The 43,926-nt window shown below is 47.4% G+C and carries 37 protein-coding genes, 1 tRNA gene and 1 other RNA gene; 25 read left to right on the plus strand and 14 right to left on the minus strand.

The window, feature by feature from the left end:
• Positions 1-72: 72 nt before the first annotated feature.
• The 3 genes from Q0Z62_RS04275 to Q0Z62_RS04285 form a co-directional block, all read right to left on the minus strand.
• Positions 73-480 carry a heme-binding protein gene (locus Q0Z62_RS04275; protein ID WP_298051259.1) on the minus strand — a complete coding sequence of 136 codons (408 nt, stop codon included), beginning with the start codon at positions 478-480 and terminating at the stop codon, positions 73-75.
• A gap of 72 nt (positions 481-552) precedes the next feature.
• Complete coding sequence (gene ybaK / locus Q0Z62_RS04280) at positions 553-1,035, minus strand: Cys-tRNA(Pro) deacylase (RefSeq protein WP_298051261.1); 483 nt, start codon at positions 1,033-1,035, stop codon at positions 553-555.
• Positions 1,036-1,070: 35 nt separating this feature from the next.
• Entirely contained in the window at positions 1,071-1,967 is an 897-nt protein-coding gene (locus Q0Z62_RS04285) for a site-specific tyrosine recombinase XerD (RefSeq protein ID WP_298051263.1), read from the minus strand.
• Positions 1,968-2,103: 136 nt separating this feature from the next.
• Here Q0Z62_RS04285 and modA point away from each other — a divergent pair, with 136 nt between their 5' ends.
• The 3 genes from modA (at position 2,104) to Q0Z62_RS04300 (ending at position 4,342) form a co-directional block, all read left to right on the plus strand.
• Positions 2,104-2,835 carry a molybdate ABC transporter substrate-binding protein gene (gene modA, locus Q0Z62_RS04290; RefSeq protein ID WP_269902195.1) on the plus strand — a complete coding sequence of 244 codons (732 nt, stop codon included), beginning with the start codon at positions 2,104-2,106 and terminating at the stop codon, positions 2,833-2,835.
• A 77-nt stretch (positions 2,836-2,912) separates the two neighbouring features.
• Entirely contained in the window at positions 2,913-3,590 is a 678-nt protein-coding gene (gene modB / locus Q0Z62_RS04295; protein ID WP_269900352.1) for a molybdate ABC transporter permease subunit, read from the plus strand.
• Entirely contained in the window at positions 3,590-4,342 is a 753-nt protein-coding gene (locus tag Q0Z62_RS04300) for an ATP-binding cassette domain-containing protein (RefSeq protein ID WP_298051267.1), read from the plus strand. Before modB ends, Q0Z62_RS04300 begins: the two co-directional genes overlap by 1 nt.
• A gap of 21 nt (positions 4,343-4,363) precedes the next feature.
• Here Q0Z62_RS04300 and Q0Z62_RS04305 read toward each other — a convergent pair whose 3' ends face one another.
• On the minus strand, positions 4,364-5,176 hold the full coding sequence (locus Q0Z62_RS04305; protein WP_269900350.1) for a TOBE domain-containing protein: 813 nt from the start codon (positions 5,174-5,176) through the stop codon (positions 4,364-4,366).
• 96 nt (positions 5,177-5,272) lie between these two features.
• On the opposite strand from Q0Z62_RS04305, the gene Q0Z62_RS04310 reads away from it, so the two are divergent.
• The 6 genes from Q0Z62_RS04310 (at position 5,273) to recR (ending at position 14,507) form a co-directional block, all read left to right on the plus strand.
• Positions 5,273-7,921: a PD-(D/E)XK nuclease family protein gene (locus Q0Z62_RS04310; protein WP_298051272.1), complete on the plus strand. Its 2,649-nt coding sequence runs from the start codon at positions 5,273-5,275 to the stop codon at positions 7,919-7,921.
• Positions 7,908-11,225: an exodeoxyribonuclease V subunit beta gene (locus Q0Z62_RS04315; protein WP_298051273.1), complete on the plus strand. Its 3,318-nt coding sequence runs from the start codon at positions 7,908-7,910 to the stop codon at positions 11,223-11,225. Before Q0Z62_RS04310 ends, Q0Z62_RS04315 begins: the two co-directional genes overlap by 14 nt.
• Before the next feature lie 16 nt (positions 11,226-11,241).
• Positions 11,242-11,339, plus strand: an RNA gene (gene ffs / locus Q0Z62_RS04320) — signal recognition particle sRNA small type.
• A gap of 97 nt (positions 11,340-11,436) precedes the next feature.
• A complete protein-coding gene (dnaX, locus tag Q0Z62_RS04325; RefSeq protein WP_298051276.1) occupies positions 11,437-13,545 on the plus strand; it encodes a DNA polymerase III subunit gamma/tau in 2,109 nt (702 codons plus the stop codon).
• 23 nt (positions 13,546-13,568) lie between these two features.
• Positions 13,569-13,895: a YbaB/EbfC family nucleoid-associated protein gene (locus tag Q0Z62_RS04330; protein ID WP_298051278.1), complete on the plus strand. Its 327-nt coding sequence runs from the start codon at positions 13,569-13,571 to the stop codon at positions 13,893-13,895.
• Positions 13,896-14,507 carry a recombination mediator RecR gene (gene recR, locus Q0Z62_RS04335; RefSeq protein ID WP_269900345.1) on the plus strand — a complete coding sequence of 204 codons (612 nt, stop codon included), beginning with the start codon at positions 13,896-13,898 and terminating at the stop codon, positions 14,505-14,507.
• A 4-nt stretch (positions 14,508-14,511) separates the two neighbouring features.
• On the opposite strand, the gene tal is transcribed toward recR, so the two are convergent.
• Positions 14,512-15,474, minus strand: a complete 963-nt coding sequence (gene tal, locus Q0Z62_RS04340; RefSeq protein WP_269900344.1) for a transaldolase — start codon at positions 15,472-15,474, stop codon at positions 14,512-14,514.
• 166 nt (positions 15,475-15,640) lie between these two features.
• Here tal and carA point away from each other — a divergent pair, with 166 nt between their 5' ends.
• From carA to Q0Z62_RS04355, 3 genes are all read left to right on the plus strand, one after another.
• Positions 15,641-16,804 carry a glutamine-hydrolyzing carbamoyl-phosphate synthase small subunit gene (gene carA / locus Q0Z62_RS04345; protein ID WP_269900343.1) on the plus strand — a complete coding sequence of 388 codons (1,164 nt, stop codon included), beginning with the start codon at positions 15,641-15,643 and terminating at the stop codon, positions 16,802-16,804.
• A gap of 18 nt (positions 16,805-16,822) precedes the next feature.
• Positions 16,823-20,053 carry a carbamoyl-phosphate synthase large subunit gene (gene carB, locus Q0Z62_RS04350; protein WP_298051281.1) on the plus strand — a complete coding sequence of 1,077 codons (3,231 nt, stop codon included), beginning with the start codon at positions 16,823-16,825 and terminating at the stop codon, positions 20,051-20,053.
• Positions 20,054-20,163: 110 nt separating this feature from the next.
• Positions 20,164-21,282, plus strand: a complete 1,119-nt coding sequence (locus tag Q0Z62_RS04355; RefSeq protein ID WP_298051283.1) for a PcfJ domain-containing protein — start codon at positions 20,164-20,166, stop codon at positions 21,280-21,282.
• On the opposite strand, the gene Q0Z62_RS04360 is transcribed toward Q0Z62_RS04355, so the two are convergent.
• Complete coding sequence (locus Q0Z62_RS04360) at positions 21,283-21,915, minus strand: histidine phosphatase family protein (RefSeq protein ID WP_298051285.1); 633 nt, start codon at positions 21,913-21,915, stop codon at positions 21,283-21,285.
• 115 nt (positions 21,916-22,030) lie between these two features.
• Here Q0Z62_RS04360 and Q0Z62_RS04365 point away from each other — a divergent pair, with 115 nt between their 5' ends.
• Together Q0Z62_RS04365 and greA are read left to right on the plus strand one after the other, a co-directional pair.
• Positions 22,031-23,353 (plus strand): solute carrier family 23 protein, encoded by a 1,323-nt coding sequence (locus tag Q0Z62_RS04365; RefSeq protein WP_298051287.1) that lies wholly within the window; start codon positions 22,031-22,033, stop codon positions 23,351-23,353.
• Positions 23,354-23,601: 248 nt separating this feature from the next.
• On the plus strand, positions 23,602-24,078 hold the full coding sequence (gene greA, locus Q0Z62_RS04370) for a transcription elongation factor GreA (protein ID WP_269900338.1): 477 nt from the start codon (positions 23,602-23,604) through the stop codon (positions 24,076-24,078).
• Between the two features lie 100 nt (positions 24,079-24,178).
• Here the strand turns inward: greA and Q0Z62_RS04375 are convergent, their stop codons facing one another.
• A complete protein-coding gene (locus Q0Z62_RS04375; RefSeq protein ID WP_298051290.1) occupies positions 24,179-24,592 on the minus strand; it encodes a YhbY family RNA-binding protein in 414 nt (137 codons plus the stop codon).
• A gap of 17 nt (positions 24,593-24,609) precedes the next feature.
• Between Q0Z62_RS04375 and Q0Z62_RS04380 the strand changes: the two genes are divergently transcribed.
• The 5 genes from Q0Z62_RS04380 to Q0Z62_RS04400 all read left to right on the plus strand — a co-directional run bounded on the left by Q0Z62_RS04380 (position 24,610) and on the right by Q0Z62_RS04400 (position 30,356).
• Complete coding sequence (locus tag Q0Z62_RS04380; RefSeq protein WP_269900336.1) at positions 24,610-25,254, plus strand: RlmE family RNA methyltransferase; 645 nt, start codon at positions 24,610-24,612, stop codon at positions 25,252-25,254.
• Positions 25,255-25,348: 94 nt separating this feature from the next.
• Positions 25,349-27,298: an ATP-dependent zinc metalloprotease FtsH gene (gene ftsH / locus Q0Z62_RS04385; protein ID WP_298051292.1), complete on the plus strand. Its 1,950-nt coding sequence runs from the start codon at positions 25,349-25,351 to the stop codon at positions 27,296-27,298.
• Positions 27,299-27,315: 17 nt separating this feature from the next.
• Positions 27,316-28,158: a dihydropteroate synthase gene (folP, locus tag Q0Z62_RS04390; protein ID WP_298051294.1), complete on the plus strand. Its 843-nt coding sequence runs from the start codon at positions 27,316-27,318 to the stop codon at positions 28,156-28,158.
• Positions 28,151-29,491 carry a phosphoglucosamine mutase gene (gene glmM, locus Q0Z62_RS04395; RefSeq protein WP_298051296.1) on the plus strand — a complete coding sequence of 447 codons (1,341 nt, stop codon included), beginning with the start codon at positions 28,151-28,153 and terminating at the stop codon, positions 29,489-29,491. Before folP ends, glmM begins: the two co-directional genes overlap by 8 nt.
• An 85-nt stretch (positions 29,492-29,576) precedes the next feature.
• Positions 29,577-30,356, plus strand: a complete 780-nt coding sequence (locus Q0Z62_RS04400) for a GNAT family N-acyltransferase (protein WP_298051299.1) — start codon at positions 29,577-29,579, stop codon at positions 30,354-30,356.
• A 1-nt stretch (position 30,357) separates the two neighbouring features.
• On the opposite strand, the gene Q0Z62_RS04405 is transcribed toward Q0Z62_RS04400, so the two are convergent.
• Positions 30,358-31,863 (minus strand): Ppx/GppA phosphatase family protein, encoded by a 1,506-nt coding sequence (locus Q0Z62_RS04405; RefSeq protein ID WP_298051302.1) that lies wholly within the window; start codon positions 31,861-31,863, stop codon positions 30,358-30,360.
• A gap of 182 nt (positions 31,864-32,045) precedes the next feature.
• Between Q0Z62_RS04405 and ppk1 the strand changes: the two genes are divergently transcribed.
• From ppk1 to Q0Z62_RS04435, 6 genes are all read left to right on the plus strand, one after another.
• Entirely contained in the window at positions 32,046-34,115 is a 2,070-nt protein-coding gene (gene ppk1 / locus Q0Z62_RS04410; protein ID WP_298051324.1) for a polyphosphate kinase 1, read from the plus strand.
• Positions 34,116-34,222: 107 nt separating this feature from the next.
• Positions 34,223-35,266 carry a phosphate ABC transporter substrate-binding protein PstS gene (pstS, locus tag Q0Z62_RS04415; protein WP_298051304.1) on the plus strand — a complete coding sequence of 348 codons (1,044 nt, stop codon included), beginning with the start codon at positions 34,223-34,225 and terminating at the stop codon, positions 35,264-35,266.
• A gap of 125 nt (positions 35,267-35,391) precedes the next feature.
• The gene (gene pstC / locus Q0Z62_RS04420) at positions 35,392-36,330 is read left to right on the plus strand and encodes a phosphate ABC transporter permease subunit PstC (protein WP_298051305.1); all 939 of its coding nucleotides are present in this window, start codon (positions 35,392-35,394) and stop codon (positions 36,328-36,330) included.
• 11 nt (positions 36,331-36,341) lie between these two features.
• A complete protein-coding gene (gene pstA / locus Q0Z62_RS04425; RefSeq protein ID WP_298051307.1) occupies positions 36,342-37,208 on the plus strand; it encodes a phosphate ABC transporter permease PstA in 867 nt (288 codons plus the stop codon).
• A 30-nt stretch (positions 37,209-37,238) separates the two neighbouring features.
• Positions 37,239-38,015, plus strand: a complete 777-nt coding sequence (gene pstB, locus Q0Z62_RS04430; protein ID WP_269902193.1) for a phosphate ABC transporter ATP-binding protein PstB — start codon at positions 37,239-37,241, stop codon at positions 38,013-38,015.
• Positions 38,016-38,078: 63 nt separating this feature from the next.
• The gene (locus Q0Z62_RS04435) at positions 38,079-38,801 is read left to right on the plus strand and encodes an ABC transporter substrate-binding protein (protein ID WP_298051309.1); all 723 of its coding nucleotides are present in this window, start codon (positions 38,079-38,081) and stop codon (positions 38,799-38,801) included.
• 83 nt (positions 38,802-38,884) lie between these two features.
• Here the strand turns inward: Q0Z62_RS04435 and Q0Z62_RS04440 are convergent, their stop codons facing one another.
• From Q0Z62_RS04440 to Q0Z62_RS04465, 6 genes are all read right to left on the minus strand, one after another.
• Positions 38,885-39,868, minus strand: coding sequence for a TRAP transporter substrate-binding protein (locus tag Q0Z62_RS04440; RefSeq protein ID WP_298051311.1), 984 nt, complete (start codon positions 39,866-39,868; stop codon positions 38,885-38,887).
• A gap of 43 nt (positions 39,869-39,911) precedes the next feature.
• The gene (locus Q0Z62_RS04445; protein WP_298051313.1) at positions 39,912-40,835 is read right to left on the minus strand and encodes a 3-hydroxyacyl-CoA dehydrogenase NAD-binding domain-containing protein; all 924 of its coding nucleotides are present in this window, start codon (positions 40,833-40,835) and stop codon (positions 39,912-39,914) included.
• A 14-nt stretch (positions 40,836-40,849) separates the two neighbouring features.
• Positions 40,850-42,112 carry a TRAP transporter large permease gene (locus tag Q0Z62_RS04450; RefSeq protein WP_298051315.1) on the minus strand — a complete coding sequence of 421 codons (1,263 nt, stop codon included), beginning with the start codon at positions 42,110-42,112 and terminating at the stop codon, positions 40,850-40,852.
• Positions 42,099-42,716 carry a TRAP transporter small permease gene (locus Q0Z62_RS04455; protein WP_298051318.1) on the minus strand — a complete coding sequence of 206 codons (618 nt, stop codon included), beginning with the start codon at positions 42,714-42,716 and terminating at the stop codon, positions 42,099-42,101. The genes Q0Z62_RS04450 and Q0Z62_RS04455 overlap by 14 nt, the downstream gene beginning before the upstream one ends.
• A gap of 226 nt (positions 42,717-42,942) precedes the next feature.
• Positions 42,943-43,019, minus strand: a tRNA-Pro gene (locus Q0Z62_RS04460).
• A 72-nt stretch (positions 43,020-43,091) separates the two neighbouring features.
• On the minus strand, positions 43,092-43,926 hold an 835-nt coding region (locus Q0Z62_RS04465), incomplete at its 5' end, for a phospholipase A (protein WP_298051320.1).

The following is a 43,926-nucleotide window of genomic DNA, read 5'->3' on the forward strand; positions in this document are numbered from 1 at the left end:
ACGGGCGTGATTGAATATCACGGCGCCTAAACCGATGACAACAAGAATCACCTTGCTTTAGCTGGGTGAGCTTCAAAGCGAACTAAAATAGAGGGCAGCAGCATCGGCCAGAGCTTGGTCGCTTTCAATGTGACGACCACTGATACCGATGGCTCCAACGATACGGCTGTCAGCTAAGGCCAGAGGAGACCCCCCAGGAATGGCCGTTAGTCTTTGATCCATAAAGTCGCTGCAGCTGAGGCTTTCGCGTTCTAGACGTTGTTTGAAGGCCTGTGTTGAGTCACCCATACGCAATGAGGTGTAGGCTTTGGCTATCGCAATATTGGCGGCCCGAGCAGGGGCGCGGTCCATGCGTTCAAACCAAATTAAATCACCTTGTGCATCGACAATCGCAAAACAGATTGGCCCTAAGCCGTCTTCTGAGGCGGTGTTGTGTAGCCAGTGGGCTAAGTTTAAGCAGTCTAGATGAGTGATCAACATAAAATAAGAGGAGGCAAAAATAATGCTAACTATTCATAATACCAAATAAACATGATTGCCATCATATTGTTATTAGTCTAGGGCCACGTCGACTTGTTTTGCCCCTAAGGTTTCGGTTAGGACGGTTGGGTTTAATTGCAAGAGCATGCCGCGTTTGCCGCCATTAATATAAATGGTTTCTAAATCGAGGATACTGGATTGCACCCACACTGGCATGTTTTTTCGGGTGCCAAAAGGCGACGTACCGCCCACTAAGTACCCCGAATGGCGTTGGGCGGTGTCGGGGGTGCAGGGGTGGATGCTTTTTGCGCCGGTTTGACGGGCTAGATTTTTTGTAGAGACCTCGTGATCTCCATGCATCAATATCACCAGTGGTTGTTTTTTTTCGTCTTCCATAATCAAGGTTTTGACGGTGATATGGGGGTCTACGCCTAGTTTATGAGCGGCATCATTTGCGCCGCCTTTGGCCTCATAGTCATAAACGTGCTCTGTAAAAGTGACCTTATGTTTTTTTAGCCATTGGGTGGCAAGGGTTTCGCTGCTTTTTTTTGACATAATAACAATGAATTCGTTTTGTTTTTAACCGGTTGTTATGCCCGAGGGTGATGCTCGGCATGGAGTTTTTTCAAGCGTTCACGTGTGATGTGACTATAGATCTGGGTCGTGCTGGGGCTTTTGTGCCCAAGCAATAACTGCACAAGGCTTAGGTCTGCCCCATTATTTAACAAATGGGTCGCAAAGGCATGCCGCAAGCTATGCGGCGACAGCGATGTGGTAATTTTAGCCTGTTGGGCATATTTTTTAATGATTAACCAAAAGCCCTGACGCGTCATGTGATCGCCGTGCGTGCTGACAAATAGGGCTTGGCTGTTGCGTTCATTCAATATCAGGGCGCGGGCATCTGATAAATAGGGCTTTAGCCATTCTAGGGTGTCAGGGCTAAGAGGGATAAGTCGTTCTGCCTGCTGGTTAGGGTGAATGACGCGTAATACATGGGCTTTTAGGTCCAATTGCTCTAGGGTTAGATCCACCAGTTCGCTGACGCGTATGCCAGTGGCATAGAGCAGTTCCAGCATGGTCCTATCCCGCAAGCCCAGTGGATGCGCTGTATTGGGTGCAGCCAATAAGGCATCAATTTGGGCGGAGCTTAAGGCCGTTGGTTTGGCGCTGCTATTTTTGACTGTGCGCAGGCCACTGGCTGGATTATGGGTTAGGTACTGCTGATCTACTGCCCATTGATAAAATTTTCTAAGGGTTGCAATACGCCGGTTAACCGTACTTGAAGAGGTGTTTATCGTTTTATCGCTCAACCAGCTTTCGAGTTGCGCAGCAGTGATGTCCCACCATAGGCTGGATGCCTCTAACCAACGGGCTAATCGTTCTAAGTCACGCTGGTACGCGGCAAGGGTGTGCGCTGATAGGGATTGATTGTTAAGTTCAATCATAAAGCGATTAATGAGCGCAGTTAAGGGTGGGGTGTGGGTCATAAATGGATATATACCTATATATATATGGTGGTACACTATTACAGGTTATTTCTTAATACTATACCTAATGACTACACACAAGGAGTTAACGGTGCAAACATTTAAAATGAAAAAATCATGGCGTGGCCTATTAGCAATGAGTGCTTTGGCTCTATCGGTCGCCTCTGCTCCTGTAGCCGCTGCTGATTTAGTCGTATCTGCTGCGGCTAGTTTAACGAATGCATTCAAAGAGCTAGGCGAAAACTTTGAAAAACAAAACGAGGGCACCAAGGTATTAAATAGTTTTGCTGCTTCGGATGTATTGATGCAGCAAATCGTGAATGGTGCGCCGGTCGATGTATTTGCCTCTGCAGATCAAAAGGCCATGGATAAAGCCATTGATGCAGGTGCTATTGATGCAGACACACGTAAAGATTTTGTACAAAATGGTGTGGTGCTAATTGTACCGAATGACAATCCTAAAAAGATCGAAGGCCTAGCTGATTTAGGTAAAAAAGACGTGACTCGTATTGCCTACGGTAATCCTGAGACAGTACCTGTAGGTCGCTACACTCAGGGTTCCCTAGAGAAATCCGGTGATTGGGAAAATGTAGAGAGCCGTAAAGTCTTAGGCCAAAACGTACGTCAGGTTTTAGATTACGTGGCTCGTGGCGAGGTGGATGCGGGTTTTGTGTTCGCAACAGATGCTGCCATCATGAAAGACAAAGTGACTGTGGTTCAGTCCATTGAGACCACGGTGCCTGTGACTTACCCCATCGCATTGGTAAAGCGTGATGGTCGTAGTGATGCTGCCCAAGCCTACCAAGACTACTTGTTGTCCGAAGAAGGCCAAGCTATTTTGGCTAAGTACGGCTTTAGCAAGCCCTAATCACTAGCCTCATTATTAAATGATCTAGTCATAAAGGCTGCCTTGGCAGCCTTTAGTTCTCTAGGAAGCTCTACACCATGTCAGACCTTTGGATACCTCTGCTGCTATCACTAAAAGTGGCGGGTTGGGCCACTTTGTTTGCTGCCATTTTTGGCATAGGCTTAGCGTTTTTATTATCGCGCTGGCACTCGCCATTGTGTAATTTAGTGGATTCGGTTTTAACCTTACCGATGGTGTTGCCACCGACTGTGATTGGGTATTATTTACTGGTGCTGTTGGGTAGGCGTGGTTGGTTGGGACAATGGTTGTCAGAGATTGGGATCGAGCTGGTTTTTACGTGGCAAGGCGCGGTGATTGCGGCGACTGTGGTGGCCTTTCCATTGGTGTTAAAGGCCGCTAGAGCCGCCTTTGAGGACGTGGACCATCGTCTAGAAGATGCGGGCATTGTGCTGGGGTTAAGTCGTCTACAGGTTTTCTTTCGGGTCAGCCTACCGTTGGCCATGCGAGGCATTATGGCGGGGGTGTTATTAGCCTTTGCCCGTGCTTTAGGCGAGTTTGGCGCCACCTTAATGATTGCCGGGAGTATTCCTGGGCGTACGCAAACTTTGTCTATTTCTATTTACGAGGCCGTTCAGGCTGGTAATGATAGTTTTGCGATGGTGTTGGTTTTGGTGACCTCCATCAGCTGTATTACTGTGTTGTGGGTGGCAGGGTTATTGACGCCAGCACAGCATCGACGTAGAGGGGCACGCTAATGTCGGTTCATATTCATATTAAACGGGCGTTGCAGTCGGCAACCCGGCATTTTTTGTTAGATGTGGAACTCACGACCAATGCGCATCGAATTGCGTTATTTGGTGCGTCGGGATCGGGTAAGACCCTAACCATTCAAGCGGCTTCTGGGTTGTTAACGCCTGATTCAGGACAAATCAGAGTGAACGATAAGGTGTTCTTTTGCTCTGAGAAAAAAATTAATTTAGCACCCCAAGAGCGACGTTTAGCCTATTTGCTACAGGACTATGGGTTGTTTCCGCATTTAACCGTGGCACAAAATATTAGTTTTGGTTTGCGCAAAGGCTTTTTGAATCCACCCAAAAAATGGGTTCCTGATGGTGCTAAAAAGTGGATAGATGCGTTTGAGCTAGGTCCTATTTTAGGTAATTACCCCGGCGAGATTTCCGGTGGACAAAAACAGCGCACGGCCTTGGCACGGGCGTTGGCAGTTAATCCAGAGTTATTATTATTAGATGAGCCATTAGCGGCCCTGGATATTAATTTACGTGTGCGTATGCGCCAAGAGCTCGCACAGTTACAGCGCACGTTGCATATTCCGTCGATTATTATTACCCACGACCCTGAGGACGCCATTATGTTGGCTGACGAGGTCTATCGGATTGCAGATGGAAAAATCGTAGGGCGTTGCACCCCAGCAGAGCTCAGTACAGAGATGCAACTCAGCAGCGAACGATTAGCTGCCGAGTTACAACGTACCGCATTAGCTGTGTAATTTTTAGAGCGTTGCGCGACCTTATTCCATGGTGCCTAACAGCACACTAGAGGCTTTAAAGATGGCCACAGCTTGTTGGCCTACCTCTAGTTGTAAGCGGGTTAGGCTTTCCATGGTGATAATGGCGGTAATGCGATGCTTTTCTGATAGCTCAATTCCAATTTCAGCATTGACCGCGCCGGGCTCTACATGCACGATAGTGCCTTGTAGTTGATTGCGGGCCGATAGTTTGCCATCGGTAGGCAGACCTACAATAATAGAGGATGCTTTCAGAAAGGCGAGTGCGCGCATGCCTTCTTTGAGCCCCATGCTTTCGACGCTTTCGCTGGTTATAGACGCAATAATGGGTTGTGAGCTACCAATATCAAGGGCGATTTCAGCATTGACTGCACCCATGGTGACTTTAGAGATTGTGCCAGCAAAGTTGTTGCGTGCAGAGGTTTGTACCATCATGGTTTGTAGTAACTCCAAGTTTTTGTCTGAGCCGGGCTGGGCCTTGGCTAGACGCCGCATAAAGCGTTGGTGGGCTGCATCAAGTTGTTGATACAATTCTAGAATCTCAAGAGCGCGTGGGGTCAAAGAGGCGCCACCACCACGTTGCCCACCTGTTGTGCGTAGCACTAAAGGTTCTTCGGCAAGGTTGTTCATGGTGTCAATCGCATCCCAGGCCGCCTTGTAACTGAGATCTATATGACGGGCTGCGGCAGAGATAGAGCCATGTTCGTGGATAGCGGCTAAAAGCGCCATACGTCGAGGATTACCCCAGTTTAGGGTACCGGAGCGAAACCAAATTGAGCCTGCTAGCTCAAAAGAAGGGGTGTTTTCTGATGACATGATTTTATTTTAGTCTGCACCTTTTACAGTAACAAAAAAATAGGTAGCCAAATGTAACTGGCTGCTGTGTGTTGGCTATTTCAGGAGACGCGCTTTATGTATATACCTTTAGATTTTACTCAGTTATCTGGTTTAGACAGCACTGAAACATTGGTGTTAACGGTTAATAACCGTTTTGCGCGACGACTGCTGTCTCAGTTACAACATACCTTATTGGGTCAACAAAAAGCGATAGCTGTCCCTGATATTATGCCTTTAACTGCGTGGTTAAGGCAGGCTAATGATGATTTAAGCTTTAATGTAGATCAGGCTCCGGCTTCTTATTTGCTCGATAGCTTCAGTAGTTTGTATGTGTGGGAACAAACTATTTACGCCCAAGAGTCAGAGGACTCCTGGCTAATTGATGTGTCACAGGCGGCGAAAATGGCGGCGGATGCAGATGCGCTCATGGACGAATGGGCGCTGACCATCCAAGATGAGCAACATTCTGTGGATTCCAAACGGTTTATGCAGTGGCGTAGTGCTTATCGCACCTACCTAGAACAGCACGATTTAGATGATCAAAATAGGTCTACCCAGCGTGTGGTTGCTGCTCTAGAGCAGGGGGCTTATCAGCCACGTTGGCGTCATGTGGTGTTGGTTGGTTTTCATGACATGTCAGCGCGTTTTCAGCGCCTGTTATTAGCCTTGCAAGATCAAGGCGTCAGTCTATATCACTATCAAGATGCCGTACCAGATCAGGCCCAGTGCCATTGCGTGCAGTCGCCTACGCCCGATGCCGAATGGCGTTTAGCGGCGCAGTGGGCCGCTAAAAACTTACAAGAAAAACCTCAAGGTCGGTTTGCGATTGTGGCGCTTAATTTACAAAGCGAAGTGCCTTTTGCTCATCGTGTATTAGCCCATGAGCTCGCCGCAAGTTCAGACTTGAAGGGTGGGTTTAGTTGGAACATTGCCGTAGGACGTCCTTTAAGTGCATGGCCTTTGGTGAAATCCGCTTTGCATTGGCTAGAGGCTTTGGCGCAATCTACCCAGCCGCAGGTGCCATGTCGGATAGTCGGGGCCGCACTATTGAGTGGCCATTGCGTGGGGGAGCTGAACGAGGCCTCGTCTCGGGCCGAACTGGATGTGCAGTGGCGTAAAAAGCAAACAGGGCAATTGAGTCCGGCTTCTCTCGCCGAGCAGCTGGATAAGTGTGAGCATTTAGGCGCTGCATGGCGAGCAGCACAAGGGTATTTGCAGACACATAATCACTCTTATAGTCCATCGCAATGGGTTCCTCATTTGCGCGAGCTGCTACGGTTATTGGGATTTCCTGGTGAGCGCAATTTAGATAGTCATGCCTATCAAACCATGCAGGCCTTTGATCAACGGTTAGGGCAGTTTTCTCGTTTGGCCCCTGTGTTTGGTCAGTTGTCGTTGACTCAAGTCGTTCACATGTTGGGTCGTTTTTTAAGCGAGACGCTTTTTCAGCCGCAACGCGATGCACGTGCTCGATTGGACGTGTTAGGTTTGCTTGAGGCCGAAGGGGGGCATTGGGATGGGGTGTGGGTCATAGGGGTGACGGATGATGTGTTGCCTGCTATTCCTGATCCGAACCCGTTTATTCCCTATGAGGTGTTGCGAGAAGCACAGGCGCCTAGAGCCACGCCAGAGCGTGAGCTGTTATGGGCCGAGCAAATGATTGCAACCCTAAAGACGTCAACGCCGGAGCTGATCTTTAGTTATGCGGCTCAGGATAATGGGCAGCTCTTACGTCGCAGTCCGTTAATTCAGGATTTGAAGGAGCACGTTGTAGCTGACCCGCTGGTCGGAATAGAGAGCAAACCTATTGCAATAGAGGTGTTATCTGATGATCGGGGTCCTGCGGTCAGGGCGGATGAGCCTGTGTTTGGTGGCACGGGTCTGCTTGATAAGCAAGCCCGCAATCCGCTGTGGGCCTTTGTTCAATACCGTTTGCACGCATCTGCGTTATTGCCCTACGAAGACAGTGGGGCATTACGTATGTGGCGGGGTACGTTTTTGCATTTGGGTCTAGAGCTATTTTGGCAGCGTGTTACGCCGCCAACTTCGGCGCGGTTAGCGCAGCTTTGGCATGATGGGCAGGCGCAGCAGTGGTTGGCAGAGGCTTTACAACAGGCCGGAGAAGAGGCGTTGACGGGTTTGCCGCAGGCCATTCGTGTGTTGGAAATAGAACGGGCTGAACAAGTATTGTTGGGCTGGTTGATGCTAGAACTACAGCGTCCGCCTTTTGAGATCAAAGCCCTAGAGCAACAACACCAGTTAACTGGATTGCGCACCAAGATGCGTATTGACCGCATAGATCAGTTGGCAGATGGGCGCTATGTATTGATGGATTATAAAACGAGCAAGGCCAATAAAAATTACACTGCCTGGCTCAGGGATCGGCCTATAGAGTTACAGCTACCTATTTATGCCAGTATTTTAGCGGATCAAGGCAAAGAGGTAGCCGCACTGGCTTTTGCATTTTTACATTATAAAACGGCCTTAGGTGGTTATGGGGTTGCTGAGTCTGGCTTGACCGATTCAGAGGAAAAAAAATTGACTGAAACTCATGGGGATTGGGCAGGGGTCCAAGCTCATTTACAGACACAGGTTTTAGCCATGCGAGATGAGTTTTTGTCAGGCTTAGCAACAAATCAGTTCGAGCAAGAAGATGATCTGCGGTATTGCGATGTATTACCGTTTTTGCGTTTAAATCAGGAGCAAATCAATGAGCGAGAGTAAACCGAGTGATTTTCAGGTGCGTTTAGATGCAGTGGACCCGTCTCGTTCATTTTTGGTGCAGGCTCCAGCGGGCTCCGGTAAAACGGAGTTATTAACGGATCGTATTTTGGCCTTGTTGGCTTTGGTACAAAAGCCCGAGGAAATCGTAGCCATTACTTTTACCCGTGCTGCCGCCGCCGAGATGCATGCCAGGGTAATAGAAAAACTGCAAGCCGCCTTAGGGCCTGAGCCAGAGGAGGCCTATAAGAAAAACAGTTGGGTTCTGGCCCAACAGGCAATGCAAAATAATGAAAAGCAAGGCTGGAATCTGCTTGAGCATCCCGCGCGGCTAAGTATTCGGACTATTGATTCACTTTGCTCGCATTTAGTACGGGCTATGCCATGGCTAAGTGGCTTGGGAGGCGTGCCAGAGGTCTCGGATCAGGCCAGTCTGTTGTATTTGCAGGCCGCTCAGTCTGTTATTGCTATGGCCGATGAGCAACCTTCCGTTAGCTATTTGGTTAAGCATTTAGGGGTAAATATTGCTGACGTAGAGCAGTTGTTGGTGGATATGTTAGCGATACGTGACCAGTGGTTGCCAACTCTGGGTCAGGCGCAGGCCTTAGAGCGGCTGCAGGACTATTTGAATCAGTTAGTGACAGAGCATCTAGAACGCGTCGATGAGGCGTTGCCATTGGGTTGGCAGGATTTAGCTCCAGCGGCTGTGTATGCACATAGGAATCTAGCAGAAAAAGGAAAAATGGCCTTAGCTGCGTTGGAGTCCTGGTCGGAAGAGGACCCCTTGTTTCCTGTTCCCGAGGATTTAGCGCGTTGGCAGGCATTGATTCCTTTTTTAACAACGTCGGGGGCTCCGCGTAAGCCCAGAGGGATTACCGCTACCGTTGGCTTTCCTGCCAATGGGGATGCGGTTTTACGTAAGCAGTTACAAGATTGGTTAGATCAACAACAGCCCGATGCTCCGTGGATAGAGGCGTTATTAACTCTTGAGCACTTACAGCCGGAATATACGGATCAGCAAGTCGAGTTACTAGGGCATCTGTCCAATGTGTTGTGGCTGACAGTGGCCCAATTACGGTTGGAATTTATTGATGCTGGGCAGGTGGATTTTATAGAAATTGCGCAGCGGGCATTAAATGCTTTGGGGGCGGCCGATAACCCATCTGATCTGTTATTGCGTTTGGATCGTCGTATTAGTCATCTGTTGGTGGATGAGTTTCAGGATACGAGCTTAAACCAGATTGAGCTGTTAGAAAGATTGACCTCTGGTTGGCAAGCGGATGATGGGAGAACGGTATTTCTGGTGGGGGACCCCATGCAGTCTATTTATCGTTTTCGTAAGGCTGAAGTCGGGTTGTTTTTACATGTACAGCAAAACGGACGTTTAGGCGAGATCGACTTAGAAGCCGTGACCTTAACGAATAATTTTCGTTCGACAGCGAATGTGGTGCAGTGGGTAAATCAACTGGGCGGTCATTTATTTCCTTTGGCGGTTGATACGGAATTAGGGGCGGTGCGTTATAACCCCTCAGAGGCCTTTCATGGCGAGGCTGACCATTCCATCGTACAGATGCACCCCCTGATCTACAGCAATGAGTCCGACGATTTTATGGATGCGGATCAAGCGCGTAGTACCGCAGAGCAGCGTGTGGTGCAGCTTTGTGCGGCGGCCCTACAGCAATACCCAGATAGCACTAAACCAGTGGCTGTATTGGTACGAGCCCGCACCCATTTAGGAGAGCTAATCCGGGCATTAACTGTCGCAGGAATCCCTACTAAAGCAGTGGACATTGATAGCCTAACGGCTAGGCCTGTGGTGCAGGACATTGTGCAGTTAGTCCGAGCCCTTAAGCATGCAGGAGATCGATTAGCGTGGTTGTCGTTATTACGCTCTCCGATTTGTGGTTTACGTTTAACGAGCCTGCATACCTTATGTGGGCATGATAGGCAGACGACGATTCCTGCGTTAATGATGGCCGCGTCGCAGCAGCAAGACCTCTGGCAAGATAACGAGTGGCAGCGTTTACAGCATGTGGCTGCTGTATTGTTAGATGATCGTCATCGCAGTGGCTCATTGCCTTTTGCCGCATGGGTAGAGCATTGTTGGCATCGTTTAGGGGGGGAGAACGCCTATCCGCTTAGCAGCGATCGCGCGGATGCGGAGAACGTTTTTCGGTTACTAGAGCGTGTAGCACCCTATGGCGAGGTTGATTTAGATCAGTTTGAAGAGCAGGTGACGCGCTTGTATGCCACGGCGCAAAATGCCGAACGTGCCGTAGAGGTCATGACCTTTCATAAGTCCAAAGGCTTAGAGTTTGAGTCGGTTATTTTGTACGATTTAAATCGTAGCAGCCGAGCTGAAACAGAGCCCTTATTAGCTCTGGAGCAAAGCCAAGGTCGTTTGTATGTGGGGATGGCCAAAGCCAGTGATGCAGATACTAAGGACGGCATGAGCCAGTTTATTGCGCAGCGAGAAAAACAGCGTGCTACTTTCGAATTGCAGCGATTGTTGTATGTAGGTGTAACCCGAGCTCGCAGTCAGCTGCATTTGGTTGGGTTATTAGGCCTAAATAAACAAGGCGATGTTAAAGCCGCCAGTGGTTCATTGATGCAGTTATTGTGGCCGGTGGTTGAGACGCAGGTTCTAACTACAGAGCCTTTGCTGAGGCAAGGCCAGACACGCTCTCAATCGCGATCGGCTTATCAGTATTTGCAACGCATAAAAAATATGGAGGATTTGCCTCCGGTTACACCACGAGAGGCTCCTGCTGGGGTGAATCATTGGGAGTGGAGTGATGAACCATTTAAAGAGGCTGCCATTGGTACGGTGGCACATGCGTGGCTAGAGCGAATAGGTCGAGATGGGCGTGAGCAATGGAGTACGGCGCGTATTAGTCAACGCTCAGATGTCATCGAACGCCAACTATTACGTGCTGGTATTGTGCAGTCAGAGGTTAAGGGCGCCGTCGCTGAGGTCGTAGAGACATTAACTCGTACCATTGACAGCGAAAGAGGCCAGTGGTTATTAGATGTAGCTCAAGCTTATAGAGAATGGACGTTATTGGATGCCGAGGGGCGTGTGTCTATTATTGATTTAGCTATCTCTCAGGATGATCAGTGGTTAATTGTGGATTATAAAACCTCTATGCCGCACGCCGGTCAAAGTCAGGAGGCTTTTTTAGCGATTATGCGTGACCGATATGGGTCACAGTTGCGTCGTTATTGTGATCAAGTCACTGCTTTTGATGGGCGTAAGGCAAGAGCTGCACTTTATTTTCCTCGGGCTGATCTTTGGTACGAAATTTAGTGCTATACTTGTAAATGGTGAGCCCCTTCGCATGGTTCAACAGCCAACCTGGTCAGGTCGGGAACGAAGCAGCCACAGCTGTCTCGAACCAGTGCCGAAGTCAGGCTCGCCATCTTCCTCAAGGCTTTTACGCCTATCTCCCGCAGTTGCTTCAAATCCGGTACACTTTTACTAGCCCTCGTGCTTTTTACTCTTTACCGAATTCCCCTACATGACATATCAAGTATTGGCCCGTAAATGGCGCCCACGCTCTTTTGACACTCTTATTGGTCAAGATCACGTGGTACGCGCTTTGACTCATGCACTAAATACGCAGCGTTTACATCACGCGTGGTTGTTTACTGGGACGCGTGGGGTAGGTAAAACCACCTTGTCTCGTATATTAGCTAAGGCACTTAATTGTGAGCAGGGGGTTAGTGCGACGCCTTGCGGTCAGTGCCGTTCTTGCACAGAGATTGATCAAGGACGTTTTGTAGACTATGTAGAGCTAGATGCTGCCTCGAACCGAGGGGTGGACGAAATGACGCAGCTGCTAGAGCAGGCCGTCTACGCCCCCAGTGCCGCCCGTTATAAAGTCTACATGATTGACGAGGTGCATATGCTGACTGGGCATGCCTTTAATGCCATGCTCAAAACACTCGAAGAGCCGCCTGCACACGTTAAATTTATCTTGGCCACCACGGACCCACAAAAAATACCTGTAACTGTATTGTCTCGTTGTTTACAGTTTAATCTAAAGCAAATGACCGTTCCTGCCATTGAGCAGCATTTACAGGATATTTTGCAGCAGGAAAGCATCCCCGCAGAGGTCCCAGCCTTACGTTTATTAGCTCAGGCCGCCAGTGGTTCGATGCGTGATGCCTTGTCTCTAACGGATCAAGCCATTGCATATAGTGCGGGCTCTGTGTCTACGGATGATGTGCAAGGGATGTTGGGTACGATTGACCAGACCCATCTGCTTCATATTTTGCATGCCCTTATTGATGCAAATGGGGCGCAGCTAATTGCGATTGCTGATGATATGGCCTTACGTGGTCTTTCATTCCGCGGCGCTTTGGCTGATTTAGCCGTTTTGTTATCGCGCATTGCCATTCAGCAACGCGTGCCGGGTGCATTGCCCCCCGATGAACCAAATATCCAAGGCATAGAAGAACTAGCGCAATTATTGTCTGCAGATCATGTGCAGCTATTTTATTCGGTGGTTGTGCATAGTCGTGATGAATTAGCACTGGCTCCTGATGAGTACGCTGGTTTTATTATGGCCTGTATGCGATTACTGGCCTTAATACCGGCAGGCAGTTTACCCGCTGTGGCCACTCCTGCTCCTGCAACACCTGTGGTAGCTTCTGCCCCCGCAGCGACAGTAACAGCGGCCCCAGTAACCGAAGCTCCAGTGATCGGGGCGGCTCCTACGCCCCCAGCTGTGCCAGTGGCAGCACAACCTACTTCGACGACGGCTGCGGCCCCAGAGCCGGATTTACCGCCTGCATCACCTCCCAAGGTCATTCAGGACACGCCGCCGTGGGAAACAGCAGCCCCTAGTTCTACTGCTACGACCCGGGTCGGTATACAGCCGCCAATGGTCGAGCGTGGGGTGCAAACGATTGCGGCTGGTGCAGCCCAACAAGCCACTCCGTGGGATACTCCAAGTCAACCGTCCTCTGTTGCTGAGCCGGTTGTGGCAGAGGCCTCTGCCTCTGTGATACAACCGCCGTCGGTAGATAAACCGGTCGTCAGTAGCCCCTCAGTCGATGAGCCGCCTCCCTACGAGGAGCCTCCTATTGATGACTCAGCTTATGACTCAATGAGTCAGTCCGATCATGATGCGGATTTTTTGACCGGGGATATTGAAAACGGCGACAATACTCCCCTGATGGATGATGCCGTACAGCAGGCAGTAGCTGCTTTGGATTTACCAACGCCTACTATTCCTAAACCAGAGCGGCTTAGCCCAACACAATGGGCTGAATTAGCGCCTACGTTGCCGTTATCAGGTTGGGCTTCCGAGCTAGCCCAACAGGCCGAATGGGTTGAGTGTGCTGGAAATGACATTACGTTGCGGGTGGCGATTCGATCCGCCGATGATAGCTTGGCTAAATCCCGTATCAATACGGTGTTAAATGAGTATTTTGGGCAAGTGTTACGGTTGCATATTGAGTACGGCAGTACCGGTGATGACACCGCGTATGCGATCGCTCAAGCAGAGAGAGCACAACGCCAAGCTCAAGCCGAAAGCGATGCGCAACAAAACCCGTTTATACTAGCGCTTATACAGCAGTTTGATGCTCAAGTTGTGCCTGACTCGATTCAGGCTAAATAGTTTTTACTTAGGACAATTTTATTATGATGAAAGGTCAAATCGCGGGCTTGATGCGTCAAGCTCAGCAAATGCAAGAAAACATGAAAAAAGCCCAAGACGAGTTGGGTAATATCGAGGTTGAGGGCGCGTCAGGAGGTGGCTTAGTTAAAGTCACGATGACATGTCGCAACGATGTACGCCGTATTGCGATTGATCCGTCTTTGCTTGAGGACGATAAAGATATGCTAGAAGACTTAGTGGCGGCTGCTTTTAATGATGCACTACGCAAAGCAGAAAGCACATCACAAGAAAAAATGTCTGCCCTTACAGCAGGCTTGCCATTGCCTCCTGGAATGTCATTTCCATTCTAAATGACAAATCCGGTATTACCTGAGCCAGCGCCGCTGCGCGAGTTAATTGATGCGTTCAAACGCCTGCCTGGTGTGGGCGAACGCACGGCACGGCGTATGGCTTATCATTTGTTACAGCATGATGTGGCGGGGGCCAAAGACCTTAGTCTGGCTTTGGACCATGCTGCCACGAGTCTTTTACATTGCCAGCGTTGCAATAGCTTTAGCGAAACTGAAATCTGTATCACGTGTGCTAACCCGCAGCGGGATACGGGCTTGTTGTGTATCGTAGAAACACCGGCAGATCAGAATATGATCGAAGCCAGTCATAGCTACAATGGGTTGTACTATGTGTTGATGGGACGCTTAGCCCCACTAGAGGGCGTAGGCCCCAAAGATTTGCAGTTTCAGCGTATCGCTAACCGCGCCTCCGAGGCGCAGGTACGAGAGGTCATTTTGGCAACCAATTTTACAGCCGAAGGCGAGACCACCGCCCACCATTTAGGTGAATACCTGCGTACGCAAGGTGTCAAATTAACCCGCTTAGCCCGAGGGGTCCCTGCGGGCAGCGAGCTAGAATACGTGGATGCCAGCACCATTGCTTGGGCTTTGATGGAACGCAAAACCACGTAGTAATCTATGCTTGTTCTTTGGCCTGGGCAATGACCTTGTCCAGAGCCACAGCATCACGAATAAATAAACGGATACCTTCGGCCAGTTTTTCTGTTGCCATGGCATTGGCATTAAGGTCTGTGCGAAAGGCAACCTCGTTGCTGGCTTGCCATTCTGGGGCTTGTGATTTGGCTGTTTGCGCATCCAAATGGGCAGTTACGGTCCCAGACTGAGTAGAGAGCTCATTTAATAAAGCAGGGCTGATCGTCAGTAAATCACAACCTGCCAAGGCCAAAATCTGACCGGCATTTCTAAAGCTAGCTCCCATGATTTCGGTCTTTAAATCATAGGTTTTAAAATAATTATAAATTTGGCGCACGGACTGTACGCCGGGATCATTAACCCCTGCATTGGCGGCCTCGTCCCATGCTGCACCCGCCTCTTTTTTGTACCAATCATAAATGCGACCTACAAAAGGTGAGATCAGGGTTACTTTAGATTGTGCACAAGCCACCGCTTGGGCTAAGCAAAAGAGCAAGGTTAAGTTACACTGGATGCCTTCGCTTTGTAATTGTTTGGCGGCCTGGATGCCTTCCCATGTAGAAGCCAGTTTAATCAACACACGTTGACGATCAATGCCAGCTTGTTCGTATAGCTGGATAATTTGGCGTGCTCGTTCGATGCTGGCTTGTGTATCAAAGGATAAACGTGCATCAATTTCGGTTGAAACACGGCCAGGAACGATGTCTAAAATTGCCTTACCAAAAGCGACCAGCAAAGCATCATTGAGCTCAGCTGCGTTCGCTTTTGGATTTTGCTTGATCGTTTCCACCAAAAGATGCTGATAAGCAGGTTGTTGAACCGCGTTTAAAATCAGCGAAGGGTTGGTGGTGGCATCGGTAGGTTTAAAGGCACGCATGGCCTCAAAATCACCGGTGTCAGCGACTACGGTTGTGTGTTGACGTAAGGATTCGAGCAAAGATGTCATAATTTATGTCGCCAAAAAAAGCAAAACAAGATACATAGCTTAATGTAGACTATTTCTAATTAGTTTGTAGCAGTGTTGCTACAGCACTATAGGTGCTTTATGCCCCCCACAAAGTCGGGGTATAATCGTTAAGTTTTATTTGTAAATTTTGAACCGGGGTTTAAACGTGCTGCCGTCTCTTTTTCCTGACGAGTCCAATGCTAGCTCAAGTGCGATCCTAGCCCTTGCCGATGGGACTGTATTTAAAGGCTATTCCATTGGTGCTGAGGGCTATGCGGTAGCTGAGGTCGTGTTTAATACAGCCATGACCGGCTACCAAGAGATCTTGACTGATCCTAGCTATAAAGGTCAAATCGTTACACTAACCTATCCGCACATTGGTAACACTGGGGTAAATCCCGAAGATGCCGAATCTGCTTCTGTGCAGGCGGCGGGTTTAGTCGTACGTGATTGCGCTTTACGCGTATCTAATTTCCGCTCTACACAATCCTTGCCTGATTACCTAAAAGAGCAAGGCGTAGTAGCTATCGCTGGCGTGGATACACGCAAGCTCACGCGAATTCTGCGTGAAACAGGCGCCCAGAGTGCTTGTATTTTAGTTGGTAATGATGTTGATCGGGCCATAGAATTGGCCCGTTCTTTTGCCGGTCTATCGGGTTTAGACTTGGCCAAAGACGTGACTACCGACACCAACACAACATGGAACCAAGGCTCCTGGCAGTTAGGTGTAGGCTTTAGCCAAACCGAACCTGCTGCGGATGCTCAGCATGTTGTGGCTTATGATTTTGGTGTTAAAGCCAATATCTTACGTTTGTTGGCTGACCGCGGTTGCCGTATTACTGTGGTGCCGGCTCAAACCTCCGCCGAGGACGTATTGGCCTTAAATCCGGATGGTGTGTTTTTATCCAACGGCCCAGGGGATCCTGCCGCGTGTGATTACGCCATTGCTGCGACTAAAACCTTGCTAGACAAACAAATCCCTATTTTTGGTATTTGTTTAGGTCACCAGCTATTAGGTCTAGCCGCAGGTGCAACTAGCGTCAAAATGAAAACAGGTCATCATGGTGCAAACCACCCTGTAAAACAGTTAGACGATGGTCGTGTATTTATTACTAGCCAAAATCATGGTTTTGCTATTGATGCGGATTCGTTGCCTGCGAATGTTCGTGTAACCCATATTTCTTTGTTTGATAACACCTTACAAGGATTGGCGTTTACAGATCGTCCTGCGTTTGGTTTCCAGGGTCACCCTGAAGCCACTCCAGGTCCACGTGACATGACCTCTCTTTTCGACCAATTCATTAGCCTGATGGCTAACAAACAGGCTTAATCGCCCAGACAGAATATTATGCCTAAGCGTACAGATATAAAAAGTATTCTTATTATCGGGGCTGGTCCAATTATTATTGGTCAGGCTTGTGAATTTGACTATTCCGGTGCCCAAGCATGTAAGGCTTTAAAAGCCGAAGGCTTCCGCACTATTTTGGTCAATAGCAACCCCGCCACCATCATGACAGACCCAGATACGGCCGATGTGACTTACATCGAACCGATCACTTGGCAAGCCGTAGAGAAAATCATCGAGCGCGAGCGTCCAGATGCTTTACTGCCAACAATGGGCGGTCAAACTGCATTGAACTGTGCCCTCGAATTGGCGGCTCAGGGTGTGTTGGAAAAATACGGCGTAGAGATGATCGGTGCCAATGCCGAGGCCATCGATAAAGCCGAAGACCGTCTTAAATTTAAAGACGCGATGACCAAAATTGGTCTAGAGTCCGCTAAGTCTGGTGTGGCGCACTCAATGGACGAGGCATGGGCGGTACAACGCCAAATCGCCGAGGAAATTGATTCGTCCGGTTTCCCTGTTGTTATTCGTCCTAGCTTTACCCTTGGTGGTACAGGTGGCGGTATTGCTTACAACATGGAAGAGTTCGAGGAAATTTGTCGTCGCGGCCTAGAAGCCTCTCCGACCAAAGAACTGCTCATCGAGGAATCGCTACTGGGTTGGAAAGAATACGAAATGGAAGTCGTCCGCGACAGCGCTGACAACTGCATTATTGTATGTTCCATCGAAAACTTAGATCCAATGGGTGTGCATACGGGTGACTCCATTACGGTAGCTCCGGCTCAAACGCTAACCGATCGCGAATACCAAATCATGCGTAATGCATCGATTGCTGTATTGCGTGAAATCGGTGTGGACACAGGTGGCTCTAACGTACAGTTCGCACTCAATCCTGAAAATGGTCGTATGATCGTGATCGAGATGAACCCACGTGTGTCTCGTTCTTCTGCTTTAGCCTCCAAGGCAACGGGCTTCCCTATTGCTAAAATCGCAGCACGTTTGGCGGTAGGTTACACCTTAGATGAGCTTCAAAACGAAATTACCGGTGGTGCTACACCGGCTGCGTTTGAGCCTTCTATTGATTACGTGGTCACTAAAATCCCACGTTTTGCTTTCGAGAAATTCCCTCAGGCCAATTCGCGTTTAACCACTCAGATGAAATCGGTGGGCGAGGTCATGGCAATGGGTCGTACCTTCCAAGAATCTTTCCAAAAGGCCCTACGTGGTCTAGAGGTAGGCGTGGATGGGTTGAACCAAATGACGACCGACCGTGAAAAACTACAGGTTGAACTAGGCGAACCAGGCCCAGAGCGTATTTGGTATGTGGGTGATGCGTTTGCCCAAGGCATGTCATTGGACGAAGTCCATAACATCACCAAAATTGATCCGTGGTTTTTAGCTCAAATCAAAGAGATCGTTGATATTGAGCTAGCTCTAGAGCAAAAAACATTGGCTGATTTAGACCGTGATACGTTGTTCGGTTTAAAACGTCGTGGTTTCTCTGATCGCCGTCTTGCTTTCTTGTTAGACACAGTCGAATCCGAGGTACGTAAACTACGTCATCAGTTGGATGTACGACCTGTGTACAAACGCGTTGATACGTGTGCTGCAGAGTTTTCTACCGATACGGCATATATGTACTCAACCTACGAGGAAGAGTGCGAATCCCAACCGACGGATCGTAAAAAAATCATCGTGTTAGGTGGTGGGCCAAACCGTATTGGTCAGGGGATTGAGTTTGACTATTGTTGTGTACATGCTGCGATGGCATTGCGTGACGATGGTTTTGAAACCATCATGGTTAACTGTAATCCTGAAACGGTTTCTACCGACTATGACACTTCGGATCGTTTGTACTTTGAGCCATTAACTCTCGAAGACGTATTGGAAATTGTTCACGTAGAAAAACCAGTGGGCATGATCGTACAGTACGGTGGTCAAACACCGCTGAAACTGGCCAGAGCCCTAGAGGCAAATGGTGTGCCGATTATTGGTACTAGCCCAGAGTCTATTGATATTGCCGAAGACCGCGAGCGTTTCCAAAAGCTATTGCATAAATTGGGTCTACGTCAACCGCCAAACCGTACTGCACGTACCGAAGGCGAGGCCATTGCTTTGGCTGCAGAGATTGGCTACCCATTGGTCGTCCGTCCTAGCTATGTGTTGGGTGGTCGTGCGATGGAAATCGTGCACGAGCAAGCTGACCTAGAACGTTACATGCGCGAAGCCGTGAAAGTCAGTAATGACTCTCCTGTGTTGCTCGATCATTTCTTAAATGATGCCACCGAAGTGGATGTGGATTGTATTTCTGATGGCACTGACGTATTCGTTGGTGGCGTGATGGAACACATCGAGCAGGCAGGTGTTCACTCGGGTGACTCAGCGTGTAGCTTACCTCCTTACTCTTTGTCTAACGAGGTAGTAGAGGAAATTCGTCGTCAAACGGCCTTGATGGCTAAGGCGCTTAACGTAAAAGGCTTGATGAACGTTCAGTTCGCGATTCAGGATAACGAGGTGTATGTGCTTGAGGTCAACCCACGCGCATCACGCACCGTTCCTTTTGTGTCCAAAGCCACAGGTTTACAGATGGCTAAATTGGCTGCTCGTGTGATGGCAGGTAAAAAAGTGCCTGAACTCGATATGTCAGCTAAAGCCAAACCTGGTTTTTACGCAGTCAAAGAGGCGGTATTCCCCTTCGTTAAATTCCCTGGCGTAGATACGATTCTTGGCCCAGAGATGAAGTCCACCGGCGAGGTTATGGGTGTGGGTCGTAGCTTTGGTGAAGCCTTTGTTAAATCACAAATGGCAGCCAGCGTTAACTTACCTAAATCCGGTACAGCCTTTATCAGCGTACGCGAAAGCGATAAGCCAGAGGCCGTAGAGGTTGCTCGTGGCTTAATTGACTTGGGTTTCAAGGTAGTTGCCACGCGTGGTACGGCTTCAGCCATTGAAAAGGCTGGTTTAGCCGTTAAGGTTGTTAACAAAGTGACCGAGGGTCGTCCGCACATTGTGGATATGATCAAAAACGGTGAAATCGCTTTGGTTATTAATACTGTCGAAGAACGTCGTAATGCAATTGTGGATTCTCGTACTATCCGCACCCATGCATTGGCCGCTAATTTGGCGTATTACACAACGATTGCAGGTGCTCTCGCTGCCGTAGAGGGTCTACAGTATTTACGTGATGGCGAAGGCCTGCTTGTGTATTCTTTACAGGATATGCACGGCGGTTAATTAAGCCTATGTAAAGGTAAATGACCTGACCCCAAAAAGCTGGATATTGTCTAGCCTTTTGGGGTTTTTTTCTATGATGAGTTCTTATTTTGTGTTGGATTCGAAGTGCAATGAGTATCTATACGTTAGAGTTAAGTCCTACGGTTGGCTATCCTTTGGAATTACGAGTGCACGGCTTACAGTCATCAACACCGTTGTATTGGGAGTCGTGGAGCGCTGGAGAATGTGTGGCTCAGGGTGGCTTTTTAAAAAGTCCCCGCTTGCCTGTACGCTCTTTATTAACCGAGGCGGATTGGTTGCAGTTAGATACGCAGATCAAGGCGATTATTTATATTGCTCCTTGGCTTCAGTGTCAACTATTGCAGGTCATATTACTCTCCAACATGACACGCGAGTTAGCCTTATCTAGTCCTCTATTGTTTCTATTGTTGGTGGATTATGCGTGTAAAGAAAAATTGACACCGGCTGATGTCATTCGGCTAGCTCAATTAAAGCGTTCTGTGCTGTTACAACATATTATGGGAGGCGGCCACGCTGGCGTCCTGAATGTGTTGGCACGCACGCAGGTAAAAAGGGTACTGAGATCAGAGCTAGATCGTATGGTTGCTATTTTAAAAGATGAGGCAAGGCTGAGGCTGTTGCGTCACGTGCCTCAGCCTTGTTTAGCGACTTATGTGCTATTAGAACAACCTTTGCCTGTTATGTGGGTGGGATTGCTCACCATGTTGCCACCGCACAGCGGAGCGGCTCAGGCGATGGACTTAGTGCGTTTGTTAGTGGATACCCACCGATTAGGTGCAAGTCCGCAGCGATTACGTGCGCTAACGCAGTATCAGCAATTAGAGGAATTACATAATGAGCTAATCATTCGGTTTCACCAAGAAAATAGTCATCAGCGTGCAAATCGCTATCAGGCTCAGTACGGTGATTATCCGAAAGCACCTATAGAGGGTAATAGCATTATTGTACCTATACAAAGCTGGTATGACCTGCTCGAAGAGGGGCGTCAAATGCGGCACTGTGTAGGCAGTTACCATCAGAGCGTGTCTGAGGGGCAAGTTTTTATTTATCAGGTGCACGTCAACCCCCGTTTAACGCTAGCGATTAAACGTACGGATAGAGGGTGGGCTTTACAGGAAATACGTGCTTACGCAAATCAGCGCGCTGATGATCAGGCGGTGCTCTATGTGCATCAGTGGCTGCGTGCCGCTCAGGTTCAGATTAGCTAGCTAATCTTTTAGGTGGTCTAAGTGTGCTACCTGTGCCCACGCAATTTCTTGCCATTGTTGCTCTTTGTTGATTGCGAAATGATTCACACTTGCATTTAATATTTTATAAGGTCTAGGGGTGCTTAGATCGGCCTGTTGTATGTAACGCCAGACCATTTCAATCACGCCACCGTGTGCAATCACGGCGAGCTTTTGGTTAGGTCGCTGTAGAGCAATCTGATTAAATGCTTCGATGATACGTTGATGGAAGGTCAGCAAGGACTCGCCCTCAGGGACATCTAAGCTGGGGTCACGTAAATTAATTTTTGGGGCAGGCTCATTAGGCAGTTGGGTTAGACTTTGCCAAGGATGCCCCTCGTAAATGCCATAGTTTCGTTCGCGTAATGCAGGGATTTGTTCTATGGGGTACTGGTGCTGAGCAAAGGCGATTTGTGCTGTTTGTATTGCACGTTGTAAATCACTACTTAAAACCCCATCAAAGGCAATACGTTGTTGATCTAAAAAACGCTGTACAGATTTAGCCTGATTTTTGCCCGTGTCATTAAGAGGAATATCACGCCAACCTTGCAAACGCTGTGCTGCGTTCCAGTCTGTTTCACCGTGTCGAATAAGCCAAATTTGTGTTGTGTACATGATGGAAGTATAAGTAATTTATTTTTATAATGCAGTAAAATACATCGGCACTTGTCTTGGGCACAAACGCGACTTACACTTGCGCCACTCAACATTCTAATCAAAAATTTCCATTATGTCTGAAACCTACTTTCCCCGTTGGCGCAAAGTCTCTTCCGTTGCGCCTGATGCTGTGGTGCAACCGAACGAATATCTTCCTGCACCCCAAAGCGTAGCGATGGCTGCGCAGCACGTTGTAGCTATGTTTGGCTCAACGATTCTTGCTCCCTTACTCATGGGTTTTGATCCTAACTTAGCCATTTTAATGTCTGGTATAGGAACCCTAATTTTCTTCTTTTTTGTTGGTGGCCGTGTTCCTAGCTATTTAGGCTCCAGTTTTGCTTTTATTGGTGGTGTGATTGCCGTAACCGGTTATGCAGGCAGTGGGGGTAATCCAAATATCGGTGTAGCACTTGGCGCGATTATTATTTGTGGTTTGGTCTATACCTTGATTGGGTTGCTGGTATGGATCGCTGATGCTCGTGCAGGCAGTGCAGCCAAACTGATCAATAAAATGATGCCCCCAGTGGTGACAGGTGCCATTGTGGCTGTGATTGGCTTAAATTTGGCACCTATAGCAGCCAAAGGCGCAATGGGGTCGGGCACGTTTGATTCTTTGATGGCGTTAATGACTGTGTTGTGTGTGGGGGCGGTGGCAGTATATAGCCGCGGTGTAGTTCAGCGTTTATTGATTTTAGTTGGTTTGATTGTTGCTTGCGTTATCTATGCGTTATTTACTAATGGCTTAGGCTATGGTGTACCTATAGACACCAGTGGTGTGGCACAGGCTGCCTGGTTTGGGATGCCCAGTTTTTCTAAGCCTGTCTTTGAAATTCAAGCCATGACCGTCATTGTGCCTGTGGCTATTATTTTAGTTGCCGAAAACTTGGGCCACGTTAAAGCCGTTTCAGCAATGACAGGGCAGAATCTAGATAAATACCTAGGCCGAGCGTTTGTGGGTGATGGCGTTGCTACCATGTTATCAGGTTCAATGGGCGGTACAGGCGTGACCACCTATGCCGAGAACATTGGTGTAATGGCTGCTACGCGTATTTATTCTTCCATTGTGTTTGCTGTTGCTGCATTGATTGCCATATTTTTAGGGTTTTCACCTAAGTTTGGGGCCGTGATTCAAATGATTCCAGGGCCTGTTTTAGGTGGTATGTCTATTGTGGTTTTTGGTTTAATCAGTATTGCGGGGGCTCGCATCTGGGTGGTGAACCAAGTCGATTTCAGCAAAAGTCAAAACTTACTGGTTGCGGCCGTGACCTTAATTTTGGGCGCAGGTAATTTTAGTTTAGAGATCGGCTTTATTAAGCTAGATGGTATTGGTACGGCGACTTTTGGTGCTATTTTAATGCATGCGTTGTTATCATTACGCAAGAGCTCGCACGACTAATCAAACCAGAGCTTCGTCTGACTGGCTGGGCAAAATTACCATTAGAACTCTTGCAATTTCAGTCACTTTTGCCGACAATAGAACAAGGCCCCAACGTATTGGGGCTTTGTTTTCAATCGTAATTAATGTGTTTTTTACTTTTTAAGTTATCAATTAAATAATATACTTTTCTTAAACATATTGATTATTCTCTGTCTTGTGCGCTCCTAATCTCTTGGGGGCGTTTTTCATTCTTAATCAGGAAAACTATGTCTGCGATTCCGTTGACAGCGCAGGGCGCTGAACGTCTTAAAGCTGAATTACACCGTTTGAAAACGGTAGAGCGTCCCGATGTGATTAATGCCATCGCTGAGGCTCGCGCTCAGGGCGACCTTTCTGAAAATGCTGAGTATGATGCAGCCCGCGAACGCCAAGCCTTTGTAGAGGGCCGTATTCGTGAGCTCGAAGGAACCGTATCAAACGCTCAAATCATTGATCCCGCTAGCTTAAATGTGGGCGATAAAGTCGTTTTTGGTGCAACAGTAACTATCGAAGACCTGGATTCAGGTAATCAAGTTACGTATCAAATTGTGGGTGATGTAGAGGCCGACATCCGCGAGAACCGTATTTCTGTTTCTAGCCCTGTGGCTCGTGCCTTAATCGGAAAAAGCGAAGGGGATGTGGTCGAGGTCCAAGCCCCCGCAGGTGTTCGTGAATACGAGCTGCTCACGATTGAGTACCGTTAATTCGATCTGATAGGCCGAGCGCTTACTTCGACTAAGCGCTTAGTGAAAATAAAGCCCACCAAAAATCAGTGGGCTTTGTTTTTATTACGAACAGCGGGCCTTAGCGGTTGGGACGAACCTTACCGGATTTTGTCTTTTTTAGACCTGCTGCAGCAAGTTTTTTAGGTGTGTAAGGTTCTGTGGGTTTACGCACGGCACGAGTATTTTCGCTTTCATCCATTAAAACTGACGGGCGCTCGGGGTTTTGGCGGTAAACTGTTAGGATCTTACCAATGTGATGAATAGGCTCTGCAGATAGTTCAGAGCAAATTTGATCGTAAATAGCTTTACGTGCCTCGCGGTCATCGCCGGCGACACGAATCTTAATCAATTGATGCACAGTTAAGTGCACATTGATTTCTTTAAGCACTGCTTCAGTGAGACCATTGTCTCCAATCAGTACGACTGGACGTAAGGCGTGTGCTGCGGCACGTAATTGATTACGTAGCTGAGTAGTAATAGTTAATGTAGGCATAATGAGATTGTACGGGAATGGGCAAGAAAAAAACCTCTAAAGCATGGGTGCATCAGCATATTAATGATCCCTATGTCAAATTAGCACAGCAAAAAGGCTACAGAGCCCGTGCTGCTTTTAAATTATTAGAAATCATAGAGACAGAAAAACTGTTGCATCCGGGCAACGTTGTGGTGGATTTAGGCGCTGCCCCAGGCAGTTGGTCACAAGTCGCACGCGAACGTCTAATGCAAAATGGGCAGATTAATGGCCGTATTGTTGCTTTAGATATGTTGCCTATGGAGCCTATAGAAGGCGTAGAGTTTATTTTAGGCGACTTTAGAGAAGACGCGGTACTTAATCAGTTAAAAAATTTACTCGATGGCCAATCTGTTGACCTTGTAATTTCAGATATGGCCCCCAATTTATCAGGAGTGGCTGCGGCCGATTCAGCCCGTATTGAACACGTGGTTGAATTAGCCTTGGATTTTGCAAATAATCACCTCAAACCCAATGGGGCATTAATTGTAAAAGCTTTCCATGGCAGCGGCTACTCACAATTAGTTAAATCCTTTAAAGAACACTTCCATCAGGTCACTCCGCGCAAGCCAAAATCGTCCCGCGATAGGTCAGCCGAAACCTTTTTGGTTGGGCGTCAATTAAAAAACGCATCGTTACGCTAAGGCATCCCATTATCGGGTAGAATGTTCGGATATGGCTCTTGTACAGCTTATTGTCAGTTTCGCTGTGCAGGTTTAAGCAACTAGGAGGTTGGTGTTGAACAACTCATTTTCCAAAGTCGCAGTTTGGATGGTCATCGCGCTAGTCCTGTTTACTGTGTTTAAACAGTTTGACGGGCGTCCGGCGGCCTCTGACGGTGTGACTTACACCCAGTTTATGGATGATGCGCGCTCTGGTCGCATCTCTAAGGTTGATATTCAAGGCGATACGCTCTATGTAACGCCAGACTCAGGTCGTACGTATTCGTTGACCTCTCCAGGCGATCTCTGGATGGTACCAGAGCTCGTTAAATCGGGGGTTCAGGTCTCAGGAAAGGCCCGAGAGGAACCGTCCTTTTTGACCAGTATTTTCATTTCCTGGTTCCCCATGATTCTATTGATTGGGGTGTGGATCTTCTTTATGCGTCAAATGCAGGGCGGCGGTAAAGGCGGGGCGCTTAGCTTCGGTAAATCCCGTGCTCGCATGCTGGATGAAAACACCAATCCCATTACGTTTGCTGATGTGGCTGGGTGTGATGAGGCCAAAGAGGATGTCCAAGAACTCGTTGATTTCTTGCGTGATCCTACCCGATTCCAACGTTTAGGTGGTCGTATCCCCCGTGGTGTATTGATGGTGGGGCCTCCCGGTACTGGTAAAACCTTATTAGCGCGTGCGATTGCAGGCGAGGCCAAGGTTCCTTTCTTCAGTATCTCTGGTTCTGATTTTGTGGAAATGTTTGTTGGTGTAGGGGCTGCACGTGTACGTGATATGTTCGAAAATGCCAAAAAACAATCCCCTTGCATTATCTTCATTGATGAAATTGATGCGGTAGGTCGACAGCGTGGTGCTGGTTTAGGCGGCGGTAATGACGAACGCGAACAGACATTAAACCAATTACTGGTTGAAATGGATGGCTTTGAAAAAGGCCAAGGCGTGATTGTTATTGCGGCAACAAACCGTCCTGATGTGTTAGACCCTGCTTTATTGCGTCCAGGTCGATTTGACCGTCAGGTGATGGTGTCATTACCTGATATTCGTGGTCGTGAGCAGATCTTGCATGTGCATATGCGAAAAGTGCCTTTAGCACAAAACGTAGATGCTCAAATCTTAGCCCGTGGTACACCAGGGTTTTCTGGTGCTGACTTGGCGAACTTGGTGAACGAAGCCGCGTTATTTGCTGCACGCCGTAATGGTCGTACGGTAGATATGCAGGATTTCGAAAAAGCCAAAGACAAGATCATAATGGGTGCAGAGCGTCGCTCTATGATTATGCCCGAAGAGGAACGCCGCAATACGGCATACCACGAATCGGGTCATGCTTTAGTGGCTCGTTTGTTACCTAAAACAGATCCCGTCCATAAAGTCACTATTATTCCTCGTGGGCGTGCGCTGGGTGTCACCATGCAGTTGCCAGAGGGTGATCGTTACAGCATGGATAAAGCCCACTTGTTGAATATGATTGCTGTCTTGTTTGGTGGACGTATTGCCGAAGAAGTCTTCATGAATCAAATGACCACAGGTGCTTCCAATGACTTCGAGCGTGCTACACAAATTGCTCGTGATATTGTGACTCGTTACGGTATGACAGACTCCTTAGGGCCTGTGGTATATGCGGAAAACGAGGGCGAGGTTTTCTTAGGCCGCAGCGTGACTAAGACCACAAATATCTCCGAGGCTACGATGCAAAAAGTAGACCAAGAGGTACGCAAGATCATCGACGAACAATACGGTATTGCACGTAAACTCATCGAGGATAACCGCGACAAAATGGAAGCCATGACCAAAGCATTGCTTGAGTGGGAAACCATTGACGCGGATCAGATAAATGACATCATGGAAGGCCGTGCACCTCGTCCTCCTAAAGATTTCTCTGATAATGCTCCTTCGGATAAATCAGATAAAACGCCCCCTACTGATGGGGTAAAAGCAGAACAAGAAGTAGCTGAAGTCAAAGCGGTAGATGAAAACAAACCGTCTGATGACAAACCAGCGACAACTCCTGTGTAATTTTTAGTTGTATCTCCATGAAAAAAACATGGCTTTGCGGGCGCTTCGAATTAAGTTTCGAGCGCCCGTTATTGATGGGTATCGTCAACATCACGCCCGACTCATTTTCTGACGGTAATCACTATTTGCAGACGGATGCCGCCATAGCGCATGCCAAGCAATTAATAAAAGACGGTGCTGATATTTTAGATATCGGTGCAGAGTCCACGCGACCTGGGGCTGAGCCCGTGGCATTGGACGAGGAACTACGACGCTTGTTGCCCGTCATAGAGGGGCTGCGAAGTTTAGCTGTTCCTATCTCGGTAGATACGTTTAAACCTGAGGTAATGCGTGCAGTGCTTGATGTAGGCGCTGACATTATTAATGATATAGCGGGATTTAGAGATCCGTTATCTGTGCAGGCCGTGTCTCAATCAAACTGCGGACTTTGTGTGATGCATATGCAAGGAGAGCCCCGTACTATGCAGCAGCAGTCGCACTATGAAGACCTTTATGCAGAGGTGCGGCAGTTTTTAGCGGATAGAGTGCTTGCGTTACGTACCGCGGGGGTGAATCCACAACGAATTATGTTAGATCCAGGCTTAGGTTTTGGTAAAACGGTAGAACATAATTACACCCTTTTACGTGACTTGGATAAAATTCAGATAGACTCGTATCCGTGGTTAATTGGCCTGTCCCGTAAATCGATGATAGGTCATGTCGTTAATCGGTTACCACAGCACCGTTTAGCAGGCAGTTTGGCGGGTATGTTGGCGGCTGTGTCACGCGGTGCTGCCGTATTACGTGTACATGATGTGGCCGAGTCAGCAGATGCCTTAAAGGTTTGGTTAGCCGTAGAAAAAGGAATAAATAATGAGTGATCGTAAGTATTTTGGAACAGATGGCATTCGTGGCGAGGTAGGCGGGGCAACCATTAATGCTGAGTTTGCCTTACGTTTAGGCTATGCTGCCGGTGTGGTGCTTTCCAAAGCACATACCTCTGTAAATCGTCCTACTGTAATTATCGGAAAAGACACACGCATTTCAGGATATATGTTGGAGTCTGCCCTTGAGGCCGGTTTGTCGGCAGCAGGGGTAGATGTGTTATTGGCTGGCCCAGTACCTACGCCTGCCGTCGCTTATTTAACACGTACCTTTCGACTCACTGCCGGTATTGTGATTAGTGCCTCTCATAATCCTTATCAAGATAATGGGATTAAGTTTTTCTCCTCTCAAGGCATGAAATTGCCGGATGAGCTAGAGCTTCAAATCGAAGAGGCCATTGATATGCCCATTCGTTGCGTTAGCTCAGACAAGTTAGGCCGAGCCCGTCGTTTGCCTGATTCTGCTGCACGTTATATTGAGTTTTGTAAAAGCTCATTCCCTAATGAGTTAGATTTAGCGGGCCTAAAACTGGTGGTTGATGCTGCTCATGGCGCGGCCTATCACATTGCTCCTCATGTGTTTAAAGAACTAGGTGCAGAGGTGCATGCGATTGGTTGTGAGCCCAACGGTTTTAATATTAATGATGGCGTGGGTGCCATGTACCCAGAGCATTTGCTAAAGGTCGTTCAAGAGCGTGGCGCAGACATTGGGATTGCCTTAGATGGCGATGCAGATCGTTTGCAAATGGTCGGAAGTGATGGTCGCCTATATAACGGTGATGAGCTACTTTATATGATTGTGCGTGACCGGATGCTAACCCAAGAGATTAAAGGGGTAGTGGGTACGCTAATGACGAACTTAGGCTTGGAGAACCGCCTCAAAGAGCTAGGGGTTGAGTTTGTACGAGCAAATGTGGGCGATCGCTACGTGCTAGAGCAATTGCTAGAGCGGGGTTGGTTGTTTGGCGGTGAAAGTTCTGGCCATTTGTTGTCATTAGACCACCATACGACGGGCGATGGCATTATTGCTGCCTTACAGATTTTAACTGCTATGCGTCATCATGGCTCTTTACTCAGAGAGTTAGTTGCAGATCTTAAAATGTACCCGCAAAAAATGGTGAACGTTGCGTGGCAGCAGGGCAGAGATTGGACGCAATGTGCCGCTCTAGTCCAAGTAAAAGAACAGCTCGAGTCTGAATTAGGTAGCCGAGGCCGCGTTTTAATTCGTCCATCAGGTACTGAGCCTAAACTGCGTCTTATGGTAGAGGCAGAGGACCAGACGCTAGTAGATAGTGGGATTGAACGTCTGCTTGCTGTGGATCTTTCTTAGGTAGGACTTAGGCGTTTCATATAAGCGTCAAAAAAATGCAACATAGCTTTGGCATGATGGCTACATCTTTAGGAGCCAAAAAGCTATGTTGCAAACATCCGTTGTTTCCTCTTTATTTTCTAATCATATTTGGCAAAGTCCTCAAAATGACGGACTGCAATTACGCCTAGCCAAAAATAAAAGTGATTTAAAAGCGGTGCAACGCTTGCGTTTCACTATTTTTAGTGAAGAGATGCAGGCGGTGTTTCCCCAAGGGCATGAAGGCTTAGATCAGGATGAGTACGATGCTTGGTGCGAGCATTTCATGGTGCTGGGCGGGCCTAAGCAAAAAGTCATTGGCACATATCGCATTCTTTTTCCAGAACAGGCTGCTCGATTAGGGCATTATTACTCAGAGTCTGAGTTTGACTTGAGTCCGCTGGGCTCTATTCGTCATGAAATGGTCGAGGTAGGGCGTTCGTGCATACACCCTGAGTATAGAAACGGTAGCGCCATCATGCTGCTGTGGACAGGGATTGCTAATATGATGCGTATGGGTGGCTACCGCTATTTATTGGGCTGTGCGAGTGTGAGTTTGCGTGATGATGGGGTAACGGCGGCAAAAGTCTGGCAAGAGGCGCAGGCATCCATGCAGGCCCATCCAGATGTACCGCGCCTTACGCCCCATCACCGTTATCCCGTGGAGAAGATGGAGCGTGATTTACCGGCCCGTATTCCACCGCTGATTAAGGGCTATTTAAACTTAGGCGCCGTGCTGTGTGGGGAGCCAGCATGGGACCCCGATTTTAATACGGCCGATTTCCCCGTGCTGCTCGATATTACTCAGTTACCTATGCGTTATAAAAAGCACTTTGGCTTAGCTTAAATTACGCCATGAGGTCGTTTTTATAGACGAGCTTAACGCTGAAGTCTGCTTTGGCCCATTCGCTTTGCTCGGTTCGTAATGAAAACTCAGACAAGGGGCGCGCTGCAATCCATTGCTTATCTGCAAAGATCGTTGCCCCTGTTTTGTCGATTTGGACGCGCAAAGGTAAGGGCTCTAAGTCCTCTCGACGACGCATAAGCATAGCGCTTAGGCGTAAGCAGAGTAAGGTAAGCCATTCATGTCGATTGGATGAAAGATTTTTAAGCTTGTCTAGTTTGCCTTGTTGGCCCAATGATAAAAAAGCCAAGAGCGATTGGTCATCTTTAGAGAAACCAGGCATATCCGCATGGCCTAACACATAGGCGGTGTGTTTGTGATAATCACTATGGGCAATAGAAAGCCCCACTTCGTGTAGCTCTGCGGCCCATCCTAAGGCTTTTTCTAGTTCTTCTGTTTCAGGGCTGACTTTTAACCCTAGTTGGCTAAATAACTGTAGGGCGGCTTGTTTAACCCGTAGGGCTTGTTTGACATCTATGTGATAGCGCTTGCTGAGCTGCAGTACGGTTTCTTCGCGTTTATCTCGATCTGAGTCACGGCCTAATAAATCATATAAAACCCCCATACGTAAGGCGCCTTCGCCTCGTTGCATGGTTTTGATTTTAAGTTCTTCAAAAATCGCAATCATAATCGCTAAGCCTGCAGCCAGCACGGGAATACGATGTGGCTTAATGCCAGGCAGATCCTCGACAATGACACGCTTATCTCGTACTAATTTTTTGCGTAATTTGTTCATGCCATCGAGGGTAATACCGCGTTTGGCAAACCCATTGGCAAGTAAAATAGCTTCTATGCCTTTTGCGGTTCCAGATGAGCCAAAGGCTTGTTGCCATCCCGTTTTTCGGTATTGGTGTGCAATGACTTCGATTTCACGTCTTGCTGCCAAAATCGCTTGATTCATACGGTTGTCGGTAATAAGACCCGTGCTAAAAAAGCGATCGGTATAGCTCACACAGCCCATGGGTAAAGAGGACAGTAATTGAGGTTGGGTATTGCGACCAATAATGATTTCTGTTGATCCACCCCCTATATCTACCATGAGTCGACGAGAAGACGACGGAGGTAACTCATTGTTCACTCCAGCGTAAATCAGACGGGCTTCCTCGTAGCCGGAGATGATTTCTATAGGGAAACCAAGGGCTTCTTCGGCGATAGGTAGGATTTCATCACGGTTACTTGCCACTCTAAAGGTGTTAGTGGCTACTGCGCGTACACGATTGGGGTGAAAGCCTTGGATGCGCTCATTAAAACGTTGCAAAATAGTAATGGCTCGTTTAACCGCATCGGGATGAATGCGCTTATCGGGGCCCATTTGTGCCGCTAAACGAACGGACTCATTTAGGCGGTCAATGGCATAGATTTGAGCATGGCCATTGTGTTGTTCCACCCGCCCGATGGATAGACGAAAGCTATTAGAGCCTAAGTCAACGGCGGCAAGTAATTGGTCCATAGGGGTATGCATTTGTGGTGAGTTATGCTGCGATTATACGGTTAAGTAGAAAAAAGCATAGCGATTTACGTTGTGCCTCAGAGCTCTTATTGCGGTGCAGCAACAGTCACCCTGTCATAAACATGTAAAATAGATACAGTATAAGGATTGCGGTACTCATGACGACTTTAGAAGACTGCCCTATGATTCCTAACCCAGATGTAATGCTCGTTAACCGTGAGCTGTCTCTGTTGAAATTCAACGAGCGAGTGATGGCGATGGCGGAAAATCCCTCCACGCCATTATTAGAGCGCTTGCGCTATTTATGCATTGTTAGCTCTAACTTAGATGAATTCTTTGAGATCCGTATTTCCTCTCTCAAAGAGCAAATCGCTCAAGCGCCACATACTGTACGTGCCGATGGTTATACACCCACCGAAGCATTTGCTTGTGTGCAGCAGGCCACCCACGAACTGGTGGATAAGCAAAACCAACTACTTTTAAATCATGTTTTGCCAGCGCTAATGGAAGAGGGCATTGGTTTATTGCGTGCTCCACAATGGAATGAGGAGCAGTTGCAGTGGGCGTATGACACCTTCTCCCGAGAGGTAAAGCCACTGCTAACCCCAATTGGTTTAGATCCAGCTCACCCTTTTCCTCGGGTTTATAACAAAAGTTTAAATTTCATTATCTCTTTAGCTGGCGAGGATGCTTTTGGTCGTACTGGTTCGATTGCGATTGTACAAGCACCACGGGCCTTGCCTCGGTTATTGAAAATGCCGGAACACATTGCAGGCATTCCGCATGGCTATGTGTTGCTGACCGCGTTGATTAGCACCTTTGTCGAGGAGTTATTTCCTGGCATGGATGTAAAAGGCTGTTATCAATGGCGTGTGACACGCAATAGTGATCTGTTCGTGGACGAAGAGGAAATTACAAATTTACGCCAAGCCCTACAAGGCGAATTATCACAGCGTAATTTTGGGGCGGCCGTGCGCCTAGAGGTGGATTTATCCATGCCTGAAAAACTGACGCATTTTTTGCAGCGTGAGTTTTCTCTAACAAGTAAGGACACCTACCCAGTCTTAGGGCCAGTGAACTTGTCACGCTTGTCTAGATTATGTGATGTGCCTGATCGTCCTGATTTGGTCTTTAGTCCGTATCAGGCGCCCATACCGGCTCCATTTGATCATTTAGAGGGGCCTAAGGATTTATTTAAGGCAATCGCTAAACAAGATCAACTATTACATCATCCCTATCAGTCTTTTCAGCCTGTATTAAGCTTTTTACGAGCCGCAGCATTAGATCCTGATGTGGTGGCGATTAAGCAAACGATTTATCGCACAGGAGAAGACTCTGAGTTGATGAATTTGCTCATGCAGGCAGCAAGGGCCGGTAAAGAGGTGACGGTTGTTGTAGAACTCATGGCTCGTTTTGATGAGCAAACCAATATCAATTGGGCGGCTCGTCTCGAAGAGGCTGGGGCGCATGTCAGTTATGGTGTGGTGGGTTATAAGACGCACGCGAAGATGGCGTTGGTATTGCGCAGAGAACAGGGTGATATCCGTCGCTACGCGCACTTAGGAACGGGTAATTACCACCCGCGTACTGCGCGTTTATATACGGACTTTGGGTTGCTTACCGCCAATCAAGCGATTGGTGCTGACATGGAGCAGGTGTTTTCTCAGTTAACCGGTTTAGGCACCAGACGCAATTTGCAGGTGTTGTGGCAATCGCCTTTTAATCTGCATGAAACGATGATGGCGTATATTGAGCAGGAAATTGAGCATGCTAAAGCCGGACGTAAGGCGAGAGTGATGGCAAAGATGAACTCCTTGCTTGAGCCAAAAATTATTCATGCGCTTTATGCGGCTAGCCAAGCTGGGGTGCGTGTTGATTTGATCGTTCGGGGTGCTTGTGCATTACGACCTGGTGTTCCTGGCTTGTCTGAGAACATTCAGGTGCGGTCCATCGTAGGGCGCTTCCTAGAGCACTCGCGGGTATTCTATTTTTATAATCAGGGGGCCGAGGACCTATATATTTCCTCAGCAGACTGGATGGATAGAAACTTTTTCCGACGTGTAGAGCTAGGGGTGCCTATTTTAGATCGTCGTCTAAAACGTCGTGTGATTAATGAGGCATTTCGCTATGCCTTACGTGATAATCAACTGGCTTGGAAAGGCTTGCCTAATGGCAGTTTTGCTCGTGTTCGTAGTCGCAGTGGTACGGTATTTAATTTACATGAGCGCTTAATGCAAGAGCTAGGGCAGTAAATGTATGTTAAAAATACGTTTGTCACGAACATGTAATATTGACGACTTAAACTACTTATAGTTGTCCTAAAAGACTGCTTATTACAAATCATCAAGAGGGTATCTAGATGTTAAAACGTGCTTTTTCTAAACTAACAGTGGGTTTGGCCTTTAGTGCCATGGCTCTATCTGCTCAAGCGGTAAACGTAACAGGTGCTGGGGCTTCTTTTCCTTACCCCATTTACGCAAAATGGGCTGCTGCCTATCACAAAGAAACTGGCAAGCAAGTTAACTACCAGTCCATCGGATCTGGTGGTGGCCAGCAACAAATTATCGCTAAAACGGTAGATTTTGGTGCCTCTGATGACCCGATGAAAGGTGAAGCACTAGATAAAGATAATCTATTGCAGTTCCCTGCTGTAATTGGTGGAACTGTACCTGTCGTGAATATCGATGGTATCGAACCAGGTCAGTTAAAGCTATCTGGCGCAGTGCTTGGCGATATTTACCTAGGTAAGATCACAAAATGGAATGATCCTGCCATTCAAGCGCTTAACGGTGATTTGAAACTACCAGAGAAATCCATTGTAGTGGTACATCGCTCTGATGGTTCTGGTACTACATTTGGCTGGACTAATTACCTCTCCAAAGTGTCTCCTGATTGGAAAGAGAAAGTTGGCGAAGGTAAAGCCGTTAAATGGCCTACAGGTCAAGGTGGTAAAGGTAACGAAGGCGTAGCCGCTTATGTGCGTCAGCTAAAAGACTCCATCGGTTATGTAGAGTATGCCTACGCGAAACAAAACCAATTAGCGTGGACTCAGTTGCAGAATAAAGACGGCGTATTTGTACAGCCTTCTCAAGAAACCTTTGCTGCAGCTGCTGCCAACGCAGACTGGAACAGTGAGCCAGGCATGGGTGTTATTTTAACTGATGAACCTGGTGCTGATTCTTGGCCTGTGACTTCGGCAAGCTTTATCTTGATGCACAAACAGCAAGATAAGCCTGAAAATGCAAAATCAGTATTGACCTTCTTTAACTGGGCATTTGACCAAGGTGCGGACATGGCTACCGAGCTAGACTATGTGCCTTTGCCTAAAGAGGTAACAGACCAGATTAAACAGGTTTGGACTCAGGAAATCAAAACCAAGGATGGTAATGCTATCTGGAAATAATTCTCTAGATATATTGCCAAAACGTTGGTAATAAACAGGACGGTTCCATCTCATGTTGGTGGTACCGTCTTGTTGTGTGACAATACTGCTTTTGCAAAAATCACCAACTCATTAAACACGCTGTCATGAAACCTAATCAGAATGTCTTGTTAGACGTCTTATTCAAGAACGTAACTAAAAGTTTTGCGTTTTTTGTATTTGTATTATTGGCTGCCATTATGGCATCGCTTATTTACGGTAGCCGTGAATCTATTTCTGCTCATGGCCTCGCGTTTTTATGGACCAATGAGTGGGACCCAGTTAATAATCACTACGGTGCTTTAGTACCCATCGTAGGGACTGTCTTTACTTCAGCTATTGCCCTGTTCATCGCCGTACCCGTGTCTTTTGGGATTGCGATGTTTTTGACTGAGCTGTCGCCAGTGTGGCTTCGTCGCCCACTAGGGACTGCCATTGAGATGCTAGCTGCTATCCCCTCCATTATTTATGGTATGTGGGGCTTATTTGTTTTTGTTCCTTTGTTCCAACGTTATGTTCAGCCTAATCTGATTTCCGTATTCGAAGGAATACCGGTTCTAGGCACTATCTTTGCAGGCCCTCCCTTTGGGATTGGTGTGTTTACCGCTGGCTTGATCTTATCGATTATGATCATTCCCTTTATCACTGCAGTCATGCGTGATGTGTTTGAGCTCGTGCCTCCGCTACTCAAAGAGTCAGCCTATGGTCTAGGAAGCACAACTTGGGAAGTCATGTGGCGCGTCGTATTGCCCTTTACTAAAAATGGGGTGATTGGTGGCGTTATGCTAGGTCTAGGTCGTGCATTGGGCGAGACCATGGCAGTGACCTTTGTGATTGGTAATGCCTTTAACCTACCGAATTCTATTTTTGCACCTTCAAACTCGATTGCTTCTGCGCTTGCAAACGAGTTTAACGAGGCCGGTGGTATGCAAAAAGCAGCACTGCTTGAGCTCGGTCTTATTCTTTTCTTAATTACCACTGTGGTATTGGCCATTTCTAAAGTGCTGTTGTTGCGCTTGGCTAAGAACGAAGGTGCTAAATCATAAGCGGCTTAACTATGCAAAACTCACACTCTTCAGTTTTAAACGCGGACAACCCTTTATTTCGTAGCCGAAACCGATTTAACCGCATTATGTTGACGCTTTCCGTCATCGCGTTGATATTCGGCTTGTTTTGGTTATTTTGGATTATCTTAACCTTGTTGGTTAAGGGGGCCTCAGCGTTATCCTTTACATTGTTAACTCAGCCTACACCTCCACCCGGTGGTGATGGTGGTTTGTTAAACGCGATTCTCGGTAGTTTTATGATGGCGGGTATGGGGACAATTATAGGAACCCCTATTGGCATCTTAGCAGGCACTTATTTAGCTGAGTTTGGTCAGCGTGGTTGGTTAGCGCCTGCTACTCGTTTCTTAAATGACGTTTTGTTATCTGCGCCTTCTATTGTGATCGGCTTGTTTATTTATGCTGTACACGTGGCTCAGGTGGGGCATTACTCTGGCTGGGCGGGCTCATTGGCTCTCGCTATTTTAGTGATTCCTGTGGTGGTTCGTTCTACGGACAACATGCTGCAATTAGTGCCTAATAGTTTGCGCGAAGCCGCCGCCGCGTTAGGCTGCCCTCAGTGGCGTATTGTGGTCTACATCAGTTACCGTGCGGCTCGTTCCGGTATTATTACTGGGGTATTGCTAGCCGTGGCACGTATTTCTGGAGAGACCGCGCCTTTGCTCTTTACCGCACTAAATAACCAGTTCATGTCACTGAATATGAATGGTCCTTTAGCTAACCTGCCTGTGGTTATTTTCCAATATGCAGCAAGTCCTTTTGAGGACTGGAACCGTTTAGCTTGGGCTGGTGCTGTATTGATTACGATGTTTGTTCTAACGATTAATATCGTTGCTCGTTCGCTATTTCGCAATAAATAATTTGTCGCCTTTTTTCTACTAAATATGATTATGCAAAGCACTCCTACTATTGAACGTAATAAGATCGAAGTGAAAAACCTTAATTTTTATTATGGTGATTTTCATGCGATTAAAAACGTTAACATGAGCATCAAAGAAAACAAGGTGACGGCATTTATTGGGCCTTCAGGCTGTGGTAAATCCACCTTGCTACGTACCTTTAACCGCATGTATGAGCTGTACCCAGGGCAGCGTGCAGAGGGCGATATTCTATTAGATGGTGAAAACTTATTAACATCTAAGTTAGACATCTCCTTGATTCGGGCCAAAGTGGGTATGGTTTTCCAAAAACCGACACCATTCCCCATGAGCATTTATGACAACATTGCTTTTGGTGTGCGTTTATTTGAAAAACTCAGTAAAGGCGAGATGGATGAACGCGTAGAGTGGGCCTTAACCAAAGCCGCTTTGTGGGATGAGGTTAAAGATAAACTCAAACAAAGTGGTAATGGTTTATCTGGTGGTCAACAACAGCGTTTATGTATTGCTCGTGGGGTCGCGATTAAACCAGAGGTGTTATTGCTGGATGAGCCTACCTCGGCGTTGGACCCGATCTCTACAGCTAAAGTAGAAGAGCTCATTACTGAGCTAAAAAATGACTATACTGTATTGATCGTGACGCATAATATGCAGCAGGCTGCTCGTTGTTCTGATTACACGGCTTATATGTATCTAGGCGAACTCATGGAGTTTGGCGAGACCGATCAGATCTTCGTTAAGCCAGCACGTAAAGAAACCGAAGACTATATTACAGGGCGATTCGGTTAACTCCGAATTCAACCCCCTTATTAAAGCAGCCTTTGGGCTGCTTTTTTTATGGAGACAAAAGGCATGCAAGACGTACAGGCAGTAATGACTGGTTTAGCCCCTCAGGGAGAGCTACGAGTGGCGCTTAATTTTGGTAATACGGTATTAGCACAACGTGGCAAGGATGGGGCCCCATTAGGGGTTGCCGCAGATTTAGCCCGAGAGCTAGCGCGTCGCTTAGGAGTCGTACCACGTTTTATTAGTTATGATGCAGCGGCAAAAGTGGCTGACGCTGTGGAGGAGAATGCGTGGGATCTTGCGTTTATGGCTATTGATCCTAAGCGTGGTGAAAAAATTGATTTCACACAGGCTTATGTGCTGATTGAGGGGACATATATGGTGAGAAATAATTCCGACTGGATGCAAGTGGATGAGCTAGATCGTAAAGGGGTCAAAATTGCTGTGGGGCAGGGCGCTGCTTATGACCTCTTTTTATCGCGTCATCTTACTCAGGCAGAGCTAGTGAAATTACCGACTTCTGCGGCAGCTGTTCATGGTTTCATGGAGCAACATTTGGATGCAGTAGCGGGGGTGCGCCAGACACTAGATGAGTTTGCACAGAACTATGCGGGCTATCGTGTGTTAGATGGCTACTTTACTGCCATTCATCAGGCAATGGCCTTACCTAAAGGGCGAGATATGGCTTTGGCATACGTATCGGATTTTTTGGCAGAGATGAAAAAGAATGGTTTTGTGGCTGAGTCATTGCGCCGTAGTGGGCAGCAAGGGGCGACCATAGCGCCCTAGGTGATGGTAGCAAGCCAGTGCTGATGTCAGCGCTGGCTCAGCGACCTGATTTTTTGCGCTAACACCAGCTACATGGTGTTTGCTTAGTGGGATTTGATTATGTTGGCTTCTGCCTCAAGCGCCGTTAATGTGGGTGATTTTTTACGCCATTCTTTATACCAGTTTTCGATGCTATCGCCAAAGAACTCTTCATTGACCTCAATAATGTTGACACCAGTGCGTTGAATTTGTGCTAAGTAGTCTGTGTCGATTTTATCGTAGGCCAAAATAATTTCATTTAAGTGGGCTGAAATGGTCGTTTGAAGTAATGTTTTTTGAGTTTCAGGCAAGGCATTCCATTTTTTCGCAGAGGCCACGGCCACCATCGGTAGCATCATGTGTGATGAATGCAGTACGGTTTTTGCATTATCAATGTATTTCACATTCCAAGCGCCCTCAAAGTCAATTTGCATCCCATCAATTTGACCATTTGCAAAGGCGTCATAGAGGGCAGGTAGTGGCATAGGGGTCGGCGCCGATCCAACTTTTCGCCAGAAATCGAGTTCAGGCTGAATAGGAATCGTGCGGATTTTTTTGCCTTTTAGTTGATCTACGGACTCAATCTCTTGGCGCATTAAAATTTGACGCATACCCGCCATACCATAACCCAATCCCACAAGCCCCAAGCTATTGAGTTCTTGCAGCATAGTCGTTGCGGTTTCGCCTTGTAGCAGTTGGCTGACCTCTTGTGGAGTATTAACTAAATATGGCGCAAATAGTGCCGCATAGCTTGGGCGCCGATTTGCAATTTCACCTGCCACTAAAAACGCTATATCTAACGCACCACTTTGTAGTTGTTGCAACATCTGGGCTTCGTTGCCTAGTTGTCCCGAGGGAAAAACAAGAACATTCATGTCGCCATTGGTTTTTTCTTTGATTTCTTTGGCTAGATTATTGGCCGAAATTGACCATTGGTGAGAGGGTGGAGTGATTAAACCTAAGCGTATATCAGCAGCCTGAACCGATTGGCCTAATAGGCCTGTGCTAAGGCATAATCCACCAAATAAAGAGAGAAATAGTTTACGCATACGAGTCCTTTTGCTTGTAATAGATAGGATAGGTTGAGGGTGGTTATTGCTCTTGTAGACGCAATAAATCGCGCATTTTTGTATCGCGTTCTGCCACTAAGCTAGCTGTGTTTTTGTGGCCAATCATGGCGGAGAACTGTTGAATTAGCTCGTGTTGAGTTTTTTCATCAAGTTGCGGTGTGCCGAGGCTATCCCACCAACTATCAACAGCAGGAGCAAGGCGTTTCATAAAGCCGGTAAGACCTTCTTCGCCACCAGATAGGTGAAAGATCATCGTAGGCCCACAAACAGCCCAGCGGGCCCCTAGGCCCTCGGTAACGGCTCGTTCTACATCGGTGACGCTGGCATAACCGTTGGTGCTAAGGTAAACGGCTTCGCGCCATAAGGCAGCTTGTAAGCGGTTAATCACATGACCTGTGATCTCTTTATTCAAACGTAGCGTTTTTTTACCAACTGCTTGAAAGAATTGCTCTGCCTGAGTGAGATGACACTCTGCGGTGATAGGCGTGCCTACCAGTTCGACCATAGGCATTAAGTACGGTGGGTTGCAGGGGTGGGCGACAAGAATACGTTCTGGATGTATTGCCTTAGCCTGCAGTAACGAGGGGCTAATACCGGAAGAGCTGGAGTAAATAGGTATTTCGGGCTGGATCAGTGATTCGATTAGAGTCAGTTGCTGCTGTTTTAGCTCTAGCTGTTCGGGTAAGGCTTCGATCACTAACTCGGCGTCATGTAAGCATTCTGCTAAGGTAGGGCAAAAACGAATATGGCCCCCTTGCTTGATTTGATCGGCTTGTTGCATAAAGAGCTCTGCCTGAGCGTAGATTTGGGCTAACTGTTGCTCATTTTCTGGATTGATATCATAAATAGTGACGCGCAATCCACGTAGAGCAAAATAGGCTGCCCAGCCATTTCCTATGACTCCGCCACCAACAATGGCAATGTGCTGAAACGCAGGAGTGACCATAATCAACGATGTCCTTAATGAATAAAAAATAGGGTTAGGGCTGGAAAGAGCACAATGAGTGCGATGACAGCAATGGCCGCTAATAAATAAGGGATAGAAAGCACGGCGATACGCTCCGCTTTGACTCCTGACAGTGAGGAGGCTACGAATAAAGCGGATCCAATGGGTGGCGTTAACAGTCCAAGAACTAAGCTCAAGCACAGCACCACACCAAAATGAAAGGGATCAATGTGATAGATGTTGGTGGCAACGGGCAGCAGTACAGGGACGACTAAAATAATGACAGGGATTGGGTCCATCACCATACCGATTAACAGCAGGGCCGCCACGATTAAGAATAAAAAGGTAGTGGGGCTTTGTGCGACCTGCTGAACCCAATCTGAAAAAAGCATAGGTAGGTTTTCAAAGGTAATAACCCATCCAAATACCTGAGACGCGGCGATAAGTAGCAGGACAATTGCGCAGTTTTGAGCGGCTCGGACCAAGGCGGGACCAATAAAAGAAAAACTCAATTCTTTATAGATAAACTTACCAATCAAGATGGATGCCAAGCAGGCAATCACAGCCGCCTCTGTAGGCGTTGCAATACCTCCGAGAATACAACCGATAATGATAATGGGTATCATTACGGATGGCAAACTATGCAGTAGAGCATGCAGGCGTTGATGCGAGGTTTGACGTTGTGTGTAGGGATAATTGTTTTTACGAGCCAACCAGCCAATAATGGCAAGAAAAGCGAGGCTTAGTAAGAGGCCGGGGATAATCCCTGCCAAAAATAGATCGCCAATTGAGATCTGTGCGATAACACCATAAATAATAAACAGCATAGAAGGTGGAATAATGGGAGCTAGTAAGCCTCCCAATGCTGTGATCGTGATAGAGACATCTTTTGGATAACCGGCTTTTTCCATTTCGGGCACGGCAATACGCGTCATGATGGTGACCTGAGCCACTGTAGATCCTAGGATGGATGCCATCATCATATTAGCTAACAGATTGATGTAGGCTAGACCGCCTTTGACTGAGCCGATGAGTGCGGCGGCAGCGGCCATAAGTCGCCTAGCAATTCCGCCTTCGTGCATGCATTCGCCCAGCAAGATAAACAAAGGTAGAGCTAATAAGCCATAGTTCTCTAATCCACCAAAAAACTGCAGAGGGTAGGAGCTAAGTAAAACCGTATGTTCGGAGGCATAGATATAGACCAGTGCTGTAATGGCTAAAACAAAGGCAATAGGCACACTTAACAAAAGCAAAACAAAAAAACTAGCAGCTACCATGTCGGCCTCCTTTGAGAAGCAGCGACTGTATGCTCTTTAGTACGTTTGCAACGCAATGAATGAGTGAGCCTATGCAAAAAATAGGCAAAATCAGCCATGTCCAATATTTTTTAATCCCCAGTGTCATCGTTGGTTCTTCGTATAAGAAATTAAACTCAGTGCTAGAAAACGCATTCAGATCAACCCCATGCATAATGATTAAGCCGTAAGGGTCAAAAATCACAAAGAGTAAATACAGAAAGAAACTGAAAAAACTGATTAATACGAGATCCACCGCTAGCTGTAGTCGGTGTTGATTGTGTTGGCTAAGCTTATCTTTGAGTAAGGTGATAGCAATAGCCGATCGATAATGCATACCGGCAGAGGCCGATAAGAGTGCCATCCAAACCATGCTCGTTACAGCCGCCTCATCAATCCAGTAAAGGGAATTGCTATTAAGACGCGTAATGATATTGATTAGCAATAACAAAAAAATAAAAGCCATAAAAGAGCCCGCTGCGAATAACTCCGCGCGAGCGAGACGATGGCTGATGTGGTCTAAGGCTTCGGTCAGCACCGCAAAGCGTGGCTTTGGGTGAGAGTTGCCATGGTGTAAACAATCCATATCAATCTTCGGTACTTAGTTGCTAGAGTGTGTTGTAGCGTCATAAGACATACAACGAATTCATCTAGTGTAGTATGAATTTGAGCGGATAGCTGAAGAGTTGTGTGTCTTGAGTGATGTCATGCATTAAATAAAGCAAACTACCAAAAAACTACCAAAGTCCATACAAAAGAAAAAAGGACTTAGGCGTTTTATCGCTTAAGTCCTTGATTTTCTTTGAGAAATTTGGTCGGGGCGATAGGATTCGAACCTACGACCCTCTGGTCCCAAACCAGATGCGCTACCAGGCTGCGCTACGCCCCGAAAGATTTAACTATAGCACGCATTAAAATAAAAAAGCAAGCTTTTCATGAAAATATAATGAATAGCTTCGTTTTAGGGGGTTAGCGCAATCCCAAAACGCACTTGAGACTGACTGCGACGATTGTAATGCAACAAGGTTTCGCCATAGCCCCTATAGAATTGCGCGTATAAATAACCGTTCATATTCAATGGGGTGCGTTGCAATGGCCAAGATACATCAACTTGAGATGTTTTGCGTCCTTGCTTGCCCTGCTGATAAGCACCTGTTACAGATAGACCATGTTCTTGTTGCCAGCGAAGCTGCCATGCCACATTACCCATGTAGTCTTTGTAGTCTGCATTATCACTGCTAACAGCGAAATAGGATTTAAAGCGGGGCATAAAGCTCAGTGTGCTGCCACCACCAAAGACATAGTTAAATTCTGGCTGGATAAATACGTCATTGATAGAGCGTGAGTCGACCCCACTTTTGCCATTTGACGCGTGCTCTACCCCCGTGTTTAAGCCAAAGTAAAAGGGGCTGTTTTCATTTTGCCATAGTTTTTCTTTGCGCCAGAACAAGCTAGGGTTGTAAGTGGTATCAACAAAGGGCATGGAGTCAGAGCTTAAATCCCATAAAGAGCGTTGTGTGTAGGCAAGGTACAAATGATTATGAAATTTGGCCTCTTTCTCATTTTCGGTATTAAAGAGTCGGTATTTAAAACTGATTTGAAAGCGAGCATTCGCTTTGGGTTCTGAGCCTACAATAAAGTAAATCGGATCATGGGAGGAGATCGCACTACGAAAGTTGTTAAAGGCTTGTTGGCTCAGGGGGCTGAGAGGTGCTTGAGCAACGGCTGGACCCGTAGTGGGTGAAATGCCTTTGCGCTCTAATTGCTCAGCGTCTATGACCGGGTCCATCTGTCCA

Source organism: uncultured Paenalcaligenes sp. (genome assembly GCF_947630565.1).
In the GTDB taxonomy this organism is placed as follows: domain Bacteria; phylum Pseudomonadota; class Gammaproteobacteria; order Burkholderiales; family Burkholderiaceae_B; genus Paenalcaligenes; species Paenalcaligenes faecalis.

Coding starts and splice junctions, on each gene's coding strand:
- Q0Z62_RS04275 (WP_298051259.1), bottom strand. CDS start 480: ATGTTGATCACTCATCTAGACTGCTTAAACTTAGCCCACTGGCTACAC.
- ybaK (WP_298051261.1), bottom strand. CDS start 1,035: ATGTCAAAAAAAAGCAGCGAAACCCTTGCCACCCAATGGCTAAAAAAA.
- Q0Z62_RS04285 (WP_298051263.1), bottom strand. CDS start 1,967: ATGACCCACACCCCACCCTTAACTGCGCTCATTAATCGCTTTATGATT.
- modA (WP_269902195.1), top strand. CDS start 2,104: ATGAGTGCTTTGGCTCTATCGGTCGCCTCTGCTCCTGTAGCCGCTGCT.
- modB (WP_269900352.1), top strand. CDS start 2,913: ATGTCAGACCTTTGGATACCTCTGCTGCTATCACTAAAAGTGGCGGGT.
- Q0Z62_RS04300 (WP_298051267.1), top strand. CDS start 3,590: ATGTCGGTTCATATTCATATTAAACGGGCGTTGCAGTCGGCAACCCGG.
- Q0Z62_RS04305 (WP_269900350.1), bottom strand. CDS start 5,176: ATGTCATCAGAAAACACCCCTTCTTTTGAGCTAGCAGGCTCAATTTGG.
- Q0Z62_RS04310 (WP_298051272.1), top strand. CDS start 5,273: ATGTATATACCTTTAGATTTTACTCAGTTATCTGGTTTAGACAGCACT.
- Q0Z62_RS04315 (WP_298051273.1), top strand. CDS start 7,908: ATGAGCGAGAGTAAACCGAGTGATTTTCAGGTGCGTTTAGATGCAGTG.
- dnaX (WP_298051276.1), top strand. CDS start 11,437: ATGACATATCAAGTATTGGCCCGTAAATGGCGCCCACGCTCTTTTGAC.
- Q0Z62_RS04330 (WP_298051278.1), top strand. CDS start 13,569: ATGATGAAAGGTCAAATCGCGGGCTTGATGCGTCAAGCTCAGCAAATG.
- recR (WP_269900345.1), top strand. CDS start 13,896: ATGACAAATCCGGTATTACCTGAGCCAGCGCCGCTGCGCGAGTTAATT.
- tal (WP_269900344.1), bottom strand. CDS start 15,474: ATGACATCTTTGCTCGAATCCTTACGTCAACACACAACCGTAGTCGCT.
- carB (WP_298051281.1), top strand. CDS start 16,823: ATGCCTAAGCGTACAGATATAAAAAGTATTCTTATTATCGGGGCTGGT.
- Q0Z62_RS04355 (WP_298051283.1), top strand. CDS start 20,164: ATGAGTATCTATACGTTAGAGTTAAGTCCTACGGTTGGCTATCCTTTG.
- Q0Z62_RS04360 (WP_298051285.1), bottom strand. CDS start 21,915: ATGTACACAACACAAATTTGGCTTATTCGACACGGTGAAACAGACTGG.
- Q0Z62_RS04365 (WP_298051287.1), top strand. CDS start 22,031: ATGTCTGAAACCTACTTTCCCCGTTGGCGCAAAGTCTCTTCCGTTGCG.
- greA (WP_269900338.1), top strand. CDS start 23,602: ATGTCTGCGATTCCGTTGACAGCGCAGGGCGCTGAACGTCTTAAAGCT.
- Q0Z62_RS04375 (WP_298051290.1), bottom strand. CDS start 24,592: ATGCCTACATTAACTATTACTACTCAGCTACGTAATCAATTACGTGCC.
- Q0Z62_RS04380 (WP_269900336.1), top strand. CDS start 24,610: ATGGGCAAGAAAAAAACCTCTAAAGCATGGGTGCATCAGCATATTAAT.
- folP (WP_298051294.1), top strand. CDS start 27,316: ATGAAAAAAACATGGCTTTGCGGGCGCTTCGAATTAAGTTTCGAGCGC.
- glmM (WP_298051296.1), top strand. CDS start 28,151: ATGAGTGATCGTAAGTATTTTGGAACAGATGGCATTCGTGGCGAGGTA.
- Q0Z62_RS04400 (WP_298051299.1), top strand. CDS start 29,577: ATGTTGCAAACATCCGTTGTTTCCTCTTTATTTTCTAATCATATTTGG.
- Q0Z62_RS04405 (WP_298051302.1), bottom strand. CDS start 31,863: ATGGACCAATTACTTGCCGCCGTTGACTTAGGCTCTAATAGCTTTCGT.
- ppk1 (WP_298051324.1), top strand. CDS start 32,046: ATGATTCCTAACCCAGATGTAATGCTCGTTAACCGTGAGCTGTCTCTG.
- pstS (WP_298051304.1), top strand. CDS start 34,223: ATGTTAAAACGTGCTTTTTCTAAACTAACAGTGGGTTTGGCCTTTAGT.
- pstC (WP_298051305.1), top strand. CDS start 35,392: ATGAAACCTAATCAGAATGTCTTGTTAGACGTCTTATTCAAGAACGTA.
- pstA (WP_298051307.1), top strand. CDS start 36,342: ATGCAAAACTCACACTCTTCAGTTTTAAACGCGGACAACCCTTTATTT.
- pstB (WP_269902193.1), top strand. CDS start 37,239: ATGCAAAGCACTCCTACTATTGAACGTAATAAGATCGAAGTGAAAAAC.
- Q0Z62_RS04435 (WP_298051309.1), top strand. CDS start 38,079: ATGCAAGACGTACAGGCAGTAATGACTGGTTTAGCCCCTCAGGGAGAG.
- Q0Z62_RS04440 (WP_298051311.1), bottom strand. CDS start 39,868: ATGCGTAAACTATTTCTCTCTTTATTTGGTGGATTATGCCTTAGCACA.
- Q0Z62_RS04445 (WP_298051313.1), bottom strand. CDS start 40,835: ATGGTCACTCCTGCGTTTCAGCACATTGCCATTGTTGGTGGCGGAGTC.
- Q0Z62_RS04450 (WP_298051315.1), bottom strand. CDS start 42,112: ATGGTAGCTGCTAGTTTTTTTGTTTTGCTTTTGTTAAGTGTGCCTATT.
- Q0Z62_RS04455 (WP_298051318.1), bottom strand. CDS start 42,716: ATGGATTGTTTACACCATGGCAACTCTCACCCAAAGCCACGCTTTGCG.